The 55,207-nt window shown below is 70.5% G+C and carries 43 protein-coding genes and 1 pseudogene (1 of these 44 running past the window's edge); 20 read left to right on the forward strand and 24 right to left on the reverse strand.

Features of this window, described 5'->3' with window-relative positions; genetic code table 11:
• Positions 1–3,227: the 3' portion of a 3-keto-alpha-glucoside-1,2-lyase-like domain-containing protein gene (locus tag ABFX54_RS08200; RefSeq protein ID WP_346102819.1), read on the forward strand. It extends 127 nt beyond the left edge of the window; the window shows 3,227 of its 3,354 coding nt (coding positions 128–3,354); its start codon lies off the left edge, out of view; its stop codon occupies positions 3,225–3,227.
• Between the two features lie 135 nt (positions 3,228–3,362).
• Here the strand turns inward: ABFX54_RS08200 and ABFX54_RS08205 are convergent, their stop codons facing one another.
• The 3 genes from ABFX54_RS08205 to ABFX54_RS08215 form a co-directional block, all read right to left on the reverse strand.
• Complete coding sequence (locus ABFX54_RS08205) at positions 3,363–4,676, reverse strand: extracellular catalytic domain type 1 short-chain-length polyhydroxyalkanoate depolymerase (RefSeq protein WP_346102821.1); 1,314 nt, start codon at positions 4,674–4,676, stop codon at positions 3,363–3,365.
• A gap of 138 nt (positions 4,677–4,814) precedes the next feature.
• Positions 4,815–5,792 (reverse strand): phosphotransferase enzyme family protein, encoded by a 978-nt coding sequence (locus ABFX54_RS08210; RefSeq protein ID WP_346102823.1) that lies wholly within the window; start codon positions 5,790–5,792, stop codon positions 4,815–4,817.
• A gap of 87 nt (positions 5,793–5,879) precedes the next feature.
• The gene (locus tag ABFX54_RS08215) at positions 5,880–7,418 is read right to left on the reverse strand and encodes a long-chain-fatty-acid--CoA ligase (protein WP_346102824.1); all 1,539 of its coding nucleotides are present in this window, start codon (positions 7,416–7,418) and stop codon (positions 5,880–5,882) included.
• A 149-nt stretch (positions 7,419–7,567) separates the two neighbouring features.
• On the opposite strand from ABFX54_RS08215, the gene ABFX54_RS08220 reads away from it, so the two are divergent.
• The 4 genes from ABFX54_RS08220 (at position 7,568) to ABFX54_RS08235 (ending at position 13,011) form a co-directional block, all read left to right on the forward strand.
• Positions 7,568–9,115, forward strand: a complete 1,548-nt coding sequence (locus tag ABFX54_RS08220) for a GMC family oxidoreductase (protein WP_346102826.1) — start codon at positions 7,568–7,570, stop codon at positions 9,113–9,115.
• A 31-nt stretch (positions 9,116–9,146) separates the two neighbouring features.
• Positions 9,147–10,400: a cytochrome P450 gene (locus ABFX54_RS08225; RefSeq protein ID WP_346102828.1), complete on the forward strand. Its 1,254-nt coding sequence runs from the start codon at positions 9,147–9,149 to the stop codon at positions 10,398–10,400.
• 57 nt (positions 10,401–10,457) lie between these two features.
• Positions 10,458–11,297, forward strand: coding sequence for an alpha/beta fold hydrolase (locus tag ABFX54_RS08230; protein WP_346102830.1), 840 nt, complete (start codon positions 10,458–10,460; stop codon positions 11,295–11,297).
• Between the two features lie 472 nt (positions 11,298–11,769).
• A complete protein-coding gene (locus ABFX54_RS08235; RefSeq protein ID WP_346102832.1) occupies positions 11,770–13,011 on the forward strand; it encodes a cytochrome P450 in 1,242 nt (413 codons plus the stop codon).
• A 15-nt stretch (positions 13,012–13,026) separates the two neighbouring features.
• Here the strand turns inward: ABFX54_RS08235 and ABFX54_RS08240 are convergent, their stop codons facing one another.
• On the reverse strand, positions 13,027–14,478 hold the full coding sequence (locus tag ABFX54_RS08240; protein WP_346102833.1) for a hypothetical protein: 1,452 nt from the start codon (positions 14,476–14,478) through the stop codon (positions 13,027–13,029).
• On the opposite strand from ABFX54_RS08240, the gene ABFX54_RS08245 reads away from it, so the two are divergent.
• Positions 14,477–14,947 carry a hypothetical protein gene (locus ABFX54_RS08245; protein WP_346102835.1) on the forward strand — a complete coding sequence of 157 codons (471 nt, stop codon included), beginning with the start codon at positions 14,477–14,479 and terminating at the stop codon, positions 14,945–14,947. The two genes, ABFX54_RS08240 and ABFX54_RS08245, sit on opposite strands and share 2 nt — an antisense overlap.
• A 493-nt stretch (positions 14,948–15,440) precedes the next feature.
• Entirely contained in the window at positions 15,441–17,888 is a 2,448-nt protein-coding gene (gene leuS / locus ABFX54_RS08250) for a leucine--tRNA ligase (RefSeq protein WP_346102837.1), read from the forward strand.
• Positions 17,889–17,940: 52 nt separating this feature from the next.
• Here the strand turns inward: leuS and ABFX54_RS08255 are convergent, their stop codons facing one another.
• Positions 17,941–18,909 carry a TIGR03557 family F420-dependent LLM class oxidoreductase gene (locus ABFX54_RS08255; RefSeq protein WP_346102839.1) on the reverse strand — a complete coding sequence of 323 codons (969 nt, stop codon included), beginning with the start codon at positions 18,907–18,909 and terminating at the stop codon, positions 17,941–17,943.
• Between the two features lie 50 nt (positions 18,910–18,959).
• Positions 18,960–19,388, reverse strand: a complete 429-nt coding sequence (locus tag ABFX54_RS08260) for a hypothetical protein (protein WP_346102841.1) — start codon at positions 19,386–19,388, stop codon at positions 18,960–18,962.
• 147 nt (positions 19,389–19,535) lie between these two features.
• Here ABFX54_RS08260 and ABFX54_RS08265 point away from each other — a divergent pair, with 147 nt between their 5' ends.
• The gene (locus ABFX54_RS08265) at positions 19,536–22,724 is read left to right on the forward strand and encodes a S41 family peptidase (RefSeq protein ID WP_346102843.1); all 3,189 of its coding nucleotides are present in this window, start codon (positions 19,536–19,538) and stop codon (positions 22,722–22,724) included.
• 88 nt (positions 22,725–22,812) lie between these two features.
• On the opposite strand, the gene ABFX54_RS08270 is transcribed toward ABFX54_RS08265, so the two are convergent.
• Entirely contained in the window at positions 22,813–23,847 is a 1,035-nt protein-coding gene (locus tag ABFX54_RS08270) for a MalY/PatB family protein (RefSeq protein WP_346102844.1), read from the reverse strand.
• 140 nt (positions 23,848–23,987) lie between these two features.
• Here ABFX54_RS08270 and ABFX54_RS08275 point away from each other — a divergent pair, with 140 nt between their 5' ends.
• Positions 23,988–24,830 (forward strand): nucleotidyltransferase domain-containing protein, encoded by an 843-nt coding sequence (locus ABFX54_RS08275; RefSeq protein ID WP_346102846.1) that lies wholly within the window; start codon positions 23,988–23,990, stop codon positions 24,828–24,830.
• A gap of 772 nt (positions 24,831–25,602) precedes the next feature.
• On the opposite strand, the gene lexA is transcribed toward ABFX54_RS08275, so the two are convergent.
• Positions 25,603–26,310 (reverse strand): transcriptional repressor LexA, encoded by a 708-nt coding sequence (lexA, locus tag ABFX54_RS08280; RefSeq protein WP_346102848.1) that lies wholly within the window; start codon positions 26,308–26,310, stop codon positions 25,603–25,605.
• Between the two features lie 1,524 nt (positions 26,311–27,834).
• Between lexA and ABFX54_RS08285 the strand changes: the two genes are divergently transcribed.
• From ABFX54_RS08285 to ABFX54_RS08300, 4 genes are all read left to right on the forward strand, one after another.
• On the forward strand, positions 27,835–28,119 hold the full coding sequence (locus ABFX54_RS08285; protein ID WP_346102850.1) for a LysM peptidoglycan-binding domain-containing protein: 285 nt from the start codon (positions 27,835–27,837) through the stop codon (positions 28,117–28,119).
• Between the two features lie 1,076 nt (positions 28,120–29,195).
• Positions 29,196–29,651, forward strand: a complete 456-nt coding sequence (gene nrdR / locus ABFX54_RS08290; protein ID WP_090941385.1) for a transcriptional regulator NrdR — start codon at positions 29,196–29,198, stop codon at positions 29,649–29,651.
• Positions 29,648–32,470 carry a vitamin B12-dependent ribonucleotide reductase gene (locus ABFX54_RS08295; RefSeq protein ID WP_346102853.1) on the forward strand — a complete coding sequence of 941 codons (2,823 nt, stop codon included), beginning with the start codon at positions 29,648–29,650 and terminating at the stop codon, positions 32,468–32,470. Before nrdR ends, ABFX54_RS08295 begins: the two co-directional genes overlap by 4 nt.
• A gap of 112 nt (positions 32,471–32,582) precedes the next feature.
• Complete coding sequence (locus ABFX54_RS08300) at positions 32,583–32,789, forward strand: hypothetical protein (protein WP_346102854.1); 207 nt, start codon at positions 32,583–32,585, stop codon at positions 32,787–32,789.
• Between the two features lie 17 nt (positions 32,790–32,806).
• On the opposite strand, the gene ABFX54_RS08305 is transcribed toward ABFX54_RS08300, so the two are convergent.
• Both ABFX54_RS08305 and ABFX54_RS08310 read right to left on the reverse strand, forming a co-directional pair.
• A complete protein-coding gene (locus ABFX54_RS08305; protein WP_346102856.1) occupies positions 32,807–33,313 on the reverse strand; it encodes a methylated-DNA--[protein]-cysteine S-methyltransferase in 507 nt (168 codons plus the stop codon).
• 141 nt (positions 33,314–33,454) lie between these two features.
• Complete coding sequence (locus ABFX54_RS08310; RefSeq protein WP_346102858.1) at positions 33,455–34,462, reverse strand: leucine-rich repeat domain-containing protein; 1,008 nt, start codon at positions 34,460–34,462, stop codon at positions 33,455–33,457.
• Between the two features lie 306 nt (positions 34,463–34,768).
• Between ABFX54_RS08310 and ABFX54_RS08315 the strand changes: the two genes are divergently transcribed.
• On the forward strand, positions 34,769–35,353 hold the full coding sequence (locus ABFX54_RS08315; RefSeq protein WP_346102860.1) for a hypothetical protein: 585 nt from the start codon (positions 34,769–34,771) through the stop codon (positions 35,351–35,353).
• 14 nt (positions 35,354–35,367) lie between these two features.
• On the opposite strand, the gene ABFX54_RS08320 is transcribed toward ABFX54_RS08315, so the two are convergent.
• The 3 genes from ABFX54_RS08320 to ABFX54_RS08330 form a co-directional block, all read right to left on the reverse strand.
• Complete coding sequence (locus ABFX54_RS08320) at positions 35,368–36,213, reverse strand: glycerophosphodiester phosphodiesterase (RefSeq protein ID WP_346102861.1); 846 nt, start codon at positions 36,211–36,213, stop codon at positions 35,368–35,370.
• A 263-nt stretch (positions 36,214–36,476) separates the two neighbouring features.
• Positions 36,477–36,998: a TIGR03618 family F420-dependent PPOX class oxidoreductase gene (locus tag ABFX54_RS08325; protein ID WP_346102862.1), complete on the reverse strand. Its 522-nt coding sequence runs from the start codon at positions 36,996–36,998 to the stop codon at positions 36,477–36,479.
• 32 nt (positions 36,999–37,030) lie between these two features.
• Positions 37,031–37,429, reverse strand: coding sequence for an ester cyclase (locus tag ABFX54_RS08330; protein WP_346102863.1), 399 nt, complete (start codon positions 37,427–37,429; stop codon positions 37,031–37,033).
• 37 nt (positions 37,430–37,466) lie between these two features.
• On the opposite strand from ABFX54_RS08330, the gene ABFX54_RS08335 reads away from it, so the two are divergent.
• Positions 37,467–38,678 (forward strand): amidohydrolase, encoded by a 1,212-nt coding sequence (locus ABFX54_RS08335; RefSeq protein ID WP_346102865.1) that lies wholly within the window; start codon positions 37,467–37,469, stop codon positions 38,676–38,678.
• Between the two features lie 59 nt (positions 38,679–38,737).
• A complete protein-coding gene (locus ABFX54_RS08340; RefSeq protein ID WP_346102867.1) occupies positions 38,738–39,823 on the forward strand; it encodes a PrsW family intramembrane metalloprotease in 1,086 nt (361 codons plus the stop codon).
• Positions 39,824–39,863: 40 nt separating this feature from the next.
• Here ABFX54_RS08340 and ABFX54_RS08345 read toward each other — a convergent pair whose 3' ends face one another.
• Complete coding sequence (locus ABFX54_RS08345) at positions 39,864–41,207, reverse strand: MFS transporter (protein ID WP_346102869.1); 1,344 nt, start codon at positions 41,205–41,207, stop codon at positions 39,864–39,866.
• A gap of 45 nt (positions 41,208–41,252) precedes the next feature.
• Here ABFX54_RS08345 and ABFX54_RS08350 point away from each other — a divergent pair, with 45 nt between their 5' ends.
• Together ABFX54_RS08350 and ABFX54_RS08355 are read left to right on the forward strand one after the other, a co-directional pair.
• A complete protein-coding gene (locus ABFX54_RS08350) occupies positions 41,253–41,780 on the forward strand; it encodes a winged helix-turn-helix transcriptional regulator (protein ID WP_346102871.1) in 528 nt (175 codons plus the stop codon).
• A gap of 25 nt (positions 41,781–41,805) precedes the next feature.
• Positions 41,806–42,426 carry a pyridoxamine 5'-phosphate oxidase family protein gene (locus ABFX54_RS08355; RefSeq protein WP_346102873.1) on the forward strand — a complete coding sequence of 207 codons (621 nt, stop codon included), beginning with the start codon at positions 41,806–41,808 and terminating at the stop codon, positions 42,424–42,426.
• 73 nt (positions 42,427–42,499) lie between these two features.
• On the opposite strand, the gene ABFX54_RS08360 is transcribed toward ABFX54_RS08355, so the two are convergent.
• From ABFX54_RS08360 to ABFX54_RS08370, 3 genes are all read right to left on the reverse strand, one after another.
• Positions 42,500–42,661 carry a hypothetical protein gene (locus tag ABFX54_RS08360; RefSeq protein WP_346102874.1) on the reverse strand — a complete coding sequence of 54 codons (162 nt, stop codon included), beginning with the start codon at positions 42,659–42,661 and terminating at the stop codon, positions 42,500–42,502.
• Between the two features lie 311 nt (positions 42,662–42,972).
• Entirely contained in the window at positions 42,973–43,416 is a 444-nt protein-coding gene (locus ABFX54_RS08365) for a carboxymuconolactone decarboxylase family protein (protein ID WP_346102875.1), read from the reverse strand.
• 101 nt (positions 43,417–43,517) lie between these two features.
• Positions 43,518–43,967, reverse strand: coding sequence for a hypothetical protein (locus ABFX54_RS08370; RefSeq protein WP_346102877.1), 450 nt, complete (start codon positions 43,965–43,967; stop codon positions 43,518–43,520).
• A 78-nt stretch (positions 43,968–44,045) separates the two neighbouring features.
• Here ABFX54_RS08370 and ABFX54_RS08375 point away from each other — a divergent pair, with 78 nt between their 5' ends.
• Together ABFX54_RS08375 and ABFX54_RS08380 are read left to right on the forward strand one after the other, a co-directional pair.
• Positions 44,046–45,143: an MFS transporter gene (locus ABFX54_RS08375; protein WP_346102878.1), complete on the forward strand. Its 1,098-nt coding sequence runs from the start codon at positions 44,046–44,048 to the stop codon at positions 45,141–45,143.
• Between the two features lie 133 nt (positions 45,144–45,276).
• A complete protein-coding gene (locus tag ABFX54_RS08380; protein ID WP_346102880.1) occupies positions 45,277–45,528 on the forward strand; it encodes a hypothetical protein in 252 nt (83 codons plus the stop codon).
• 84 nt (positions 45,529–45,612) lie between these two features.
• Here the strand turns inward: ABFX54_RS08380 and ABFX54_RS08385 are convergent, their stop codons facing one another.
• From ABFX54_RS08385 to ABFX54_RS08415, 7 genes and pseudogenes are all read right to left on the reverse strand, one after another.
• The gene (locus tag ABFX54_RS08385) at positions 45,613–47,307 is read right to left on the reverse strand and encodes an ABC transporter family substrate-binding protein (RefSeq protein ID WP_346102882.1); all 1,695 of its coding nucleotides are present in this window, start codon (positions 47,305–47,307) and stop codon (positions 45,613–45,615) included.
• A gap of 31 nt (positions 47,308–47,338) precedes the next feature.
• On the reverse strand, positions 47,339–49,420 hold the full coding sequence (locus tag ABFX54_RS08390) for a dipeptide ABC transporter ATP-binding protein (RefSeq protein WP_346102884.1): 2,082 nt from the start codon (positions 49,418–49,420) through the stop codon (positions 47,339–47,341).
• Entirely contained in the window at positions 49,417–50,328 is a 912-nt protein-coding gene (locus ABFX54_RS08395) for an ABC transporter permease (protein ID WP_346102886.1), read from the reverse strand. The genes ABFX54_RS08390 and ABFX54_RS08395 overlap by 4 nt, the downstream gene beginning before the upstream one ends.
• Positions 50,328–51,311, reverse strand: a complete 984-nt coding sequence (locus tag ABFX54_RS08400; RefSeq protein WP_346102901.1) for an ABC transporter permease — start codon at positions 51,309–51,311, stop codon at positions 50,328–50,330. The genes ABFX54_RS08395 and ABFX54_RS08400 overlap by 1 nt, the downstream gene beginning before the upstream one ends.
• 114 nt (positions 51,312–51,425) lie before the next feature.
• Positions 51,426–53,777: an AAA family ATPase gene (locus ABFX54_RS08405; protein ID WP_346102888.1), complete on the reverse strand. Its 2,352-nt coding sequence runs from the start codon at positions 53,775–53,777 to the stop codon at positions 51,426–51,428.
• Between the two features lie 64 nt (positions 53,778–53,841).
• Positions 53,842–54,738: a haloalkane dehalogenase gene (locus tag ABFX54_RS08410; protein WP_346102890.1), complete on the reverse strand. Its 897-nt coding sequence runs from the start codon at positions 54,736–54,738 to the stop codon at positions 53,842–53,844.
• 43 nt (positions 54,739–54,781) lie between these two features.
• A pseudogene (locus ABFX54_RS08415) lies at positions 54,782–55,207 on the reverse strand (hypothetical protein); the annotation flags it as partial.

A 55,207-nucleotide genomic window follows, 5' to 3' on the forward strand; every position in this document is an offset into this window, starting at 1 on the left:
TGCGCACCTATGACGTCCAGGTCGAACTGTCCAAGATGTGCACGCTCAAGCCAGGACAGACGCCCAACGTGGACAAGCTGATGCCCACGATCGACTGGACGTCCGACGCCGACTTCGGCCTCACCGACCTGTTCGTCACCGAGGTCACCGGCAACCTGTCCGTCCCGGCCGCCGGCACCTACGAGTTCCGGCTCATCAGCGACGACGGCTCCCGGCTGCGGATCGGCGACACCGTCGTGATCGTCAACGACGGCCGGCACGGGCCGATCGCGGTGGACGGCACGATCACGCTGACAGCCGGCTACCACCCGCTGCGTGCCGACCACTTCGAGCACCTGTACGGCCAGCAGCTCAGGCTGGAGTGGAAGCCGCCGGGCGCCCAGGCGTTCACCCTCGTCCCGACCGAGGCGCTGAGCACGGACGCGGACGTCGTCCGGGTGACCTCCCCCGGCCGCAAGGAGTGCGAGAGCGGCGCCGACTCCCCGGGCGACGGCCTGCCGCTGCAGGCGGTGCACCCTGACTACACCCTCACCGACCTGCGACCGGCCGGGTTCGAGCCGCAGGTGACCGCGATGGCCTGGCTGCCCGGCGGCCGGCTGGCGGTCACCACCTGGGGCGGCTCGGAGAACCGGCTCGGCGAGGTGTACCTGCTGAGCGGTGTGACCGGCGCGACCTCCCCGGCGAAGGTCACCGCCAAGAAGATCGCCGAGGGGCTGCAGGAGCCCATGGGCATCGCGTACGTCGACGGCAAGCTGTACGTGTCGGAGAAGTCCCGCCTGGTGGAGCTGAACGACACGAACGGCGACGAGGTCGCCGACTCCCTCAGGACGGTCGCGACCTGGCCGTTCGGCGGGAACTTCCACGAGTTCGCCTTCGGCCTGCTCTACCGGGGCGGCCACTTCTACCTCAACCTGTCGGTGGCCATCGACTACGGCGGCGCCACCACCGTCCCGCAGCCGGCCCGCGACCGCGGCGTCACCGTCAAGGTCAGCAAGGCGACCGGGAAGGTCGAGTATCTCGCCGGCGGCCTGCGCACCCCGAACGGCATCGGCCGGGGCCCGGACGACGACCTGTTCGTGCTGGACAACCAGGGCGGCTGGCTGCCGGCCTCGAAGCTGGTGCACATCGAGAAGGGCCGCTTCTTCGGCCACCGCACGACGCCGGAGGGCCCGTTCGACGCCGGCGCGGTGAGCCCGCCGGTGCTGTGGCTGCCGCACAACGAGATCGCCAACTCGCCCAGCACGCCGCTGCTGATGAAGCAGGGCAGGTACGCGGGCCAGCTCTTCTTCGGCGACGTCACGTACGGCGGGATCCAGCGGGCCTACCTGGAGAAGGTGAACGGTGAGTACCAGGGCGCGGTGTTCCGGTTCACCCAGGGGCTTGAGGCGGGCGTCAACCGGATCAGCCTCGGACCCGACGGCGCCATCTACGCCGGCGGCCTGGGCGCGGGCGGCAACTGGGGCCAGCCGGGCAAACTCACCTACGGCTTGCAGAAGCTGACGCCCGGCAAGGAGAAGGCGTTCGACTTCCTGAAGATGCGGGCGATCGAGGGCGGCTTCGAGCTGGAGTACACCCAGCCGCTGTCGGCGGAGACGATCGCGTCGCTGGCCGGCCGCTACCAGCTCACCCAGTGGCGCTACGTCCCCGCCGTCACGTACGGCGGCCCGAAGGTGGACGAGGAGCCGCTGACGGTCACCTCGGCGAAGGCGTCGGGCCGGAAGGTCACGCTGAAGGTGGCCGGCCTGAAGCCGGGCCGGGTGGTGCACCTGCGCTCGCCGCGCCCGTTCAGCTCCGCCTCAGGCGAGCCGCTGTGGAGCACGGAGGCGTGGTACACGCTCAACTCGCTGCCCGGCGGCGCGAGCGCCGACACCACCTATGAGGCCGAGAGCGCGGCCCAGAGCGGCGGCGCGAAGCTGAACACCGACCACCCCAGCTACTCGGGATCCGGGTTCGTGGACGGCTACTGGAACGCGGGCGCCACGACGCGCTTCGCCGTCCAGGTGGAGCAGGCCGGCACCTACCACGTGGGCCTGCGTTACTCCAACGGCCCCGACCCGGCGCCCGGCACCAAGTCGCTCAGCGTGTACGTCAACGGCACGAAGGTCAGGCAGGCGCAACTGCCGTCCACGGGCACGTGGGACCTGTGGGCCACCCGGGTCGAGCCGCTGGCGCTGCGGGCGGGCGTCAACACGATCGCCTACCGTTACGACACCGGCGACACGGGCAACGTCAACCTGGACGCGATCACCGTGGCCGCCCGCCCGGTGCTGGAGGCGGAACGGGCCACGCTGCGCGGCGGCGCCGCGGTCAGCACCGCCCACCAGGGCTTCACCGGCTCGGGCTTCGTGGACGGCTACACCAAGCCGGGCGCGAGCACGTCGTTCTCCGTCCGGACCGACGCGGCCGGCACGTACAACGTCGGGCTGCGTTACGCGGCGGAGGCGGGCACGTCGGTGAGCGTGCACGTCAACGGCGAGAAGGTCAGGCAGGTACGGCTGGCGGCCACCGGCGGCCGGGACGCCTGGGAGGTGCAGACCGAGGCGCTGCCACTCAAGCGTGGGACGAACACCGTCGCCTACCGCTACGACTCCGGCGACGCGGGCGATGCCGGGCTCGACCACGTCACGGTGTCGAAGGGGGAGCGGATCACCCTGTTCGACGGCTCCAGCCTGGCGGCGTGGGAGAGACGGGCCGGCGGGGCGGCGACGTGGCCGGTCGCGAACGGCTCGATGGAGTCGTACGGCGGCGACATCCGCACCCGGCGCACGTTCGGCGACTTCACCCTGCACGTCGAGTGGTACGAACCCGACTACCCGCCGGAGGTGACCGGTCAGCAGCGCGGCAACAGCGGCGTCTACCTGCAAGAACGCTACGAGGTGCAGGTGCTGGAGTCGTACGGCGACACCACGCCTGAGGCCAACGAGGCGGGCTCGATCTACTCCAAGCGCCCGCCCGACCGCAACATGGCCACCGCGCCGGGCACCTGGCAGACGTACGACATCACCTTCCGCGCGGCCCGCTTCACCAGCGCGGGCGCCAAGGTCGACGACGCCAGGGTGACGGTCGTCTGGAACGGGACGGTCGTGCACGACGACGTCGCCGTCGACGGCGGCACCGGCGACAACATCCCGGAGAACGCGGCCTCGGCCGGCGTCCGCCTCCAGGACCACGGCGACGCGGGGGAGAACCCGCGCTTCCGCGACGTGTGGATCGAACCCGTCACCTGATCCGCGATGGGGGTCTGGCCCGGCCGGCGCCAGGCCCCTCGCGGCTCCAGATCGATACCGTCTTCTTCAGCGGCTCCACCCGCACCACCGTGGTCGGGGAGAAGCACGAGGACTGCGACGGGGTGGAGCGGGCCGTCAGGTCGTGGTGCAGGCGGTGCCGTTCAGGGTGAAGGCGGCCGGCTCGCCGGTGCCGCCGCCGTGGGTGGCCTGGAAGCCGAACGAGGCCGACGCTCCCGGCGCGACGGAGCCGTTGTAGGGCGCGTTGCGGGCCGTCACCTGGCCGCTGGACGGCGACACCGTGGCGTTCCACGCCGAGGTGATGCTCTGGCCGGCCGGCAGGGTGAAGGCCAGGTTCCACGAGGAGAGCGCCACCGTGCCGGTGTTGGTGAGCTTGACCTCGGCGGTGAAGCCGGTGTTCCAGGTGTTCATCGTGTACGTGACCGCGCACGTTCCCACCGGCGGAGTGGGGGACACGGTGGGGGACACAGTGGGCGACACGGTGGGCGACGTCGTGGGGTCGGTCCCGCCGTCCGACAGGCCGAAGAAGTCGATGGCCGCGGCCGCCATCCCGCCCTGTGGCAGGCTGTGGCCGACGCCCGCCAGGCTGATCGCCTCGACCGGGGCCATGGTTCCGGTGCCGCCGTAGCGGGCCCTGGCCCAGCCGGCCCGCGGCTGGTCGCTGAGGCTGGGGGTCTGGCTCACGCCATGGACGTTCGTCCACTGCTTGATCTGCTCCTGGAAGTTCGGGTAGCGCAGCGTGGCGTCCTCGGTGCCGTGCCAGATCTGCATGCGCGGGCGGGCTCCGCTGTAGCCGGGGTAGGCTCCGCGGACGAGGTCGCCCCACTGCTGCGGCGTCCTGACGATCTGGCCGTTGGCGCAGGCGCTGTTCCAGCTTGAGCCGTCGGTGGTGGCGAAGCAGGCGAAGGGCACGCCCATGAACGACGCCCCCGCCTTGAACACGTCGGGGTAGGCGCCCAGCAGCACGTTGGTCATCATGCCGCCGGAGGAGGCCCCCGTCACGAACGTACGGGCGGGGTCGGCGTTGTAGCGTGCCTGCACGTATCTGACCATGGAGACGATCCCCACCGGATCGCTGCCGCCGTCGTGCCGCAGCGCCTGCGGCGAGGAGACGTCGTAGCAGGAGCCGCTCCTGGTCGCGGACGGGTAGATGACGACGAACTTGTGCCGGTCGGCGAGCGAGGCGAACTCCGTGCCCGAGTAGAAGGCGGGGCCCGAGCCGGTGCAGTAGTGGACGGCCACCAGCAGCGCCGGGCGGGCGGGGACACCGTCGGGGACGTAGAGGTGCATGCGCAGGCCGGTGGGGTTCGCGCCGAAGCCGGTCACCTCCGTGAGCTGGGCCGACGCGGCCGGGGTCGCGGTGATCAGGCCGGCGGTCACGAGCGCCGCGGCGGCGATCACGGCGCTCGCGATACGTGCTCTCAGCTTCATCGAGGTCCTCTCGCTCAGCGGCCGAAACATTGCGAGTGTCCAGCGAAAATTTCGGCATCGCAATGCCGCCGAGGCGAGCGGACCGGCCGGCGCGCTCGTGAGCTGCGGGTGAGCGGTGGCGGCCGGTGAAAGTTTCGGCTACGGGAGCCGAGGCTCCCCTGCCACGTCGTCGTCCGCGAGCTGCTTGAGCGTGCCGGTGAGGGCGGCCCAGGACTGCTCGGCGTCCGGCGTGCGCGCGTGCGGCGAGCGGAACCACTCGACGAACTCCGCCACGTCGTCGAGCGCCCAGCGCAGCCGGTAGAGCGCGAGGGTGTCACCGTCGGGGCGGCGGCCGGTCGCGTCGGCGTAGCGGGCCAGGTCGTCGGCGTCCCTGGCCACCAGCCACAGGTCGCGCTCCGGCGGGGCCATCCCGACCGTGTCCCAGTCGACCAGCCGCAGCCGCTCGCCCGGCGCCCGCAGCAGGTTGCCCGGATGCGGCTCCCCGTGCGTCACCACCGGCTCGCCCGGCTCGGCCGCCCGCCGGTCGAACTCGGCCAGCCTGCGCCGCAGCACGGCCGCGTACTCGGCGATCAGCTCCTGCGCCGGCCGCGCGTACGGGCCGCCCAGCCAGGGCAGGGAGGGGTCGCCGAGGGCCAGCTCCAGGGCGGCCCGCCCGGACAGCTCCAGCGGGCGGGCCGGGGCCGGCAGGGGCGGCGGCGTGCGGTGCAGCTGCGCCAGCAGATCGATGACCAGGCCGCGCTCGGCGGGCAGCGGCTCGTCGCCGAAGTCGCCGGCCCGGCCCTCCTCGTACGGGAACACGCTCATGGCGTAGCGACGGGCGTCGAGCCGGCGCAGTGTCGTGCCGTCACCGGCGCGCAGCGGCGCCACCACGAACCCGAGCCCCGCCTCCTCGCGCAGCGTGGCGGCCGTCTCCATGGCCAGCCACAGCCCGTCGAAGGTCCGCCGGCGCACGTCCGCGACCGTGACGAACCAGCGCCGCCCGCCCCGGCCGCCCGCGACCCAGTGGAAGTCCCCGAAGCCGACCGGCGCGTAGTCGAGCGTGGCGGCCTCGATGCCCCACGCGGCCAGCGCGGGCCGCAGCAGCCCTTCGTCGAAGTCGTCCGGCCGATCTCGCATGGAGGCCAAGCTACCGAACCCCGGCCCGGACGAGCACGCGGATAACGGCTTCCGAGGCGCGGGGCCCGCGCCTCGGAGGAGAGACGGTTACCGCAGCTCGCGCTTGAGGATCTTGCCGGTGGCGGTCATCGGCAGCGAGTCGCGGAACTCGATGATCCGCGGGTACTTGTAGGCCGCCATGTTCTCCCGGCTCCAGGCGATCAGCTCGTCCTCGGTGATCGTCGACCCCGGCGTGCGGATGACGTACGCCTTGACCTCCTCGCCGTGCGACTCGTGCGCGACGCCGACGACGGCGGCGAGCGACACGTCGTCGTGGCTGATCAGGACCTCTTCGATCTCACGCGGGTAGACGTTGAACCCGCCCCTGATGATCATGTCCTTGGCCCGGTCGATGATGGAGTAGTAGCCGTCGGCGTCGCGCGTGGCGATGTCGCCCGTACGGAACCAGCCGTCCTTCATCACCTCGGCCGTCGCCTCGGCGCGGCCGTAGTAGCCCTTCATGATGTTGTGGCCCCTGATGGCGATCTCGCCGGGCCCCTCGCCCTCGACGGTCTTCCAGTCGCTGTCGACCAGCTTCATCTCCACGCCCCAGATGGGCGTGCCGATGGTGCCGGGCTTGGTGGGCCGGCCGGGCTGGTTGAAGCTGGCGACCGGCGCGGTCTCCGACAGCCCGTAGCCCTCCAGGATGCCGATGCCGAAGGTCTTCTCGAAGTCCTTGAGCACCTCGACCGGGGAGGACGCGCCGCCGGCCACCGCCACGCTCAGCGACGTGGGCACCTCCGCGCCGTCCGCGTGGATCTTGCTGAGCATGCCCCAGTACATCGTGGGCACCCCGGCGAAGAACGTCACCTTCTCCTTGACCATGAGCGCCAGCGCCTCGCCCGGGTCGAAGCGCGGCATCAGCACCACCGTGGCGCCGCGCAGGAAGCCGGTGTTCATCACGACGGTCTGGCCGAAGGAGTGGAACAGCGGCAGCACCGCGAGGTAGGTGTCGCCCTGCTCGGCGTCCGAGGGGAACATCTTGTCGCTGACCATGGCGTTGAGCAGCATGTTCTGGTGGCTCAGCTCGGCGCCCTTGGGCTGGCCCGTGGTGCCCGAGGTGTAGAGGATCACCGCGGTGTCGTCGGGGGCCGTCTGCACGGTCTCGAACTCCGCCGGCATCCCGCCGAGGGCGGCCCAGATCGACTCGCCGTGCTCGGACTCGGTGGCCAGCGGCCTGGCGGGCAGCACGAAGAAGTGCTCGCAGCCCTGCGCCGCCTCGAAGCCCGCCCGGCCGCGCTCGCCCAGCGGCAGCTCCGGCGTGCCCTCGAAGCAGAACAGCGCCTTGGCGTCGCTGTCGTCGAGGTGGTAGGCGATCTCGCGTGACTGCAGCAGCACGTTGAGCGGCACCACCGTGGCTCCGGCCTTGAGGATGCCGAAGTAGACGAACGGGAAGTAGGGCAGGTTGGGACAGGCCAGCGCGACCTTGTCGCCCTTGGTGATCCCGCGTGAGATCAGCAGGTTCGCGACCTGGTTGGCCACAGTGTCGATCATGGAGTACGGCAGCCGCATGTCACCGAAGACGATGGCGGTGCCGTCGGGGGTGTTTCTGGCGCTGTCCTCCAGAACGATCGACAGATTCAGCATGACGCCTTCCTCCCTCTAGAACCGGCTTCGGCGCCATCTTCGCAGGCCGCACATACCGACTGGTAGGTAACTCAGGTCACAACTGGATATGGACGCGCGTGAGCCCTTCCGCTAAGCAAGGAGGACGAAACTCACCCCAGGAGGGGGTCATGGAGTACGACTACGTGATCGTCGGGGCGGGCTCGGCCGGCTGCGTGCTGGCCGCCCGGCTGTCGGAGGATCCCGGTGTTTCGGTGGCCCTGGTCGAGGCGGGTGGCAAGGACGACAAGTTAGAGATCCGCATGCCGGCCGGTTTCGCCAAGCTGTTCAAGACCGAGTACGACTGGAACTTCACCACGGCCAAGCAGGGCGAGATGTCCGGCCGCGAGCTCTACTGGCCCAGAGGCCGGGTGCTCGGCGGCTCCTCCTCGCTCAACGCGCAGATGTACGTACGCGGCTGCCAGCTGGACTACGACCAGTGGGACGTCCCCGGCTGGGCCTACGACGACGTCCTGCCCTACTTCACCAGGGCCGAGCGCCGCGTCGGCAGCAACGAGGGCGGCGTCTACGGCACCGGCGGCCCCCTCTACGTCTCCGAGCTGCGCAGCCCCAACGTCACCACGGCCGCCTTCCTCCAGGCGTGCGAGGAGATGGGGATGACCCGCCTGGGCGAGCTGAACGGCCGTTCCAACGAGGGCTACTGCCCCACTCCCGTCACCCAGAACCGGGGCAGGAGATGGAGCTCGGCCGACGCCTACCTGCGCCCGGCCGTCTCGCGGCCCAACCTGACCGTCGTCACCGGCGCCGCGGTGGACCGGGTGACGTTCGACGGCAAGCGGGCGACGGGCATCGAGTACGGCGGCGGCACCCGGATCGGGGCCAGGCGGGAGGTCGTCCTGGCGGCGGGCGCGATCGGCTCGCCGTACCTGCTCATGCGCTCGGGCGTGGGCGCGGCCGACGAGCTGCGCGACGCCGGGGTGCCGATCGTGCACGAATTGCCCGAGGTCGGCAAGAACCTCCAGGACCACCTGTCCAGCGGCGTGTTCGTCGAGTGCACCAGGCCGGTGACCCTGACCGGGGCCGAGTCGATCGGCAACCTGCTGCGCTACCTCGTCACCCGCTCCGGCATGCTGACCACGAACGTCGGCGAGGCGGTGGCGTTCATCAGGACCTCGAACGGCGAGCCCGCTCCCGACATCGAGCTGATCTTCGCGCCTGGGCCGTTCATCGACCACGGGCTCACGCCGCCGACCGGTCACGGGCTCACCGTCGGCGTCGTGCTGCTGCAGCCGGAGAGCCGCGGCCGGGTCGGGCTGAACGGCGCGGACGTGCTGATCGACCCCGCCTACCTCAGCGCGGAGGCCGACGTCAGACGCCTGGTCGCGGGGCTGCGGACGGCTCAGCGGGTGTTCGCCACCGACGCGATGAAGCCGTTCGCGGGCGGGCCGATGGCGCCCTACTGGGCGCCGGAGACCGACGAGGAGCTGGCCCGGTGGGTGCGCGAGCGCGGCGAGACCCTCTACCACCCGGTCGGCACCTGCCGGATGGGCGCCGACGCCGACTCCGTCGTGGACCCGGAGCTGCGCGTGCGCGGCGTCGAAGGGCTCAGGGTCGCCGACGCCTCCGTCATGCCGACCCTGAATCGCGGCCACACCCACGCGCCCGCCGTCATGATCGGCGAGAAGGGAGCCGACCTGATCAAGGGCGCAGAAGCTTGACGTAAGTGGTCACTTGCGTAGGCTCGACGGTATGACGCTGCCGGTGGACCTCGACCTGTCGCAGATCCCCTTCTGGGGACGGCCGCAGGCCGAGCGCATGGAAGCCTTCCGCAAGCTGCGCGAGCTGGAGCGTCCGGCCTTCGTGCCGGAGCAGGCCGTGCCGTTCGTCGGCGGCGGGCCGGGCTACTACGCCCTGGTCCGCCACGCCGACGTGACCGAGGCCAGCAGGAACGCGGCCGTCTTCAGCAGTGAGCCGTGCTCCAACAGCATCCCCGACATGCCGCGCTGGCTGAGTGTCTACTTCGGCTCGATGATCAACATGGACGACCCGAGGCACGCGCGGCTGCGCCGGATCGTCTCCCGCGCGTTCACGCCGCGCGTGCTGTCGAAGATGGAGGAGGACCTGGCGCGGGCCGCCGCCGAGATCGTGGACCGGGCGGTCGCCGAGGGTCCCGACGACTTCGTGACGCAGGTGGCGGCGCGGCTGCCGGTGCGGGTCATCTGCGACATGATGGGCATTCCTGAGAAATTTCATGACATGGTGTTGCGGCGGACCAACGTCATCCTGGGCAACGCCGACCCCGAGTACACCGGCCTGTCGCCCGACCTCAGCCGCGTCAACGTCGCCCGTGGCCTGGTCAAGCTGCTGCACGCCGGCTTCTCGCTCAACCACCTGGCCGCCCGCCTGGGCGACGAACGCCGCCGCAGGCCCACGGGCGACCTGGTGAGCCTGCTGGTCAACGGCGACGAGCGGCTGTCGCCCCAGGAGCTCGGCTCGTTCTTCATCCTGCTGGTGGTGGCGGGCAGCGAGACGACCCGCAACGCGATCGCGTACGGGCTCAAGCTGCTCACCGACCACCCCGAGCAGCGCGAACTGCTGCTGGCCGATTTCGACGGCCGCATCGTCGGGGCCTGCGACGAGATCGTCCGCTGTGCCACGCCGGTGATCCAGTTCCGCCGTACGCTGACGCGCGACCACGAGCTGAACGGCGTCGCCTACAACAAGGGCGACAAGGTGCTGCTGTTCTACAACTCGGCCAACCGCGACGAGTCGGTCTTCGCCGACCCCGACCGCTTCGACATCACCCGCGACCCCAATCCGCACGTCGGCTTCGGCGGCCCCGGGCCCCACTACTGCCTGGGCGCCCACCTGGCGCGCAGGGAGATGACCGTGATGTTCCGCGAGCTGTTCACCCGCCTGCCCGGCATCAGGGCGGTGGGAGAGCCCGAGTTCCTGCTGTCCAACTTCATCAACGGGATCAAGCACCTGCGTTACACCTTCTGAGCGCCCGGTTCCTGAGCGCCCGATCAGAGCGCGGCCGCCGTGCTAGGTTTCGCAGTCATGGAGATCAGGACTATCCACGCCAATGGTGTGGAGTTCGCGTATCTGTCTTTGGGCGAGGGGCCGCTGGCGCTGTGCCTGCACGGCTTTCCCGACACCGCGCACACCTGGCGGCACCTGATGCCCGCCCTGGCCGAGCACGGCTACCGCGCGGTCGCGCCCTTCATGCGGGGCTACGCTCCCACGGAAGTCCCGGCCGACGGCGCCTACGAGGACGCGGCGCTGGTCGCCGACCTACGCGCGCTGCGCGAGGAGCTGGGTGGCGGCGACGACGCCGTCGTCATCGGACACGACTGGGGCGCCTTCCCCGTCTACGCCACCGCCGGCCGCTTCCGCCGCGCCGTGACGCTCTCGGTGCCGCCGCCGGGCTCGCTGGCGGGTGGCTTCCTCGAGTACGAGCAGCTCAAGCGCTCGTTCTACGTCTTCCTCTTCCAGACGGCGCTGGCCGAGTCGGCCGCCGCGGCTCCCGGCTTCATCGACAACCTGTGGCGCGACTGGTCGCCGGGGTACGACGCGAGCGAGGACCTGGAGTTCGTCCGCCGCAGCATCGGCGCCCCGGCCAACCTCGCCGCCGCCATCGGCTACTACCGGGCCATGCTCGGCACCACGCCGCCCTCGGGCCGGTACCCGGCCGTCGAGGGCGGGGTCACCGGGCCCGTCCTCTACCTGCACGGGGCCGAGGACGGCTGCGTCAGCGCCGACCTGACCAAGGACGCGCTCAGCCACCTGCCCGAGGGCTCGCGGACCGAGGTGGTGCCGGGCGCCGGGCACTTCCTGCAGCTCGAACGACCGGCCGAGGTCAACCGGCTCATCCTCGACTGGCTCGGCCCGTCGGCCTGAGCCTCGCGCTTTCTCGTACGCCCCTTCTCGTGCGCCGCTCGCGCGGCCGGGAGGCACCGGCTTCCCGGCCGCGTACGTACGGTGTACGTCGAAACCATTGACGTAAGTGCCCGCTTTTCCCATGATGGGCACTTGACGTCCTCCCTCTCCTGAAGGGAAGGGATTCCCACGGTCGCCCGTGAGGTTTCCTGCTTCGTCGCCGGTCGCCCGCCCGAGAAAAGAATCTCTCGTTGAGGTCTTACACCAGCTCCACAGGCGTTTCACCTCTCCGCCAGCCCGGCGGCGAGGGTATTTCCGATCGTTGCTCCGGCGGCTTGGGCATCGCCGCGATCGAACACGCTACCGAACTTTGCGGCATCGCACCGCGTTTCGACGGCGGTCCGTCTGGCGGCGCATCGCCTGCTCCTGCCCCGCTCCACAGGGGCCCGATTACTCCCCCGCTTGAAGGCGGGGGTTCCCCCGGAGGTTTCTGATGAGCGTCCTGGACTTCGACCTGTCGGACCGCGACTTCTGGGCCAAGCCCATGAGCGAGCGCGAGGACGCGTTCGAGCGGTTGCGCGCGCGTGACACCCCCGCCTTCTTCGAGGAGATGGAGATGTCCTACGCGCCCAAGGGGCCGGGCTACTACGCCCTGGTCAAGCACGCCGACATCCTCGAAGCCAGCCGTAACCCCGAGGTGTTCTGCTCGGGCGACGGCGGGGCGACGAACATCCCCGACATGCCCGCGGAGTTCGCCGAGTACTTCGGCTCGATGATCAACATGGACGACCCCCGCCACGCCAGGCTGCGCAGGATCGTCTCCAGGGCCTTCACCCCCAAGATGATCAAACAGTTCGAGGCGGACGTCGAGGCCGCGGCCGTCACCATCGTGGACGACCTGCTGGCCAAGGGGCCCGGCTGCGACTTCGTCACCGAGGTGGCCGCCCGCCTGCCCCTGAAGATCATCTGCGACATGATGGGCATCCCCGAGCGCGACTACGGCTACGTCTTCGACCGCTCCAACATCATCCTCGGCGGCTTCGACCCCGAATACACCGGCGGCGACCTCGACCAGATCGCCGAGCGCCTGCTCAACGCCGGCGTGGAGCTGCAGCAGCTCGTCCAGGACCTGGCCGCCCACCGCGCCGACCATCCCACGGCCGACCTGACGTCGTCCCTGGTCAACGCCAACATCGACGGCGAGCGGCTGACCATGCAGGAGCTGGGCTCGTTCTTCATCCTGCTCGTCGTGGCCGGCAACGAGACCACCAGGAACGCCATCTCCTACGGCCTGCGCCTGCTCACCGAGAACCCCGACCAGCGGGCCCTGTGGCTGGAGGACCTAGACGGTCGCGCGCCCGGCGCGGTCGAGGAGATCGTCCGGCTGGCCTCCCCGGTGAACTTCATGCGCCGCAAGCTCACCAGGGACTTCGAGATGAACGGTCACCTCTACCGCAAGGGCCAGAAGGCCGTGCTGTTCTACTGGGCGGCGAACAGGGACGCCGCCGTCTTCGACGACCCGCAGCGCTTCGACATCACCCGCCACCCCAACCCCCACGTCGGCTACGGCGGCCCCGGACCCCACTTCTGCCTGGGCGCCCACCTGGCCAGGCGGGAGATCACGGTGATGTTCCGCGAGCTGCTGCGCCGCGTCCCCGACGTCGAGGGCGGCAAGCCGGACCGGCTGCACTCCAGCTTCATCAACGGGATCAAGCACATGGAGTGCACCTTCTGACCACCCGTCAGCGGGTCACGACTGCGTGTTCAGCCTGATCTGGTTCATCACCGTGCGGATGTCGGGCAGCAACTGCTTGCTCGTGGACGGGATCGACATGTAGACGATCGCCGGGACGTCGGCGCCGGTGTTCACCGCCATCGTCACCAGCGTGGCCTTCTCAGTGCTGGACGTCAGCTGGTAGGCGATCAGTCGGCCCGTCTGGTCGCCCACCTTGATCGGCTGCTGGGCGATCTTGCGTACCTTGTTGTCGGCGGGGAAGAACCGCTTGCGCGCGTTCAGCACCACCTGCCTGATGGCCGGCTCCAGGTCGTCACGCTCGTAGTACGAGGCCAGCCGCGCCGACAGCGGGCCCGACATGACGGTGGCGTACCGCTCCGGGGCGACCTGGACGTACTGGCGGGTGTCGAAGCCGTAGGTGGCCTTGACCGTGGCGCGCTGGTCGAGCTGCCAGGTGCCGCCCAGGCGCGGCATCGAGATGCCGGCCGCCGCGTCCGGGACGCGCCCGATCACCGGGGACGCCTTGCCCGGGTATTTCGGCAGCGCGCCGATCGAGGACGAGGTCTTGGTGCTCTTCGGGCCGGTCGGGGTGGCCGTCGCCTTCTCGGCCACGCCGGCGCTGGAGGCGTCCTCGCCGGCCAGCGGGCCCCACAGGAACGCCCACAGCAGCGCCACCACCAGCGCGACCGCCACCGAGCCGCCGAGCGCGAAGACCCAGACCGGCCGGCCCGCGTCCTCGTCGTCCAGCGCGTCGTGCTCGCCCATGGCCTGGTAGTTGTCGCCGAAGACGGTGTTCCAGAGCTCCTGCTGGCGCTCGGGCGGCGGGGTGCGCGAGCCGCTGATCTGGCCGGCCGTGACGAAGCGGTTCTCCGGATCGGAGGGGTCGCGGCTGAGCTTGTGGCCGGGACGGGCGGACTCGTCGGGAGGCCCGTCGCCGCGGCCGCCGTGCTGAGGGCCCTGTTGGCCGTTGGGCGGACCGCCCTGCTGGCCGTTGGGCGGACCGCCCTGCTGGCCGTTGGGCTGGCCGCCGCCGTGCTGGCCGCCGCCCTGGTGATTGCCGCCGTGCTGATTTCCGCCGTGCTGATTGCCGCCGTGCTGGCCGCCGCCGGGCTGGCCTCCGCCGGGCTGCTGAGGGGCGGGGTGGACGACCCGGTCGCCGGGGGAGGCCGGGTGGACCACGCGGTCGCCGGGTGCGGACGGCACGGCGCGCTCGTTCAGCAGGTTCTCGGTGTGCTGGCCGTAGGTGACCGTGCGCTCGTCGGCCGGATGCACCTGCGGCGGGGGCGGCGCGTCGGCCGGGACGTTCGGGGAGCCGTACTGCGCCGCGCGCTCGCCGTCGGCCGCGGGGCGCTCGGCCGGCCACGGGGCCGGGCTGGACAGGTTCGACCAGGCGTCGGGAGAGGGGGTGGGCGGCTGCGCCCACGCGGGGACCGGGTCGGGGACGGCCGGACCGCCGGGCGAGGGCATGCCCTTCGACGAGACCTCCGGCCAGGCGGCCGGGCCCGCGATGCTCTGGGGCGGCGCGTCCGGCCATGAGCTCCGTACGTCCGGCGAGGAGTTGCCCGACCAGGAGCCGGGCGCGTCCCGCGGGGAAGCCTCGGGCCACGACATCGGCACGTCCTGCTGGGAGCCGTCGGGCCGGCCCGCGTCATACGGGAGTGGCGCGTGGCCGGCGTCCTGGCGGGGCGGCTCGGGCCAGGAGGGCGACGTACCGTGCGAGGAGTCCTGCCACGACGCCGGCGCGCCGGCCGGTTCCCGGCGCCCGCCGCCGGGCGGGTCGGGCCAGGACGGATCCTTGCGCGGCGGCTCGGGCCAGGACGGCTCGGGGTGGGACGATCGCGAACTGTCGGGCCAGGACGTCGGCACCTCGGCGGGCGAGTCAGGCCAGGAGGACGCCTCGCGGCGGGGTGCCTCAGGCCAGGAGGATGGCAGGTGAGGTCCGGAATTCTCCGTTGCCATTACTGCCGGCCCTCCCGAGGTTGTGTCCGGATGTCCCGTTATATCCGGATTTGACGTCTCACGCATGATCTCATGGGATTTTCCAGGAGATGTAGGTGGTTCCGCAGCGAAACGAGCGAAGCCATGAGGATCGGTCGGCGGATCCTGCATCGGCAGGTCGCCGTCCGGTCTATGGGGCTCAGCTGGGTACACCACTTCGACAAGGCTATTCTTCTGGGACGAATGAGGTCACAACGGATACATCACCATCAGGTCTCGCCGGGCCTGAAGGATCCATTGTGCCCCGGGACCTCGATCGAGTGTCTGCATTCAGCCGAAGAGGTGCGCTAGGCTTGACACGTGCGTTCCGCGACCCTGCTTCTTAGCGGGCCGCGACGGCCCTGAAGAGTCCGCCGTCGCGGCTCCGCCCCTCGTTGTGTGCACGGGGGGTTTTCTTATTGGGTCCGAGTCAAGCCAGAAGGACACAAGCCGTGAGTGAGTACGACCCGCAGGCGCTGCAGGCCAAGTGGCAGCAGCGATGGGAGGAGCAGGAACCCTATCGGGCGAGCGAGGACGCCGCGGACCCCCGCGAGCGCCGCTACATGCTCGACATGTTCCCCTACCCGTCCGGCGACCTGCACATGGGCCATGGCGAGGTGTTCGCCATCGGCGACGTCGTCGCGCGCTACTGGATGCAGAAGGGCTACAACGTCCTGCATCCCATCGGCTGGGACTCCTTCGGCCTCCCGGCGGAGAACGCCGCGATCAAGCGCAACGCGCACCCGGCCGAGTGGACCTACGCCAACATCGAGACGCAGGCCAACTCCTTCCGGCGCTACGGCATCGCCTTCGACTGGTCGCGCCGCCTGCACACCAGCGACCCCGACTACTACCGCTGGAACCAGTGGCTGTTCAACCGCTTCTTCGAGCGCGGGCTGGCCTACCGCAAGGGCGGCCTGGTCAACTGGTGCCCCAACGACCAGACGGTGCTGGCCAACGAGCAGGTCGTGGCGGGCAAGTGCGAGCGCTGCGGCGCCGACGTCGTCCGCCGCGAGCTGACGCAGTGGTACTTCAAGATCACTGACTACGCGCAGCGCCTGCTGGACGACATGAGCCAGCTGGACGCCTGGCCCGAGCGGCTGCTGACCATGCAGCGCAACTGGATCGGCCGCTCCGAGGGCGCCGACGTGCTGTTCGAGATCGAGGGCCGCGACGAGCCGGTCCACGTCTACACCACGCGCCCCGACACGCTGTACGGCGCCACGTTCTTCGTCGTCGCCGCCGACGCCGCGCTGGCCGACGAGATCGTCACCGACGAGCAGCGCCCGGCGTTCGAGGCCTACCGCGCCGAGGTCGCCAAGCTGAGCGACATCGAGCGGCTGGCCACCGACAAGGAGAAGACCGGCGTCTTCCTGGGCCGCCACGCGATCAACCCGGTCAACGGCGAGCGCATCCCTGTCTGGGCGGCCGACTACGTGCTGTCCGACTACGGCCACGGCGCCATCATGGCCGTGCCCGCCCACGACCAGCGCGACCTCGACTTCGCCCGCAAGTTCGACCTGCCGGTGCGGGTCGTCGTGCACACCGGTCTGGCCGACCCGGGCGAGACCGGCGAGGCCACGCCGGGCGAGGGCACCCTGGTCAACTCCGGGCCGCTGGACGACCTGACCAAGACCGAGGCCATCGCCAAGATCATCGAGATCCTGGAGGTCGACGGCAGGGGCACCGGCGCGGTGAACTTCCGGCTGCGCGACTGGCTGCTGTCCCGCCAGCGCTTCTGGGGCACGCCGATCCCGATCATCCACTGCCCCGACTGCGGCGAGGTGCCCGTACCCGACGAGCAGCTGCCCGTCACGCTGCCCGACATGCGCGGCGAGGCGCTGGCGCCGAAGGGTGTCTCCCCGCTGGCCAGCGCCACCGACTGGGTCAACGTCGCCTGCCCCAAGTGCTCGGGCCCGGCCCGGCGCGACACCGACACGATGGACACGTTCGTCGACTCGTCCTGGTACTTCCTGCGTTACTGCTCGCCCGGCTACACCGACGGCCCGTTCGACCCCGAGCAGGTGCGCAAGTGGGGCCCGATCGATCAGTACGTCGGCGGCATCGAGCATGCGGTGCTGCACCTGCTCTACTCCCGCTTCTTCACCAAGGTCCTGCACGACATGGGCATGGTGGACTTCACCGAGCCCTTCGTGCGCATGCTCAACCAGGGCCAGGTGATCAACGGCGGCAAGGCCATGTCGAAGTCCCTGGGCAACGGCGTGGACCTGGGCCAGCAGATCGACGAGTTCGGCGTGGACGCCGTCCGGCTGACCATGATCTTCGCCGGGCCGCCGGAAGACGACATCGACTGGGCCGACCTGTCGCCGGGTGCCTCGCAGAAGTTCCTGGCCCGCGCGCTGCGGGTGATGTCCGAGGTCGCGAGCGAGCCCGGGGTGGCGTTCGAGGGCGGTGACACCGAGCTGCGCAAGGTGACCCACCGCACCATCGACGAGGTCACCAAGCTGATCGACTCCTACCGCTTCAACGTGGCGGTGGCCCGGATGATGGAGCTGACCTCCGCCGCGCGCAAGGCCATCGACTCCGGTCCCGGCCCGGCCGATCCGGCGGTGCGCGAGGCCGCCGAGACGCTGGCGATCATGCTGTCGCTGGTGGCCCCCTACACCTCCGAGGAGGGCTGGGAGCGGCTGGGCCGCACCGGGCCCGTCGCGTTCGGCGGCTGGCCGGTGGCCGATCCCGCGCTGCTGGTGCAGGAGTCGGTCACCTGCGTGGTGCAGGTGGCGGGCAAGGTGCGCGACCGCCTGGAGGTGCCGCCCGGCATCGGCGAGGACGAGCTGCGCGCGCTGGCGCTGGCCTCCGACAAGGTCTCGCCCTACCTGACCGGCATGCCGCGCAAGGTGATCGTCCGCGCGCCTAAGCTGGTCAACATCGTCCCCTAGTCACCCTTCGTCCCCCCTGCGGCCGGCCCCAGCATCGGTCACAGGGGGCCGGTCACAGCTCGCGCAGGGCCGGCAGCAGCTTCCTCTCCGCCCAGTCGAAGAACGGCCGCTGCTGGTCGTGCCCGATCTGCACGAGCGCCACGTGCGTGTAACCCGCGTCGGCGAACCTCCTGACGCCCTCCACCACGGCCGCCACGTCGTCGCCGCACGGCACGCTCTGCGCCACGTCCTCGGGGCGGACGGTGCCGGAGGCCGCGGCGAAGTTCACCGGTCCCGGCAGCTCCGCCATGACCTTCCAGCCGCCGACACTCGACCAGCGCCACAGCTCGTGGGCCCGCCGCACGGCGGCCTCCCGGTCGGTGTCGTACGCGATCGGCAGCTGCCCGTAGATCGGCCTGCCCTCACCCCCGGCCGCCTTGAACTGGCGCACCACCGACGGCATCGGCTCGTTGACGACCAGCACGTCGCCGAACTCGGCGGCCAGCTCGGCCGACTGCCCGCCGGAGGCGGCGATGCCGATGGGGACGGGCCGCTCCGGCAGGTCGTACAGCTTGGCCGAGTCCACGTCGTAGAACTCGCCCTGGCGGGTGATGTACGCTCCGCTGAACAGCTCCCTGATGATCTGCACCGCCTCGGCGAACATCCGGTGCCGCGTGTCCACGGGCGGCCAGCCCTCGCCGATGACGTGCTCGTTGAGGTTCTCGCCCGCGCCCAGCCCCAGGGTGAACCTGCCCTTGCTGAGCACCCCCATCGTGGCCGCCTTCTGCGCCACCACGGCCGGGTGGTACCGCATGATGGGGCAGGTCACGTACGTCATGAGCGGTAGCCGTTCGGTCACCTGCGCCGCGGCACCGAGTACCGACCAGCAGTAGGGCGAGTGCCCCATCTCCTCCAGCCAGGGAAAATAGTGGTCGGAGATGACCGCGTAGTCGAAGCCGGTGCGCTCGGCCGCGGCGGCGTAGTCGACCAGCTCACGGGCCGGGGTCTGCTCGGACATCAAGGTGTAGCCGATCTGTACCATGTGTCCCGGCTACCCCGACTTTGTCTGGTCTAGCGTCGAGGAAGCGGAGATCAATGATGGTCGCGTTCGCACAGCTCCTCGATCACCAGGCCGAGGCCGATGCCCAGCAGCCAGACGTCCTTGGCGACGGCCAGCCCCTGCGCGGACGGGCGCAGGCTGCCCTCCTCCCGCATCCCCGGCGTGCGCAGATACAGGCCGAGCAGTCCCGCCGCGAAGCCGGTCACGGCGGCTCCGGCCAGCAGCGACGGCACGAACGGCGCCGCCAGGGCCACGCCGAGGGCGATCTCGGACCTGGACAGCAGCCTGACGAACGCCACCGGGTCCATGCGGCCGAGGAAGGGGTAGGCGGCCGCGGCCATGCCGTGCGTGGCCGCGGCGTTCTGCTCGTCCACGTGGGTCTTGCCGAGGCCGGAGTGCAGGATGATGGCCGCGGCGGCCAGACGCGGCGGCAACTGGTGGGCGCGAGCGAAGATCTTCATGTGTCCTCATCTCTCCGAAAACCCGACATTCAATCCCTTACCCCTACATACCTCCGCCTCTCTGATGTGCGGTTTCCGGGGACGGGGCACGTCCGCTCGCGGAAGAATCCATAGGCCGGGCTTGACCGCGCGGACTAGTGTGCAGCTGTGACAAATGGCGCATACCTGAGATACCCGCACCTGCACGGTGACCTGGTCACTTTCGTCGCCGACGACGACGTCTGGCTCGCCCCGCTGACCGGAGGAAGAGCCTGGCGCTTCACCGCCGACCGCGTCTCCGTGTCGTACCCGAGGTTCTCGCCCGACGGCGCGCGCATCGCGTGGACCGGTACCAGGGAGGGCGCCGCTGAGGTGTTCGCGGCCGAGATCGACGGCGGGGAGGGCGAGCGGCTGACGCACTGGGGCGGCGGCTCGACCTCGGTCCGCGGCTGGACGGCGGACGGGCGGGTGCTCGCGGTCAGCGCGACCGGGCAGAGCTCCGACACCCGGCGGTGGGCGTACGCGGTGCCCCTCGACGGCGGGCCGGCCACGCGGCTGCCGTACGGCTGGGTGAGCGACGTGAGCGTCAACGGGCCCATCGGCGAGGCCGGGACCGCGGCCGGGGCCGGTGATGGCGCGCGGGTCGTCACCGTGTCGTCGATCTGGCGTGAGCCGTCGCAGTGGAAGCGGTACCGGGGCGGCACGGCCGCCAAGATCTGGGTGGACGCCGAGGGGAACGGCGAGTTCGCCCGCCTGTTCGCCGACAGCGCGGCGCAGTACTGGTCGGTGAGCTGGTCGGGCGACCGGATCGTCTACCTGTCCGACGTGGACGGCGTCGGCAACGTCTACTCCTGCCTGCCCGACGGGTCCGACGTGCGCCGGCACAGCTCCCACGAGGAGTTCTACGCCAGGCACGCCACCAGTGACGGCGAGCGGGTCGTCTACAGCCACGCGGGTGACCTGTGGCTGATGGAGAGCCTGGACGCGGAGCCGTACCGGCTGGAGGTGACGATCGGCGGGCCGCGGCCGGGGCGCGCCAGGCGGCCGGCGCCGCTGCGGGTCGGGGCGTACGCGCCGGACGCGACCGGGCGCGCCAGCGCCGTCGAGATCCGTGGCACCGCCCACTGGGTGACCCACCGCGACGGGCCCGCGGGCGCGCTGCGTGCCGAGCCGGGCGTCCGCGTACGGCTGCCGCAGGTCCTCGACGCCGACGGCAAGGCCGTGTGGGTGTCCGACTCCACCGGCGAGGACGGCCTGGAGATCGGCACCCCGGGCGGCGAGGTCAGGGCGCTGGCCGCGGGGCAGCTCGGGCGGGTGCTGGAGCTGGCCGCCGCCCCCGACGGCAAACACGTGGCCGTGGCCACGCACGACGGCCGGCTGCTCGTCGTCGACCTCGACAGTGAGAACGTCAGGGAGCTGGACAGGACCGAGCAGGGCGACGTGAGCGGCCTGGCGTTCTCCCCCGACTCCGGCTGGCTGGCCTGGGAACATCCGCACGACGTACGGCTGACGCAGATCAAGATGGGACGGGTGGACGGCACCTCGGTGATCGAGGTGACCCCGCCGCGCTTCGTCGACTACGACCCCGTCTTCACCAAGGACGGCAAGCACCTGGCCTTCCTGTCGGTGCGCACGTTCGACCCCGTCTACGACGCGCACGCCTTCGACCTGGCCTTCGCCTACGGGACCAAGCCGTACATCGTGCCGCTCCAGGCCGCCACGCCGTCGCCGTTCGACCCCTCACTCCAGGGGCGCGGGTTCAACGGCGAGGACGACAAGCCGGCGAAGGGGGAGAAGAAGGACGACGAGCCGCCGCGCACCGAGGTCGATCCCGACGGGATCTTCGGCCGCGTGGTCCCCGTACCGGTGCAGGCCGGACGTTACGGCAACCTGCGCGCGGCCAAGGACGCGCTGCTCTGGCTGCGTCACCCGATCGCCGGGCGCCTCGGCGACGGCAGCGACCAGAGCCCCGACGTCGTCCTCGAACGCTACGACCTCAAGAAGCGCTCCAAGTCCGAGCTGGCCAAGGAGGTGCGCTCGTTCGAGGTCAGCGGCGACGGCTCCAGGCTCGTCACCCACGGCAAGAACGGCCTGCAGACCCGGGCCGCGAGCGAGGGCGACGACGTCGTCACCATCGACCTCGACCGCATCGCCGTCCAGATCGAGCCGGTGGCCGAGTGGCGGCAGGCCTACCGCGAGGCGGGCCGGCTCATGCGCGACCACTACTGGCGCGCCGACATGAACGGCGTCGACTGGCAGGCCGTGCTCGACCGCTACGAGCCGATGGTCGAGCGCATCGGCTCCCGCGCCGAGCTCATCGACCTGCTCTGGGAGGCGCAGGGCGAGCTGGGCACCTCCCACGCCTACGCGTACGCGACCGGCGGGGGCTCCGACCCGAGACGCCGCCAGGGACTACTCGGCGCCGACCTGGCCATGGACGACGACGGCGTGTGGCGCGTCACCCGGATCCTGCCGGGCGAGTCGTCCGACCACGCCGCCCGCTCGCCGCTGCTCGCGCCCGGCGTCGCGGTCCGCCCCGGCGACGCGATCCTCGCGGTCGGCGGACGCCCGGTCGATCCGGTACGCGGGCCGCTGGCGCTGCTGGCCGGCACCGCGGACCATCCCATCGAGTTGACCGTGCGGCCGGCGTCCGGCGGTGACGTGCGCCGCGTCGTGGTCACCCCGATCGCCGACGAGTCGCAGCTGCGCTACCACGAATGGGTGGAGAGCCGGCGGGCCCACGTCAGGCAGGCGTCGGGCGGCCGGCTCGGGTACCTGCACGTTCCTGACATGGTGGCCAGCGGATGGGCGCAGTTCCACCGCGACCTGCGTACCGAGATGGCCTGTGAAGGACTCGTCGTGGACGTGCGCGAGAACGGCGGCGGGCACCTGTCCGAGCTGGTGCTGGAGAAGCTGTCCCGCAGGGTCACCGGCTGGGCGCTGCCGCGCGGCTACAAGCCGATGCGCTACCCCGAGGACTCGCCGCGCGGGCCGGTGGTGACGATCGCCGACGAGTTCGCCGGCTCCGACGGTGACATCGTCAGTGCGGGCATCAAGAACCGGGGGATCGGGCCGCTGGTCGGCGTACGGACGTGGGGCGGCGTGATCGGCATCGACAGCCGTTACTCGCTGGTGGACGGGACCGTGGTCACCCAGCCCCGGTACTCGTTCTGGCTCGAAGGGCCCGGCTGGGGCGTGGAGAACCACGGCGTCGACCCTGACGTCGAGGTGGTGATGACGCCGCAGGACCGGGTGGCGGAGCGGGATCCGCAGCTCGACAAAGCGATCGAGCTCGCGCTCGCGGCCCTCGACGAACACCCGGCGGCCACCCCGCCGGACCTTCCCCCGCTGAGCTGACCGCGGCCTTGGCGCAGGCCTGCTCGGGTCGGGTATGAACCGGCCCGGGCGGGCCTCGGACCCGGCGGTGTGGATCAGACGACGCGGGTCAGACGACGCGGGCCAACCGGTCGATGATCTCGTCCAGGATGGCCTCGGTGGTGGCGAAGTTGAGCCGCACACAGTGCTCACCACCGGGGCCGAACGCCGCGCCGTCGTTCAGCCGCACCCTGGCCTCCCGCTCGATCACCTCCGCCATGCCCGGCCGCCCCACCTCCAGCCAGGCCAGGTACGTCGCCTCCGGGACGCGGTAGGTGAACCCGGCGGGCAGGCGCCGGGCGAGGGTGTGCCGGTGCCGGTCGAGCAGGGTCACGGTCTCGGCCAGCCAGTCGTCCCCGTGCCGCCAGGCCGCCACCGTCGCCTCGACGCCGAAGACGCTCGGGGAGCCGTACACGAACGGGGGCTGCGCGTCCATGGCCGCGCGCAGGCCGGGATGCCCGAGGTGGGCCACCGAGCAGCGGATGCCGCCCAGGTTGAACGCCTTGGTGGCGGAGGTGATCGTGACCGTGCGCTCGGGCAGGATCGTGGCGAACGGGATGTGCCGGTGCGGTTCGTAGACCAGGTCGGCGTGGATCTCGTCCGCGATGACGAGCAGGTCGTGGCGTTCGGCGCTCTCGGCCAGCGCGGTCAGCTCCGCGTGGGTGAACACGCGGCCTGTGGGGTTGTGCGGGTTGACCAGCAGCAGCACCCGGCAGTCCGACAGGTCGGGCACCTCGAAGCGCCACGTGGCGCCGTCCGGCTCCATCCGGATCGGGTGGAGCGGGCGTTCCATGATCTGCAGCGTGTCCAGGAACGGGTGGTAGAGCGGGGCGTGCACGGCCACCCCGTCGCCCGGCTTGGTCCAGACCTGGAGGAGCGCCTGGACGGCCTGGTTGAGGTCGCTGAACGGGCGCACGTGGGCGGGGTCGGGGCGCCAGTCGTAGCGGGCGGCCATGCGCTCGGCGAACGCCTCGGCCAGCGGGCCGGCGTTCTGCTCCAGCAGCCAGGTCGGATAGCCGAGGTCGCCGGCGGCCCGGCGCAGCAGGGCCTCGGTGACGGCGGGGGCGGTGGGCAGGTCCATGTCGGCGACCCAGGCAGGGATCACCCCGGGATCGACTGCCGACCACTTAAGCCCATCATGCGTGGATTTAAGGTCTATCGGGGGATATACGTCCTTCACTCGCTCATTCTAGGATTCGTGATTGTGATGAGGCGGTGCGGCGGATTGTGGCAGGCTGGGCGGCCATGACGCCCCACCCGAAGATCGCCGCGATAGTTGAGACGTATCTCATCTTGGCCGACGCGGAGGCTCCCGGTCTGGTGGAGGGCCTCTATCTGGAGGGCTCGGCGGCACTGGGGGACTACCGGCCCGGCACCAGCGACGTCGACTTCGTGGCGGTGACGGCCGACCCGCCGCCGGCGGAGGTGCTGGAACGCATCCACACCAAGCTCGGCGCCCATCCTCTCGAAGGCGTCTACCTCACCTGGGACGACCTCGGCCACGACCCCGCCGGCCTGGGCGAGCGCCCCCAGGCCCGCGCGGGACGGCTCGACCGCCGGGGCACCCTCAACCCCGTCACCTGGCACACCCTCGCCCGCCACGGCCTGACCTGCCGGGGGCCCGAGCCGGAGGAGCTGAAGATCTGGAACGATCCCAGCGCCCTGGCCGCCTGGACCGACCGCGATCTCGACCTCTACTGGCGCCGCCTGCTCACCCGCGCCGCCCGCCCCCTCTCCCCGTGGGGCCTCACCTGCCTGGGCGGGTACGGCGCCGTCTGGCTGGTGACGGGCGTGGCCCGGTTGCACTACACGCTGGCGACCGGCGAGATCACCTCCAAGACGGAGGCCGGGCGCCACGCCCTGGAGGTCTTCCCTGAGCGCTGGCACCGGGTGGTGAACGAGGCGCTGCGCCTACGCGAGGAGGACACGGCCACGCCGACCGTGGCGGGCGTCCTCTCCGGCCTCGGCGACCACTTCGGCACACCCCGGCGCTCGCTGTACGGCTCCCCGTTCGAACGCAGAAGAGACGTCCTGGACTTCGCCGACCACACGATCACCGCAGCCCACAAGCTCTACCACAACCGCTGACGCCTTGCGGGCGAGCCGCCGCACGCGTGGCCGACCTGCCCTGCGGACAGACAGGTGCGGTGAGCGGTCAGCCGCATCCGCCCTGTGGAGAGGCGGTCTCCGTCCCCCGAGGGTGCGTCATCTGGGGCGAACACCCTGAGCAACGAGGCGGGTGCCCCATCACGGGTGCAGGAGATGGGGATCACGAGCCACGAGCCAGGCCGGCTTCGTTGCGTGCCGTCGCCGGGCATCCCGAGGCGACCCTGTCGCTCGCCGGGAGGAGGAGGCCGGGAGCGGGTTGCGGTCGTATGTCGGAGATGCCCGAGACGTATGGCCTGCCGCCCCCACGCCGTGGCTGTCGGCGTAGGAGCGGCGACGGACCCGTCAACCGGTGACCAGGCAGCAGCACCGAACGCCCCCTGGAGGCGCAGATGCGGCGTACCTCATCGATCAATCATGCGGTGCGACCGTCGGCGCGATGGCGGCGAGGGTACACACGTCTTGCGGCCTGCGACTCTGCGCCGCAGGCGGTGCGACACGGAAAGAACAGGACCCAGGCCCTGCGGCTCCGCACTCCAGGAGCTCTGACCTGGAACGAACGGGTCAGCTTGCGGCTCCGACTTCCAGGACCTCTGACCCAGGACGATCGGGACACATGCCCTTCAGACTGCGCCGCTGAATCCCAGGATCTATGACCCGAGACGATCAGGACACACGCCTTCCGGCCTGCGACTCCGAATCCCAGACGGTGTGACCAGGAACGGAACGAACAGGACTGCCCGGCCCCGCCCCGCTAGAGCCGGCGCAGGACCGCTACGACCTTGCCCAGGACGCTGGCCTCGTCGCCCGGGATCGGCTCGTAGTTGGGGTTGTGGGGGACGAGCCAGACATGCCCGTCCTTGCGCTTGAAGGTCTTGACCGTGGCCTCGCCCTCGATCATGGCCGCCACGATGTCGCCGCTCTCGGCCACCGGCTGCTGGCGGACGACCACCCAGTCGCCGTCGGCGATGGCGGCCTCGATCATCGAGTCACCCGTGACCTGCAGGAGGAACAGCGTGCCCTCGCCGACGAGCTGCTTGGGCAGCGCGAAGACGTCTTCGACGCTCTCCTCGGCCAGGATCGGCCCACCGGCGGCGATACGGCCCACGAGCGGGACGTAGGCGGCGGTGGGGCGGTTGACCGTCGGCTCCTCGTCGCCGGCGTCGGGGTCGACCCACAGCACGGGCTCGCCCGGCAGCCGGACCTCAAGCGCGCGCGGCCGGTGCGGGTCGCGCCGCAGGTAGCCCTTGCGCTGCAACGCCGTCAGCTGATGCGACACGCTGGAGGTGCTCGTCAGCTGCACCGCCTCGCCGATCTCGCGCATGGACGGCGGATATCCGCGCTGTTGCACCGAGTCTCGGATCACTTCGAGGATCTTGCGCTGCCTGGGGGTCAGCCCCAGGGAGTCTCGCCGGCGCACCGCGAGGTCGCTGACCCCGTTTGCGCCATCCCGCTCGGTCATGCTCTTCCTCCTCCTCGCCTGGTGGCCCGCCTTACCGGCGAACCTCCCGGTCCGTGGTCCTGATGTCGCACACAGCGACCGTATCGCTGTTGAAGATCATCTTCAAACAATTGTTCGAGTCTTCCTCGAAAAAGTCGCCAGTGTGGTGTAGAACATCGTACGGGAGTTCGATCGACACCGTGTTCGATTTGCTGATCTTTATTTGGCCTTTTCCTCAGGCCACACGGCAGGAGGTCATCCATGCGAACGCCCACAAATACGGACACGACCAGCGAAGACGTCAACCAGCTCACACTGATAGCCGATGCCACGCAGAGTAAGGATCGACGGGGAGACAATACGCGGGTGAAGGCCGGTGTCCGAGCGAATTCCGGTAAGAGGTTGGGGCCCCGCGCAACTGGTGGGGGAAGATCCCATTTGCGCCTCGTCCCGCCACCGCGTACGGGGAGTGACGACTCCGACGACACGATGCCGCCCGCGAACACCAGATCGCGACGGGGCCGGAGAAGCGACACGCCGGACGGCGCGGATGACACCGCGTCGGCCCGCAAGCCAGGGCCGGCCCGGGACTCCGGGGCGGTCCGAGAGCCTGTGCCCGCCCGAGAGCTTGGGCCGGTCCGTGCGTCTGGGTCGGCCCGAGAGCTTGGGGCAGCCCGTAAGTCCGGGGCGGCCCGCGAGTCAGGGGCGGGGTGGCGCAAGCTCGGGACGCGTCGCAAGTTCGGGGCCGCCCGCAAGCGAAGGGCGACCGGCAAGCAAGGGGGGCCCGGCGAGTCCGGGATGGAGCGCGAGCCAGGGGTGGAGCTCCGCCCGGTCGCCACCGAGGGGAGCAGATCCACGATCAGCGACGAGCGGTCATCCGCCAGGAGACGATCATCGTCCGCCGGCGGACGATGGCGGATCGGCTCGCTCATCCAGGGGGCGGGCCCGCCCGCTCAAGAGGGCGGATCTCCGTCTCGACGGAACGAAGCATCACTTGGGCGAGCCGGTTCACGAATCGGATCATCATCTGGGCGGGCCGGTTCGCGGATCGGATCACCACCTCGGCGAGCCGGATCGACCTCGCGGCAGAGCGCCGCCCCCGCTGCATGGGGCGTCCCTGCACGGGGTGAGACTGCACAGGGCGCAGCATGGGGTGCCGCCGCACGTGGAGCCGCACGTGGAGCCGCACGGGGTGCCGCTGCACGGGGCGGCCTGCTCTCCCGGGCAGGTGGTCGTCTCCTGCGACGGAAAAGCTCGTCCTCCCGGGCGGGCGACGCATCCCGTCCCAACGGCCCTTCCGGCCGGCCCAACGGTGTTGAGGTGCGGCGCATCACTGGAAGAAAGCCCGGCTCCGAGGGGAGGCGGCGCGACGGCGTAGGGCGGCGCGACGGTGGACGGCAGCGTAGCGTCGCAGGGCGGCGTGGTGCCCAGGGGCGTCCCGGTACCGGTACCGGGACCATTCGGCTGAGCCAGACCGGTGCTGCCCCGGTGCGGCTGGCCCGGAACGGCGCTACCCCTGTCCGGCTGACGAGGCGAGGCCGGGTCGTGCTGGTGATCGTGGTGGCGCTGCTGTCGCTCGGGGGGTTCTGGCTCGGTACGCGTGCGGCGGGGCACGCGGACGTTCAGGTCGTGGTGACCGGCCAGGCCGGGCTGCCGTGGGTCGAGGTTCACGAGGGGGACACTTTGTGGAAGATCGCCGAGGCACTTTCCGAGGGGGACGTACCCACGGCCCTGGTGGAGGAGATCAAGCGGCTGAACGGCCTGCCCGACTCCCTCGTCCGACCCGGCAGCCGACTGTACGTCCCGAACGACACCGCCGCCTTACGGTGACAGCGGGGATCACGGCATTCGCCAGCATTACGATGATCGCGGGGCTTGCGGCCACCGACGGTTCTGTGCGGGCAACGGGCACGGTGGGCAGCAGGTCCCATGGCGGACGAGGACATCGCGGGCGAGCAACGGCCTGACGGCGAGCAACGACTCCACGGCATGTGGCGACCTCACGGCGGCCGACGGCATTACGGCGGCTGCCACATCCGGTCGGCCCGGCGCTCGCCGCGGGTTCTCGCAGACGCTGAGAGTCGGGCGTAGCCGGGTTTTGGGCCTACCTGGTCAGATGGAGCTCCCTGCCAGTCGGCGCCAGGTGGCGGCCCCGTCCCAGGCGTTCCCCGTCTGGTGGCCTGTTCCCGGCTGTCCGATCGTGGAAGGCCGCACCGGTCTCCGATAGCACCGTGTGCAGGGACTGGAGGCCCTCGTCGTCCGGACAGCGGCTAAGAGGTGCACGGAGCTCAGTCGTGGCCGCACGAGAGCGGCCCGAGGAGGCCGGCGGCGCGGTCGTATGACGCCGACCGCGAACAAGCCTGAGATCGGCCGGAAAAGCGCGAGGAATCCGGGGCGGACAGACCGTCTGCAGCGGGATGAGAGCGCAGGTGAGAGGGGTTGTACATAAGGGATCCCGGTGCGGGGGGATCAGGGGGCGTGATGGACGTACGTACGGAAAGTGCTGGAAACCGGTGTGTGACGGAGGCTCATGAGGCGGGACGGAAGCGGCGCTGGTGTCGTTCGGTACCGTTGTGAGGTTTGTTCACGAACGAGGCCTGGAGCAACCGATGTGACGCCTCACCTGCAAGAAGATCACTCACGATCGGCCGACACGCCCGGGGCGGATGGGGACAGTGGGCTGATCAGCGACTTCGGCGGGACTTCGGCGGGAAGGGCCGGCTCAACTTGCGTTCATGGTCGCTCGCTTCTACGGTTGGACCACAACATCTAGTAGTTACACCGATGTAGTTCACCACACCTTGTGTTTCTATGACCGCTCCATGGGCACCCGTGGAGTGTGCGCGAGCGTCCCGTCATGGCGGTGAGGGCGCGTGTGGTGGCCGCAGGTCTTGGAGGCGAAAAGCGTGCACTGTCCGTTCTGTCGCCACCCTGACACCAGGGTCATCGACAGCCGCTCCACGGACGACGGCGCGGCCATCCGGCGCCGGCGCACCTGTCCCGAATGCGGGCGCAGGTTCACCACGCAGGAGACCGTACTGCTCATGGTGAGCAAGCGCAGCGGAGTGACGGAACCGTTCTCGCGGGACAAGGTCGTCGCGGGCGTGCGGCGGGCGTGCCAGGGCAGGCCGGTCAGCGAGGATTCGCTGGCGCAGCTCGGGCAGCGGGTAGAGGAGGCCATCAGGGCCAAGGGCGCGGCCGAGATCCCCTCCAACGAGGTGGGCCTGGCCATCCTGGGCCCGCTGCGGGAGCTCGACGAGGTGGCCTACCTGCGGTTCGCATCGGTATATCGCGGTTTCGAGAGCCTGGCGGACTTCGAGGCCGAGATCTCACAGTTGAAGGCGGAGAAGGGGGAGTCATGACGGAGACGGCCAGCGGTTCAGTCGCGCGCGGGGGTAAGCGTCCGCGCAAGGGACTGAAGATGAAGAGGATCTTCACCAAGCCCGGTGTGCACCCGTATGACGAAATCCAGTGGGAGCGCCGCGACGTCGTCATGACGAACTGGCGCGACGGCTCGATCAATTTTGAGCAGCGAGGCGTCGAGTTCCCCGAGTTCTGGTCGGTCAACGCGGCCAACATCGTGACGACGAAATACTTCCGCGGCGCCGTGGGCACGCCGCAGCGCGAGTGGAGCCTGAAGCAGCTGATCGACCGGGTCGTCGGCGTCTACACCAGGACCGGCGTCGAGCACGGCTACTTCGCCTCTGAAGAGGATGCCGAGATCTTCGACCACGAGTTGAAGCACGCCCTGGCGCACCAGGTGTTCGCGTTCAACTCGCCGGTCTGGTTCAACGTGGGCACGCAGTCGCCGCAGCAGGTCAGCGCGTGTTTCATCCTCTCCGTGGACGACCAGATGGAGTCGATCCTGGAGTGGTACAAGGAAGAGGGCGTGATCTTCAAGGGCGGCTCCGGGTCGGGGGTCAACCTGTCGCGGATCCGTTCGTCGAAGGAGTTGCTCAGCAGCGGCGGCACGGCCAGCGGGCCGGTGTCGTTCATGCGCGGCGCCGACGCCTCGGCCGGGACGATCAAGTCGGGCGGCGCCACGCGCCGGGCGGCCAAGATGGTCGTGCTCGACGTCGACCACCCCGACATCGAGGAGTTCATCGAGACCAAGGCGCGCGAAGAGGACAAGGTCCGCGCGCTGCGGGACGCCGGGTTCGACATGGACCTCGGCGGCAAGGACATCGTCAGCGTCCAGTACCAGAACGCCAACAACTCCGTGCGCGTGTCCGACGAGTTCATGCGCGCGGTGGAGCAGGGTGGCGACTTCGGCCTGCGGGCCCGCCTGACCGGCGAGGTCATCGAGAAGATCGACGCCAAGGACCTGTTCCGCAAGATGGCCAAGGCCGCCTGGGAGTGCGCCGACCCGGGTGTGCAGTACGACGACACGATCAACGACTGGCACACCACCCCCGAGACGGGGCGGATCACGGCCAGCAACCCGTGCAGCGAATACGTCCACCTGGACAACTCCTCCTGCAACCTGGCCAGCATCAACCTGCTGAAGTTCCTGAAGGACGACAACACCTTCAACATCGCCGACTTCGTCAAGCTGACCGAGCTGATCATCACCGCGATGGACATCTCGATCACGTTCGCCGACTTCCCCACGGAGAAGATCGGCGAGACGTCGCGGGCGTACCGGCAGCTCGGCATCGGTTACGCGAACCTGGGCGCGCTGCTCATGGCGACCGGGCACGCGTACGACTCCGACGGCGGCCGGGCCGTGGCGGCGGCGATCACGTCCCTGATGACCGGTGTGTCCTACCGGCGCAGCGCCGAGCTGGCCGCGGTCGTGGGCCCGTACGACGGATATGCCCGCAACGCCGAGCCGCACAAGCGCGTCATGCGCAAGCACGCCGCGGCCAACGACGACCTGCGCACGGTCGGCGGCATGGACGCGAAGATCCACAACGAGGCGTCCCGGCAGTGGTCGGAGTGCCTCAAGCTGGGCGAGAAGAACGGCTACCGCAACGCCCAGGCCAGCCTGCTCGCGCCCACCGGCACGATCGGCCTCATGATGGACTGCGACACCACCGGCATCGAGCCGGACCTGGCGCTGGTCAAGTTCAAGAAGCTCGTCGGCGGCGGGTCCATGCAGATCGTCAACCAGACGATCCCGCGCGCGCTCAAGCAGCTCGGCTACCAGCAGGAGCAGATCGAGGCCATCGTCGAGTACATCGGCGAGCACAGCCACGTCGTCGACGCGCCCGGCCTGCGCCGCGAGCACTACGAGGTGTTCGACTGCGCCATGGGCGAACGCGCCATCGCGCCCATGGGCCACGTGCGCATGATGGCGGCCACGCAGCCGTTCCTGTCCGGAGCCATCTCCAAGACGGTCAACCTGCCCGAATCGGCCACCATCGACGACATCGAGCAGGTTTACCTGGAGGGCTGGAAGCTCGGCCTCAAGGCGCTGGCCGTCTACCGCGACAACTGCAAGGTGGGCCAGCCGCTGTCGGCCGGCGACGGCTCCAAGAAGCAGGAGGTCAAGGAGGCGCAGCCGCAGGAGCCCGAGGTCAAGGTCATCGAGGTCAACCGGCCGACCCGGCGCCGCATGCCCAACCAGCGGCCGAGCATGACCACCCGCTTCACGGTCGGCGGCGCCAAGGGTTACATGACCGCCTCGTCCTACCCCGACGACGGGCTCGGCGAGGTCTTCCTCAAGATGTCCAAGCAGGGCTCGACGCTCGCGGGCGTCATGGACGCCTTCTCGGTGGCGATCTCGATCGGGCTCCAGTACGGGGTGCCGCTGGAGACGTACATGAGCAAGTTCGTCAACATGCGCTTCGAGCCGGCCGGGATGACCGACGACCCGGACATCCGGATGGCCACTTCGGTGATGGACTACATCTTCCGCCGCCTGGCGCTCGACCACCTGCCCTACGACGAGCGGGCGGCGCTGGGCATCTTCTCGGCGGCCGAACGCGCCGCGCAGCAGCGCGGCGAGGACCCGGCGGCGCTGCAGGAGACGATGGACCGGGAAACCCTGGCCCAGTCGGCACCGATCGAGGCCGCCCAGCCGAAGACGGAGGAGCGGCCGGTCCAGGAGCTGACCCTGGAGAGCCACCAGCGCTTCACGGCCGACGCGCCGCTGTGCATGACGTGCGGCACGAAGATGCGACCGGCGGGCAGCTGCTACGTCTGCGAGGGCTGCGGCTCGACCAGCGGCTGCAGCTGACCTTGGTGGCGTAGGCGAGAACGCCTGGTCGGGGGCAGGGAGCTCGGATTTCCGCGGCTCCCTGCCCCTCGCGCTTCGGCCGACGGTCGATGCACGGCACACGAGCAGCGATATGCCGATGGGCGCCGATGGTTCGACCCTTGATCAGGCCATCGCGGAGATGGTCGAAGGGCTACGCGAGTACGCGGAGGACTGGCAGGATCGCTTGCTCGACGTGCCCCGGCACCGTGAGAACTGGGGAGTCGTGTGGTTGATCAGTCTGAGTGATGACGATCAGTTGCGCGCATGGCGGATGGGGGCGGTCCTCGATCACTCGTGATCGGTGAAGAGGGCGGGTCAGAAGAGGGTGGAGTCGAGGGTGCCGGCTTCGAAGGCGAGGAGGTGGCGTTTGGTGGGCAGGCCGCCGCCGTAGCCGGTGAGGTCGCCGGTGGAGCCCACGACGCGGTGGCAGGGGACGATGATGCCGATCGGATTCCTGCCGTTGGCCAGGCCCACGGCCCGGGCGGCGGTCGGGCGGCCGATGCGGTCGGCGAGCTGGGCGTAGCTGATCGTCTCGCCGTACGGGATCTCTCGCAGGGCCGTCCAGACCTGTTGCTGGAACGGGGTGCCGTTGAAGACCATGGGCAGGTCGAAGCTGGTCAGGCGGCCCTCGAAGTAGGCCCGGAGCTGGGTGACGACCTCGGTGAACGGTTCCGGGTCCGGCACGCCGAAGGTCTCCTCGGGAGGGCGGTGACGCTGGCGGCGCATGTAGAGGCCCGTGAGGGTTCCGTCGATCGCGACGAGGGTGAGCGGGCCGACGGGGCTGTCCACCACCGTGTGGGTCCTGTGTCCGGTCAGGGGCATCGTGCCTCCCTTCGTTCCGCGACGGCGAGGGGTTGTCAGTGACATCGCTTCCGTTCCCACGCTTCCAGCATCGCCGGGGCAGGGTGTCTCGGCTGGCGGAAATCGGACGTGATCATCATGGCTGGGCGGGCGACTTCCCGCTCAGTGCTGATGCGCCTCCATGCCCGAGGCCACGAGGTCGGCGGCCGTGGTGGCGGGCAGCTTCGGACAGTCCTGGATCAACACCTTGGACAGCGCCGGCAGTCCGGACAGGTCGCCGAGATTCGTCAAGGACTCGCAGCCGTACAGGCTCAAGGAGCGCAGCGCCGGAAGCTCGATCGTGCCCAGGCTGCGCAACCCCCGGCCCTGGTGGATGACGAGCCGCTCCAGGTGCGCCAGCCCGCTGAAGGCGGATAAATCGGTCAGGTGATGCAGCCGGTGGAGGCTCAGCTCGCGAAGGACGGGCATGGTGGCCAGGGCGGAACAGTCCTTGAGGCGTTCGGTCTCGACCAGATGGATCGCGCTGATCGACGGATGCCCTTCGAGCCCGTTCAGCGAGGTGAGCCGGTTACGCTTGAAGATGGTGATCTCGGTCAGCGCCGGCAGGTGGGACAACGCGCCCAGATCGGTGAGCGGGCAGGTCGGTGCGCCGAGCGAGGTCACATGCGGATGGTGGCCCAAGCCGTCGAGACCGTTCAGGTTCGGGCTGCCGCTGAGCCACAACGCGGTCAGATGCCGCAGACCCGACAAGGGCGCGATGTCCCGGAGAGCGCGGCAGGACTGCAGGTTGAGGTCCTGCAGCCGGGGCATGCCCTCCGCGATGCCGTCGAGGCTCGCCACCGAGGTTCCCATGAGGTCCAGGGTGCGCAGCTCGTGCAGCCCCATCAGCGGGGAGATGTCCGACACCAGGGAGCAGCCTTGCAGGTCGAGGCTGCTCAATGCGGTCAGACCGGCCAGCGGCCGCACGTCGGCGACCGACACGCAGCCGCTCAGGTCGAGTTCCGTCAGGTCAGTCAGCCCGGCGAGCTCGGAGAGGTCGGACAGGTTCCGGCAGCGTTCGAAGCGTAAGGAGCGCAGAGCGGTCAAGTGGCGCAGGCCAGGCACGGAAGCGACCTTGGTCAACGTCAACTCAGTACGCCCTTCGCGCACGAACGCGGGCGCCAGCACCAACTCCGCGAATACCTCGGGATCGGTCGACTCCGGCCACAGCTTCAGCAGCTTGTCGGTGTGCGGCGAGGTCAGCTCGGCCGCGAACTGGCCGGCCAGCGTAAGCGCCGTACGCGCCTGACCGGCGGGCGCCGGATGCCGGGCCAGCTCTCGTACGGCCTGCCATGCCCGCGCTTTCGACGTTGTCGCCAACTTGGGCCGCAAGGCCGTGATGTACGGCGGCTCATGTGGTTGTGTGATCATCACGCGACACCCTACGCGCGCTGCAGCGACTGGATCGGGTGGGGTGTGTCGGTCATGCTCCGACTTATGAGGCGGATCGCGGTTCTCGCCGTGGGGTTCGGGGTGCTGTTGTACGGGGTGCATCGGCTGGCGATGGTGGCGGTGGCCTGGTCGATCGGCAACGAGGACATGATCGTCGGGCTGGACTGTTGCGTCGACTACCACAGGGATGCGCCGGATCCGTGGGGCAATGTTCTGGTTGCTGTCTCCGGTGTGGTGGCTACGCAGGTGGTGGCGTGGACGGCTATCGGGCTGCTGGCGGCCCGGAGCATCAATGGCCGGGGCCGCCGGGGCCGGGCTGGAAGTGATCAGGGGTGGCGTGGTCAGACTGGGGCTGATCGGGTTTGGCGGGTGCTGGTGACGGTGGCGGTGACCGCGTTCGTGGTCAGCCCGTTGTCGCAGCTCTTCGTGTACGTGATCTGGCACTGGGCCGAACGCGACTACGTGGCCGTGATCGATTACGCCATGGACGCGACCGGGCTGCCGGAGCAGGCGTTGATGGTGGTGCTGCTGGGGATGTTCGGCGGGTATGCGGTGGTGTTCTGGGTTGCGTTGCGGTGGGCGTGGGATCGGGCCCGCACGTCGGCCCAGGTCGCCGGTCGCACGCCGTGATGCGTGGGTGATCGTCAGGCGGCGATCAGGTCGTGGAGGACGTCCGGTCTGTTGGTGATGATGCCGTCCACCCCGTGGGAGAGCATGAGGCGCATGGTCGCGGGGCTGTCGACGGTCCAGGTGAGGACGTCCATGCCGAGGGAGTGGACGCGGCGCACGTACGCGGCCGTGACTGTGGTGTACGGCGGGTTGATGTGGTCGGCGAACCTGGCCAGAGCGGGCAGTTGCCCGGTGGACGGTGTGCCGAGCAGGCCGATCGGCGTGCCGGGCAGCAGCCGGTCGAAGGTGCGCATCGAATCCCAGTCGAACGACTGCACCACCAGCCGTCCCGGCTCCAGCCACCAGGGGGAACGCCGCAGTTCGTCGGCGATGCGGGCCTCGATGCCGGGGTAGAGGCCGGGTGACTTGACTTCGAGCAGCAGCCCGAGCCCGGAGCCGCTCATCGCGCGCAGGGCCTCGGCGAGGGTGGGGACGCGCTCGCCGTCGTACTCGCCGGACAGCCACGAGCCGGCGTCCAGGCGGCGGATCTGGGCGAGGGTGAGGTCGCCGACGTTCCAGGGTGACAGGCCGGGGAAGACCTGTTCGGCGTCGGTCGTCCTGGTCAGGGTCGTGTCGTGCATCAGGACCAGTTGGTGGTCCTTGGTCTCCTGGACGTCGAGCTCGAACATGTCGGCGTCCATCGTGGCGGCCAGTTCCAAGGCGGCGATGGTGTTCTCGGGGGCGTAGGCGGAGGCGCCGCGGTGGGCCACGATGGTGGGAGTGTCCGCGAAAGTGGTGCTCTCCGCGTGAGCGGGCGGGGCCGTGGCGGTGGTCAGGAGGGTGAGGGAGGTCGAGACGGTGACGGCGAGTCGCCTGAACATGGGTCTCCTCAACTGGGGAGAGACAAGGACTCGACGATGACAAAGTCTCGTGACTTGAAGTTGAGAGAAGAGTAGCCCTGGGATGCCCTGCGGGTGAGCATTCGACACGCGAGCATCCGACAGGTGGGCTTTGACGCGCGGGCATCCGACGCTCGGGCATTCAACAGGCGGGTGTTCGACGCGCCGGGCATTCGGTACGTGCGGTGCTGCCAGGATGGGGCGGGAGGTCGGCGATCAGGTGGGCGGCTACGCTCGCCGTGGCCTCACCCGCCGGACAAGCCGGACAGACCAGGAAGGCCGGGCTGGCCAGGCAGGCCCGACAGCGCGGTGCCGTACAGGTTCGAGACTCTGAGTCTGATCACCAGGCGCCGGTCCGCCACCATCTGCCGCAGGAACGTCTGCGCGTCGGCGGGTGCGGCGAACGCCGGCCGCATGGCCAGCAGTTCGAGGCCCACCTCGTCACCCGGCTCCGCGGTCACCGGCGACAACTCCGCCTGGCCCTCCGCCACGGCGTACGACCAGAAGTCGTCGCTTGCCACGTAGAGCGCGCAGCGCGGGTCCTTGTGCAGCTGGCGGACTTTGGGCCGGTCGGCCTTGGTGGAGATCCGTACCACGCGCTGCTCGGGGTCCCAGGTGTAGAGCACGGTGGACATCTGCGGGTCCCCGCTGCCCTGGTTGGTGGACAGCGCGCCGAACTGCTGCTTGGCCAGCAGGCCCGTCAGCTCCTCGTCCCCCAGCGGCCGTGGGGCCGGGCCGGCGCCGGGGCCGTGGATCTCGGAGGACATGCACCACCCTCGCGCTCAGAAATCAGGAATTATCAACCTATACCGAGCTGTCGCATGAAGGTCTGGGCATCGGAGATCACCCAGTACTCGGCGAACCTGCCGCCCTCAGCCCGCAGGATGTCGTGCCCGCTGAAGGCGATCCTGGTCCCCTCCGCCGCCGTCGCGCCGGGCAGCCCGCCCCGGTACGTCCCGCCGAAGGTCCACCTCGCCGACACCAGGTCGCCGTCCGTGATCGGTCCCACGTCCAGGCTGATCTCGACGTCGGCGAACGGTGCGTGCGCTTGCTCCAGCGCCTCGACCAGCCCTTCCGGCCCCGACACCTCCATGCCGGGCCAGTGGCCGGTGAATCCGGGGGTGACCAGTTCGCGGGCCAGGCCGAAGTCGCCGTTCCAGAGTTCCAGCAGCCATCGTCGGTACAGCTGTGAGGTCATGATGGCCCGCTACCCGCTCCCCGATAGGTTACGAGTCATGAATCTTGCTATCACCAGCGGATATGTCGTACCCGTCGACGGCGACCCCATCGACGGCGGAACCGTCCTCATCCGGGACGGGAAGATCACCGCGGTCGGCCGGGACGTGCGGGTGCCCGAGGGGACCGCGGTCGTCGACGCCGCGGGCGGCTGGGTGCTGCCCGGCTTCGTGGAGGCCCACGGACACCTCGGCGTCTACGAGGAGGCCGAGGGCTGGGCCGGTCAGGACACCAACGAGATGACCGACCCCAACGGCGCCCGCCTGCGCGCGCTCGACGCGATCAACCCGGCCGACCTGGCCTTCGGCGACGCGCTGTCGGGCGGTGTGACGACCGCCGTGATCAAGCCGGGTTCCGGCAACCCGATCGGCGGCCAGACGGTCGCGATCAAGTGCTGGGGCAGGTCCGTGGACGAGATGCTGCTGCGGGAGCCGGTGAGCGTCAAGAGCGCGCTCGGCGAGAACCCCAAGCGCGTGTACGGCGACCAGAAGAAGCTGCCGTCCACCCGCCAGGGCGTGGCCGCCGTGATCCGCGACGCGTTCATGAAGGCGCAGGACTACAAGGCCAAGAGGTCGGCCGCCGAGGCGGAGGGCAAGCCGTTCGACCGGGACGGCACGCTGGAGGTCCTGGTCCGCGTGCTGGACGGCGAGCTGCCGTGGTGCCAGCACACCCACCGCGCCGACGACATCGCCACCGCGCTCAGGCTGGCCGGCGAGTTCGGCTACCGCCTGGTGATCAACCACGGTACGGAGGGGCACCTGCTGGCCGACACGCTGGCCGAGCGGAACGTGCCGGTGATCATCGGCCCGCTGTTCACCAGCCGGTCGAAGGTGGAGCTGCGGCAGCGCAGCCTGCGCAACCCGGGCATCCTGGCCCGCGCCGGGGTCGAGGTGGCGATCACCACCGACCATCCCGTCGTGCCCATCCACTTCCTCGTCCACCAGGCCACGCTGGCGGTCAAGGAAGGGCTCGACCGCGACGAGGCGCTGCGCTCGATCACCGTGAACCCGGCCCGGATCATGGGCCTGGACGACCGGGTCGGCGCGCTGCGGCCGGGGCTCGACGGGGACGTGGTCATCTGGTCGGGCGATCCGCTGGACGTCATGAGCCGAGCGCTGAGAGTATTCGTCTCCGGCCGGGAGGTGTATGCGTACACCGAGGGTGAGCCCGTGGTCGCGGACCCGTACTACCGCGAATCAAGCGATCGTTAAGCGGCTGTAGATACGCGGCACGCATAGTGGGCGGAGCCGAAGGGAAAAGAGGCACCACCATGACTGCTCCGTCGCTCGTTCAGCGTCCCAGTAAGGCCCTGCTGATCGGACTGGTCGTCTCCGGCGTCCTCGCCCTGATCGTGCTGGCCGTCATGCTGCTCTCCGGCGGTCCCGTCGGGTTCGGCCTGTCCGCGCTGCTGGCCGTGGCGCCGCTGCCGGTGCTGCTCGCGGCCGTGCTCTCGCTCGACCGGCTCGAACCCGAGCCGAAGCTCAACCTCGCCTTCGCCTTCGCGTGGGGAGCGGGGGTGGCCATCGTCGCGGGGATCGCGCTGACGCTGGCCGGCCAGCAGCTGTTCCTGCGGGCCGGCTACACGTCGTCCGCGGTCGAGAACATCGGCACCGTCGTGCTGGCGCCGGTGATCGAGGAGGCGCTGAAGGGCTCGGCGCTGCTGCTCCTGCTGCGCCGCAGGGTCGAGATCGACGGCCTGACCGACGGCATCGTCTACGCCTCCATGGCCGGCCTCGGCTTCGCGGCCGTGGAGAACGTGGGCTACTACCTGCTCGCGTTCGGGGAGGACGGCGCGGGCGGCGCGGTGCAGCTCTTCGTGCTGCGTGGGCTGATCGACCCGCTCGGCCATCCGATCTACACCTCGATGATCGGGCTCGGCGTCGCGTACGCGCTGACCCGGCGCACGGCGTTCAGGTACGCCGCGATCCCGCTCGGCTACTGCGCCGCGGTCTTCCTGCACGGACTCTGGAACGGCGCCGCCACCACCAACTCGCTGTCCTGGCTGGGCGCGGCCTACCTGGTGATCATGGCGGCGCTGGTGCTGCTCATCGTCGTGACCGTGGTCGAACGCCGCCACCTCGTCGCCAGGATGGCCTACTACCTGCCCGCCTACCAGCAGACCGGGCTGGTCACCGACGCCGACGTCCGGATGCTGACCACGCTGCCCGCGCGCAAGGCGGCCCGCAAGTGGGCCAGGGGAGCGGGGCTCGGCCGGGCGATGGGCGACTACCAGCAGGCGGCGACCGAGCTGACCCTGCTGCACCTGCGGGCCGAGCGCCAGGGGATGGACCCGCGCAGGTTCGCGCTGGAACGCGACGCCCTCCTCGGCGCGATGGCCCAGGCCCGCCGCTGGTGACGCTCCCGGGAGCGAACGGGGACGGCGGCGGGTGACGCTCTTACGAGCGGACCCGCAGGGCGGCGAGGGCGGCGACGCCCGTGAGCGCCACGCAGGCCCCCACCGCGACGGCCGTTCCCTGCGCGAGCCCGAAGCCCCCGACGGACGCCGCCATCCCGGCCGACCCCAGCGAGGAGCCGAAGGACCTGGCGGTGTTGCTGGCCCCCGACCCCATGGAGACCCGGTGCGCGGGCACGCTCTCGATGGCCAGGTGGGTGATCGAGGAGTTGATCAGCCCCGAGCCCACGCCGCTGACGGCCAGCCCGGCGACGACCAGCGGCAGTGACAGCGACGCGCCCGTGGCCAGCAGCCCCGTGAACCCGGCCGCGCTGAGCCCGAAGCCGAGGGCCAGCCGGGCGGCCGTGCCCAGCCGTACGTGCCTGGCCAGCAGCGACGACACGAACGACAGCCCCGCCCAGACGCTCAGCAGCAACCCCGCGTCCAGCGGCGTCAGCCCGTGGGCCGCCTCCAGCACGGTCGGCAGATAGCCGATCAGCCCGACGATGGCCACCCCCACCACCAGCGCGCCCGCGGTCGCCACCAGGAACTCCGCCCGTCCGAACAGCCGCAGGTCCAGCAGCGGCTCCCGCCGCCGCCGCTCCACCGCCACGAACGCCGCGATCAGCGCCGCGGCCAGGGCGAACGCCACCGGCACGACCGGCCGCGACCACCCCACACGGCCCTCGGTCACCCCCGCGACCAGCGCCGCGATGCCCAGGCTGAGCAGCACCACCCCGGGCAGGTCGAACCTGCGCGGCACCATCCCGCCCGACTCCCGCAGCACCCGGGCCGAGACGAGCGTCAGCAGCAGCGCGGCCAACCCCATCAGCCAGTACGTCGCCCGCCAGCTCATCACCGAATACCCCAGCCCCGACACGAGCGGCCCCGCCAGGGTGCCCAGCCCGATCATGGCCCCGTAGCGGCCGGTGGCCCGCACCCGCTCGGACCCCGCCGGATAGGCGTGCCCCACGATGCCGAGGCTGGCGGCCAGCATCGCCGCGCTCGCCCCGCCCTGCACCAGCCTGGCCAGCACGAACTCGGCGATGCTCGTGCTCAGCGCCGCCGCCACGCTGGAGGCGGCCAGCACGCCCGTGCCCGTCACCAGCACCCGCCGCCGCCCGTAGTCGTCGGCCAGACCGCCGGCGACCAGCAGCAGCGAGGCGAGCCCGAGCGCGATGGAGCCCAGGATCCACACGGGCCCCGTCGGACCGGCGCCGAGCGATCGGGAGATCTGCGGCAGCGTCACCATCGGCAGCGTGAAAGAGGCCATCACCAGCAGCGGCGCCGACGAGGCCACGGCCAGCGTGTACGGAGGCGCGATTGTCGGTTCGGTCACTGAACTCATAGCGCGCACGCTACCACGGTTCGGTGAATGAACTAACATGGGCTCATGGCGCTCGGCAAGAACTACGACGGCCAGGACTGCTCACTGGCCAGTGCCCTGGAAGTGATCGGCGAGCGGTGGACGCTGCTCGTGGTCCGCGACGCCATGTACGGCGTGCGCCGCTTCGGCGACTTCCAGGCCCACCTCGACATCCCCAAGGCCGTGCTGTCCCAGCGGCTGTCGGCGCTCGTCGCGGCCGGCGTCCTCGAACGACGCCGCTACCAGGACGCGCCTCCGCGCGACGAATACGTCCTGACCCCGGTCGGGCGCGGGCTCTGGATCCCCGTGCTGTCACTGGGCGCGTGGGGCGAGCGCCACCTCGCCGCCAACGGCCCCCGCCGGCTGTACCACCACGTGTCCTGCGGCACCAGGCTCGACGACGTGTCGTTCTGCGCCGCCTGCGGCAGGAGTGTGCCGATCGAGGAGATCGAGGTCCGCCCCGGGCCCGGGCTGCGCGACGACACGCGGCAGGACCAGGTGAGTCTCGCCCTGCGAAAACCCCATCGGCTGCTGACCCCACTCCTGACAAAATAGGCTCAACACCCCGAATGGAGATCGCATGAGCTGGGCGGAGATCGAGTCGGAGGCCGAGTTGCGCGAGCTGCTCGGCGAGGTCATGCCGAGGGCCGCGACCAAGGAACGGATGCTCCTGCACGAGCGCGACCGGGAGTGGCTGGCGGCCTCGCCGTTCTGCCTCATCGCCACGTCCGGCGCCGACGGCACCTGCGACGTCTCGCCCAAGGGTGATCCGGCGGGGTTCGCGCACGTCATCGACGACACCACGATCGCGATCCCGGACCGCCCCGGCAACCGCAGGGCGGACGGATTCCTCAACGTCCTGAGGAATCCGCACGTCGGGCTGATCTTCCTGATCCCCGGCCGCAACGAGACGCTGCGGATCAACGGCCGGGCCCGGCTCGTGCGCGAGGCGCCGTTCTTCGACGAGCTGATCGTCAAGGGGCACCGGCCGGACCTGGCGCTCGTGGTCGAGATCGAGCAGATCTTCTTCCACTGCGCCAAGGCGTTCATGCGCTCGTCGCTGTGGAAGCCGGAGAGCTGGACCACCGACACGCTGCCGTCCCAGGCCAGGCTGGTCAAGGAGACGCAGAAGGTGGAAGAGAGCCTCGAAGAGCTCGAAAGCTACTACGGCGAGACGTACGCCAAGCGCCTGTACGGCTGACGGCGCGTCTTTACGTCTTCAGCGTCCGCGTCCTCAGCGTCCGCGTCCTCAGCGTCGGCGCGTCACCGCGTTCTCAGGCGGCCGGCGTGGGGCCGCCGGGGAAGCGGATGACGTTTCTGCCCGCGTAGGCACGCAGATCGATCACCGGGTCGGCCGGCGCGGATTCTGCGGGTCGCTTGCGGCGATCCACCGAGCGGATGTCGCGGATCTTGTGCCTGGCGATGTGTGGCGGCACTGCCACAAGCCTGTTCATCGTGAGCCCCCCGTGATGTTCTTGTTACCTATGTTATCTACAGATACCCCCGTAAGTTCGGTGTAAGGAGCACCTCAGTAGGGAAGATTGCGGCCGGACGGCGTACGCAGATCCAGCTCGGCCGTCAGCCGGCGGCGTCGCCTCGCGGCCTGCTTCCTGACTCTGACGCGTTTCATGGAGCTCCCCCTTCCGTCCGGGCGACGGCATGGCGGGCGGGGTCCGCACCCGCCATGCGCGTCAACCTAACCGGGCCCGGGCGTCCGCTCAATGCATTTCTGCGGACTCGGCTGGGTTCACACGGGCGGCGCGACCCGCGCGGTCACGTTGATCCGGTTCCACGTGTTGATCATGGCGATGGCCACGACCAGCACCGCGAGCTGCTCCTCGCTGTAGAACTCGGCCGCGCGCCGCCACACGTCGTCGGCGACGACGGCGCGGTCGGCGATCCTGGTCGCCTCCTCCGTCAGCGCCAGCGCCGCCCGCTCGGCCGGGGTGAACACCGTGGCCTCGCGCCACGCCGCCACCATCCAGAGCCGCTCGTCGCTCTCGCCGGACTTCTTCATGTCTCTGCTGTGCATGTCCACGCAGTAGGCGCAGCCGTTGATCTGGCTGGCCCGCAGCTTGACCAGTTCCAGCGTAGCCGCGGGCAGCTCGCTGTCGTGCAGCAGCTTCTCCACCGCGAAGAAGTGGCGGTAGATCTCGGGAACGTGCTTGGAGACGTCAAGCCTCTGGCTCATGGGAACCTCCGTATTCTCGTCGGTGCCAGCTGGGACAGGACAGCGCGTCCCGTTGTGACGGCTCCGGCGAAAAAGGTTCGTTCCCCGACCCCTACCCCTGATCAGCCGCGGCAGTTGCCCCAGTGCGCGCGCCCGCCCGACGCCTCGATCCTGCCGCGCGGATCGCGGGTCCAGCCGGCGTAGCGCACGCACTTCCAGGCGCCCTGGATGTGCCCGGTCTCGGCGTAGTAGCGGTACTTCTGCTGATCCTCGCTCCGGCCGCCGCCCCTGACCTCGATGGAGGCGCCGGTGAGCGTGCGGGTGCCGGTGTACCTCGTCTTGATCGCGGCGACGCAGTTCTTGCCGCTGCGCTTGCTATACATCAGGTACACGTGCCCGAACACGGCTCCTCTGGAGGTCCTCATCGCCCGGTGGCCGTCCTCGACCCGCTTGAAGCCCTTGCCGCAGACCCGTTCCGGGCTGTACGCGGCCGAGGCGGCGTACGCGGCGGAGGGGGTGGCGGCGATCCCGGCGGCGACCAGGCTGGCGGCGATGACCGTACGGAGAAGCACGAGCGTCCCTTCAAAGGGTAATAAAGGCAAGGACGATCTTTACTGCGACTTGACCGAAATATCAAGGGGTGCCGGTAAATGCCGCTGATCGCGGTCTGTGCGGTGTGGGGCGTGTTCTGGGGGTCGTGGTCGGCCCTGCTGCCCGCCGTCAAGCTGGAGCTGGGGATCTCGGCGGGTGAGCTGGGGCTGGCGCTCAGCGCCGTACCGGTCGGGGCCCTGCCCGCGATGGCGCTGACCGGGCGGCTGGCCAGGGGCAGGGAGCGGGCCGCCCTGATGACGACCACGGGCCTGTTCGCGCTCTCCGTCGCCGTCATCGGCCTGGCCGGCACCGCCTGGCAGCTCGCGCTGGCGCTGCTGCTGGTCGGCGCGTTCAGCGGCGCCCTCGACATCGCGCTGAACCTGGCCACCGGCCGCGCCGAGCGGGAGAGCGGGCGCCGGCTCTTCCAGCCGGTGCACGCCGCCTTTCCGGTCGCGGTCATCGCGGCGGCCCCGCTCACCGGCCTGGCCCGCTCGTACGGCCTCGGCGCCGGCACGGTGCTGGTCGTCGTCGCCCTGCTCGTGGCCGCCACGGCGCTGACCCCGTTCGCGCTGCGCCTGGGCCACGGTCTGCCGGAACCATCCGCCACCGGGACGGACCGGCGCAAGCTGTGGGGCACGGTGATCGTGCTGGGGGCGCTGGCCGCCTGTGTCCTGATCATCGAGAACTCGGTCGAGCAGTGGTCGGTCCTGCTCCTGGAGGAGCACAGGGACGCCACGCCGCTGGTCGCCAGCGCCGCCCCCTCGGTCTACATGGCGGCGCTGACGGCGGGCCGGCTGATCGTGCAGGCGCTGCCCAGGACGTCGCTCAGGGCGCTCTACCTGGTGGCCGGGCTCGGGGGCGGCGCCGGCATCGCCCTGGCGGCGCTCGGCGGCGGCGTGGCGGTCTCGCTGGCCGGGTTCGCGGTGACCGGGCTGGCCCTCGGGCCGATGGTGCCCGCCCTGCTCAGCCGGGCGGCGGCCGACGACTCCAGCGGCACGATGGTGTGGGGGGTGTCCACGCTCTCGTACACGGGTTTCGTGCTCAGCCCGCTGCTCGTGGCCGGGCTGAGCGGCGGGCTCGGCCTGCCCGCCGCGCTGGCCGCGCTGGGACTGCTGGGCCTGCCGCTGGTGGCCCGCTCCGCCGTCGAACGCCGCTGACGCCGGCAGGCGGCGAATCCGCTGTCGAGCGCCGCCGGCCTGGACGAGCAGCGGAATATGGCCGTTTCTTGGGGCAAAACAACCCCGGAATCGGGTAGTCCTCCGGGCGGATCGACTGTATGAGGGGATCATCATGGCTGTCTGCGAGACCTGCGGCAACGACTATGACATGGCGTTCGAGGTGCACGCGCAGGGAGCGGTGCACACCTTCGACTGCTTCCAGTGCGCGATCGAGGGCATGGCGCCCATCTGCGAGCACTGCGGCACGAAGGTCATCGGGCACGGCGTGCAGGCCGGCGAGCACTGGTACTGCTGCGCGCACTGCGCCCGCCAGGAAGGCGACAGCGGCATCGTCGACCGCGTCATGGCCGGCACCTCGTCCTGACCGGACACCGCGTCCTGAAGGCCGCGTCATGAACACCGCGCGCGGTGCGGTGAAAGTCACCCCGCCCGCGCGCGGCCCGCAGGTTCAGCGGGTGAAGCCGATGTCCTCGTACCGGAGGTCGAAGAAGCCGCGCGCCCCCACGTTGGCCAGCGTCTCCCGCACGGCCACGTTCTGCGGTCGCTGGTACAGCGGCAGCACGTTCACCTCCTTCCAGAGCAGCGCGTCGGCCGCGTTCGTCGCCGCGCGGGCCCTGACGGGGTCGAGGCTCTGCGCGGCGCGGCTCATGGCCTGGTCGATCTCGGCCGAGCCGGTACGCCCGAAGTTCGCGTTCCAGGACTTGCCGTCCTCCGCCTTCGCGTAGATCGCGTAGCTGCTGGAGACGGGGAAGGGCGTGCCGATGTAGGCGAAGGGCGTGATGTCGAAGTTGCCGGGGATGACGTACTTGCTGAAGAAGTCGTCGCTGGGCACGGCCTTGATGGTGAGCTTGACCCCGATCTGGGCCAGCATGCTCTGCGCCAGCTCACCCTCGGCCTTGCTGATCTGCACCCCCGACGGCACCACGAACCGCAGGTCGAGCGGCTCGCCGTTCTTCTGCCTGACCGATCCGTGCAGCTTCCAGCCGGCCGCGTCCAGCAACTGCTTGGCCCGCTCGGGGTTGTAGGCGCCGAGGGCTCCTGCGTTGTCCTGGTAGCCCTCCTGGGTGTTCATGAAGAAGTGGTTGTTCAGCAGCGTGATCGGCCAGTCGAGGCCCTGGAGGTCGGACTGGGCGATGGCCTGGCGGTTGATGCCGAGCTGCACGGCCTGGCGGACCTCGCGGTCCTTCAGCAGTTCGCTCGCGCCGTTGAAGGTGAAGTGGCGGAAGTCGGGCCCGGCGGCCTGCCGCACCTGGGCACCCACGGTGGACTTGGCGCGGGCGTAGCCGGGCGCGGACGGGCCCACGTCGATGATGTCGAGCTCACCGTTGCCGAACGCGCCGATCAGCGAGTCCTGCTCCGACGCACGATAGATGATCTTGTCCAGTTTGGCGCGGTTGCCCCACCAGGCGTCGTCCCGTACCAGCGTGATCGTCTTGGCCGTCTGGTCGAAGCCGCCGAACTTGAACGGCCCCGCCGTCACCGGGATCTTGTTCACCCAGGCGTCGTTGAACGCCTGCGCGCTGCGGTTGGTCGAGGCCGGCAGCAGCGGCCCGAACAGCGCCTGCCAGTCACCGAACGGCTTGCCGAACGTCACCACCACCTCGAAGTCGTCCTTGCCCCGCGCCACCTTCTCGATGTCCTGGTAGCCGGTGGAGGAGGCGATGCGGTAGGCCGGATCGCGCCCGCTGAGCGCCCGCCACTGCGCCTCGTAGTCGGCCCACGTGATCGGCTTGCCGTCGGACCACTTCGCCTTCGGGTTGAGCGTGTACGTCACCACCTGCTTGGGCCGCTGGTCGCTCACCTCGGCGCTGAGCACGTAGTCGCGGTCGATCGAGATCTCGGCCTTCTCGTCCGACACGAACGGCGAGGGCAGCAGCGCGTTGCTGACCACGGCCGCCATCGCCAGGTTGCCGTCGACCTGGTTCCTGTTCCACTGCGTGGGGAACTCGTTGATGCCCCAGCGCAGCGTCCCGCCGTCCTTGACGTTCTCGCGCGGCTGCGGGTTGATGTCGAAGGCCCTGATCGTACGCTCGTCCCCAGGGCTGTCCTGGAGCCCGGAACCGCCTCCCCGGACGTTTCCGCAGCCCGCCAGCAGCAGCGAGCCCGTCACCGCGGCGGACACGACTAGACGTGATGCTTTCATCGAGCGGATTTCCTCCTGGATCGAGCGAGGTCTACACGACTTCGCGCCTGTCTGCGTAGTGGCAGGCCGCCCCCTGGTCCGCCCCCAGCAGCCGCACCTCGGGCTCGACGCCGACGCACAGCTCGCGCTCGGCGTCGGTGAGCTCGGCACGGAACTTGGGGCACCTGGTGCGGAATCGGCAGCCCGTCGGAGGGTGGGCCGGGCTGGGCAGGTCGCCTTCGAGCAGGATGCGCGCGCGGGAGCGCTCGCGTACCGGATCGGGCAGCGGGATCGCCGACAGCAGCGCCTGCGTGTACGGATGCGCGGGAGCGTCGTAGACGGCGTCGACCTGGCCGATCTCGGCGATCCTGCCCAGGTACATCACCGCCACCCGGTCCGCGATGTGCCGCACCACGGCCAGGTCGTGCGCCACGAACAGGTAGGACAGCCCGAGCCTGGCCCGCAGCGAGTCGAGCAGGTTGATCACCCCGGCCTGGATCGACACGTCGAGCGCCGAGACCGGCTCGTCCAGCACCAGCAGCCGCGGCTCCAGCGCGAGCGCCCTGGCGATGCCGATGCGCTGCCGCTGCCCGCCGGAGAAGTCCTGCGGATAGCGGGCGGCGTGGGAGGGGTCGAGCCCGACCAGGGCCAGCAGCTCACGCACCCGCCGCCCCGCGTCGGGCCGGCCGTGGGTGCGCAGCGGCTCGGCCAGGATGTCGTGCACGGTCATGCGCGGGTCGAGCGCCGCGAGCGGATCCTGGAAGACGACCTGCATGTCGCGCCTGATCTCCGTGCGCTCGGAGCGGCGCAGGCGCGCGGTGTCGTGGCCGAGCACGACGACGCTGCCCTCCTGCGGCGGGGCCAGCTCCAGGATCTGAGTCAGCGTGGTCGTCTTGCCGCTGCCCGACTCGCCGACCAGGCCCAGCGTCTCGCCCTGCCGCAGGTCGAAGCTGACGCCCGCCACCGCGTGCACCGTGCCGACCCTGCGCTTGAACACCGCCCCCCTGAGCAGCGGATATTCCTTGACGAGGTTGCTGACCTCCAGCACGGTCCGCTCCCCGCGCACCCGCAGCAGCGGGAGCCCGCCGGGGGCCTCGGGCGCGGCCGGCTCGCGCGGTCCCACCTCCTCCCAGCGGATGCACGCGGCCCGATGCCCGCCGGCGACCTCGGCCAGCGGCGGCTCGCTCTCGTCGCACGCGTCGATCCGCATCGGGCAGCGCGGCGCGAACGGGCAGCCGGGCGGCAGCGCCGCCGGCGACGGCGGGTTGCCCTCGATGGGCACGAGCGGCTGCCGCGCGCCCCGGTCGACCCGCGGGATCGAGCCGAGCAGGCCCACCGTGTACGGCATCCGCGTCCGGTAGTAGATGTCGTCCACGTCGCCCACCTCGACCGGCCGGCCGGCGTACATCACCAGCACCCGGTCCGCGAACCCGGCCACCACCCCGAGGTCGTGCGTGATCATGACGATCGCCGCCCCGGTCTTGGCCTGCGCCCGCTTCAGCACCTCCAGCACCTGCGCCTGGATGGTGACGTCGAGCGCCGTGGTCGGCTCGTCGCAGATGATCACGTCGGGGTCGTTGGCGATGGCCATCGCGATCACCACGCGCTGGCGCATGCCGCCGGAGAACTCGTGCGGGAAGGCCAGCGCCCGCTCGGAGGGGTGGGGGATGCCGACGAGGTCGAGCAGCTCGACGGCCTTGACCAGGGCGCTCTCCCTGCTGACCCGCTGGTGCACGCGTACGGCCTCGGCGATCTGGTCGCCCACCCGGTAGACCGGGGTGAGCGCGGAGAGCGGGTCCTGGAACACCATCGACATGGACCTGCCGCGGACGGCGTTCAGCCGGCGCTCCGGGGCGCCGATCAGCTCCTGACCGTGCAGGCGTACCGAGCCGGTGACGCGCGCCCCCGGCGGCAGCAGCCCCATCACGGCCGCCGAGGTGACCGACTTGCCCGAGCCCGACTCGCCGACGATGCCGAGGACCTCGCCGGGACGTACGGAGTAGCTCACCCCGCGCACGGCGTGGACGTCGCCGAACGACACGGTCAGGTCGCTGACCTCAAGCACCGGCCGCGTCGCGGCGCCCTCACCGCGGACCGGGCTCGGCGCGGCCCCCTCACCGCGGACCGCGCTCATCGCGCCCCCTTCGCCGAGGACGGGTCGAAGGCGTCGCGCAGCGCGTCGCCGACGAGGTTGACCGCGAGCACGGTGACCACCAGCAGCCCGGCCACGAACCAGAACGTCCACGGCGCGTACACGGCCGTCAGGGAGCCCTCGGCGATCAGCGTCCCGAACGACACGTCGGGCGGCTGGATGCCGAAGCCGAAGTACGACAGCGAGGTCTCGGTCAGGATCGCGCTGCTGACGTTGAGCGTGGCGTCCACGATCAGCAGCGACGACAGGTTGGGGATCACGTGCCGGAAGACGATCCGCACCGGCGGAACGCCCATGTAGCGGGCGGCCTGGACGAACTCCCGCTGCCGCAGCGAGATCGCCATCCCGCGCACGATCTTGGAGGTGACCATCCACAGGAACAGCGCCAGCATGATCACGAACAGCGGCCACTGCCCCGAGCCGAACAGCGGCGACATGATCGCCAGGACCAGGAACGCCGGCAGGACCAGCAGCAGGTCCGTCACCCAGCTCAGCACCCGGTCGGTCCAGCCCAGGAAGTAGCCGGCGAACGCCCCCACGACCGCCGCCAGCGCCGTGGACACCAGTGCCGCCAGCAGTCCCACGGCCAGCGACTTCTGCATGCCGCGCAGCGTCACCGCGAAGACGTCGGAGCCCGTCTGGAGCGTTCCGAACCAGTGGCGCGCCGACGGCGGCTGCATGAACGCGGTGAAGTCCTTGTCCGTGTAGGTCCACGGGCTGACCAGCGGCCCCGCGAACGCCAGCAGGAACATCAGCGCCAGCACCGCGAACCCGATCACCCCCTGCGGGGAACGGAAGAAGCGCCCGGCCACCGTCCGGGCCCGCGACGGCGCCCTGACCGGCGCGCCGATGGTCAGGTCCTCGGCCAGCTCCTCCTCGGACAGCGCCATCAGGCCCGGACCCTGGGGTCGAGCGCGGCGTGCAGCAGGTCGGCGGCCAGGGCGGCGAGCAGCACGGCGACCGCGGCCAGCAGGGAGATGGCGGCGACGGTGTTGACGTCGTTGCCGAAGATCGAGTCGATCAGCTGCTCGCCCAGGCCGTGCCAGCCGAAGATCTTCTCGGTGAACGTCGCCCCCGTCAGCAGCGCCCCGAACGTGAACGCGAAGTAGGTGACGACCGGGATCATCGCGGTGCGCAGCGCGTGCCGGGTCAGCGCCCGGCGCCTGCTGAGCCCCTTGGCCCTGGCTGTACGGACGAAGTCGGCCCCGAGCACGTCGAGCATCATGTTGCGCTGGTAGCGGCTGAAGACCGCGATCAGCCCCACCGACAGCGAGATCGTCGGCAGCACGAGGTGCTGCAGCCGGTCCACCACCTGGCCCCACCATCCGGTGGCCAGCCCGTCGCTGTACTCGCCGCTGACCAGCAGCAACTGGCGGCCGAACACGTTCTGGTTGGCCCACGCCGCCAGCAGGATCAGCATGTTGGCCAGCACGACCACCGGCACGGCCAGCACCAGGAACGACAGCCCGGCCGAGAGCCGGTCGAACCACCCGTACTGCCGCACCGCCGCCAGCGCCCCCACGGCCACCCCCAGCAGGCTGCCGCAGAGCAGGCCCAGGATGACCAGGCGGAACGTCACGCCCATCCGCCGCTTGAGCTCCTCGCCGACCGGCGCGCCCGCGACCGTCTTGCCGAAGTCGCCGCGCAGCACGCCGCCGGCCCACGTGGCGTAGCGCTGCAGCAGCGGGGCCTTGTCGTTGAGGTTGAGCGCGTCGAGCTGGGCGTCGACCGCGGCGGGCGGCGGCTTGGGCGTGCGGTCGGCGTAGTTGGAGCGCGGGTCGAGAGCCGTGGCCGCCACGAGGTAGGCGAGGCTGGCCGCCAGCGCGACGAGCACGGCGTAGTTGAGCAGTCTGCGGGCCAGGAACCCCGCCATCGCCCCACCTCCTGCGCGCACCCCGCACGTACGACGCGCCACCGACTCGTGGCTCATCGTAGTCATATAGCTACACCAGGCGAGCGCCTCCGCGCACGGAAGCGGCAAAGAAGCTCAGCGGCCGGACAGCTCGTCCACGGCGGTGCGGACGTCTTCACTGGTGATCGTGGTCAGATCGGCCGCGCTGGCCGACCCGCCGCGCGAGGTGTGGGCGGCCAGGCGCACGTCGCGCCGCATGGCCGCCCGCTCGAACAGCGACCTGGCGAAGCGGCCGTTGCCCAGGCCGTCGATCAGCCGGTCTTCGCACACCCAGGTGAAGACCTCGTCCAGGCGGCGCAGCGCCTCGTCGTCGAAGCTGTCGCCGGCCTTCTCCGCCAGCAGCACCGCGATCTGCGACAGCTCGCCGGGCGAGTAGCTGGGAAAGCCCACTCGCTGGTTGAAGCGGCTGGCCAGGCCGGGGTTGCTGGACAGGAAGGCGTCCATCTCGCGCTCGTAGCCGGCCAGCACGATGACGAGCCGGTCGCGGTCGTCCTCGGCCCGCTTGAGCAGGGTCTGCACGGCCTCGGCGCCGAACGCGTCGCCGCCCTGGTAGCCGGGGTTGACCAGGCTGTAGGCCTCGTCGATGAACAGCACGCCGCCGAGCGCCCGGTCCACCAGCTCGTTGGTCTTGATCGCGGTCGCGCCGAGATGCTGGCCGACCAGGTCGGCCCGGTGCGCCTCGACCACGTCGGGCCTGGCCAGCAGGCCGAGCGCGGCGAAGATGCGGCCCAGCACCCGGGCCACCGTGGTCTTGCCGGTGCCGGGCGGGCCGAGGAAGACGAAGTGGCGCATCTGCTGCGGCGTGGGCAGCCCTCGCTCCTGCCGCATCCTGGCCACCTGGAGCTGGGCGGCGATGGCGTGCACCTGCCGCTTGACCGGCGCCAGGCCGGCCATCCTGTCGAGGTCGGCCAGCGCCTCCTCCAGCGTGGGCGTGGCCACGTAGCCGCGGAAGCGCGCGGTCAGCTCGTCGAACGCCTTGGTCACGTCGGGTGTGGTGGTCGTCACCAGGTCGTGGGTGCTCGGCGTGCCGCCCGCGCCCACCACGCGCACGTCGCGGGCCTGCGCGGCGGCCTCGACCAGGCTGCGGGCGAAGCGGGCGTTGCCCAGCTCGTCGATCAGGCCGCGGCGGTGCACGTCGTCGAAGAGGCCGAGCAGCACCCGCCGGGTCTCGTCGTCCATCGTGTCGCCCCTGCGCCGCTGCAGCAGCTCGGTGACCTCGACCAGCTCGGCGGGGGAGTAGCCGGGAAAGCGCACCCGGGTGGCGAACCTGCTGGCCAGGCCGGGGTTGCTGGACAGGAACGCGCCCATCTCCTGCTCGTAGCCGGCCAGGATGATGATGAGCCGGTCGCGGTCGTCCTCGGCCCGCTTGAGCAACGTCTGCACGGCCTCGGCGCCGAACCGGTCGGGCTGCCCGTCGGCGGAGTTGATCAGCCCGTACGCCTCGTCGATGAACAGCACACCGCCCAGCGCCCGGTCCACCAGCTCGTTGGTCTTGATCGCGGTCGCGCCCAGGAACTCGCCCACCAGGTCGGCCCGCTGGGCCTCGACCACGTAGGGGGTCTCCAGCAGGCCGAACGCGTAGAAGATCTTGGCCAGCGCGCGGGCCACGCTGGTCTTGCCGGTGCCGGGCGGGCCGACGAAGACGAAGTGCCTGGTGGGCCTGCCGGTGGAGTAGCCGGCCTCGGCACGCAGGCGGCCGGCCTCGATGGAGGCGGCGATGGAGCGTACCTGCTCCTTGACCGGCACCAGCCCGATCATGGCCTCAAGCTCGCCGAGCGCCTCCTCGACCGAGATCTGCGGCGGCGCGCCCTGCTTGTCGCCGGGCGCGTCGGGCCGGCCCTCGCGCACCCTGACCCGCACCTGCTGCGCCTCGGCCGCGGCGTTGGCGGCCTTGGCCCTGCGGGCGAGCAGGAAACGGTGGACGAGGACGGCCGCGGCGGCGGCGCAGGCCACCCAGACGGCGATCCGGTCGGAGACGGGAGAGAGGGCGGCGGCCAGCAGCCCGGCGGGGGCGAGCGCCATCAGCGTGGTCACCCACGGCGTCACCCAGCGGATGAGGTGGGCCGCCCCGGCGACGGGCAGGGCGAGGAAGACCATCAGGTGCACGGTCGGCGCGCCGGGGCCGAACAGCGTGCTGAAGGCCACCAGCGCCAGCACCGCCCAGCCCGCCACGACCAGCGCGGTGGCGGCGGCCCTGGGATATCGCATGGTCAGCGCGACGAACGCGAGCAGCAGCAGCACGAGCGGGAAGGTCTTGAGCAGATCCCACCCGAGCGCGGCGCCCAGGCCCATGGCGGCCACGAGCGCGGCCACGTAGAGCACCCGGCGCACGGCCGGGGGAATCTGGAAATAACGCTGCCGAACCTTCTCGAACAGATCCCGCACCGCGGCCCGCCCCGCGGCCTGGGCCCTGTCGGACTCACGCATCACGCCTCCCCGGTCCGCCCCCGGTTATACCGCACCAGACCGACGATTGGGCGCTCCTGACACGCTAGGCGGAGGTCACGAAAGCGGCTATCCGACGGCCGAGTTCCGCGCCCGCGTCCTCCTGGAGGAAGTGGCCCGCGCCCTTGATCACGGGATGTCGCAGGCCAGCCGCCCCGCGCATGTTCTTCCGCAAAACGGGCGCCATGCCTCCCGTGATCGGATCTCCGTCGGAGAAGGCCACCAGGAACGGCCGGTCGAGTGTGGTGAGGATCGTCCAGGCAGCGCGGTTGGCGGGCGCCGCCGGGTCGTCGGGCGTGATCGGCACGAGGCCCGGCATGGCGCGCGGTCCCGCCTTGTACGACTCGTCGGGGAACGGCGCGTCGTAGGCCGCCAGCACCTCAGGCGGCAGCTTCGTCCGGCAGCCGGCCTGGACCAGGCGGGCGACGTCCAGCACCGGAGCCTTGCGCACGGCGTCCCTGAACCGGTGCCAGACGTCGGGCATGGGAATGTCACCCGTCGGCAAGCCCGTGTTGGCGGCCACGATCCTGGCGATGTGCGCGGGGTGCTCGGCGGCGATGCGCAGCCCGACGAGGCCGCCCCAGTCCTGGCCGACGATGGTGACGTCCTTCAGCCTCAACGTGTCGAACAGCAGGGAGCGGGTCCACTCGACGTGCGCGGCGTAGGTGTGCGCGTCCGGGTCGGCCGGTTTGTCCGAGCGGCCGAAGCCGATCAGGTCGGGGGCGATCGCGCGCAGCCCGGCTTCGGCTAGCTCGCGCATGACGTGCCGGTAGAGGAACGACCAGCTCGGCTCGCCGTGCAGCAGCACGACGGGCGGGCCGTCCTCCGGCCCCGCCTCCACGTACGCCATGCGCGGGCCGCCGGTGACCTCGGCGTGGCGGGGCTCGTAGGGGAAGCCGGGCAGGTCCGCGAAGCGCTCTTCCGGAGTGCGCAGGATGTCCATAGAACAATGTTCTACCGTGGGTGCGGCCGCGTCCAGTAACGGGTCAGCGGCGCTGGTGGCGGCCGGGGAACTCGCCCACCAGCACCTGCTTCGGCGTGACGCGCATGACGTCGGAGTCGGCCAGGGCGATCCCGCGCACCTCGACCCAGAACCGCCGCTGGAGCGGGTCGGAGGCGAACACCGCCACCCGGGGGTCGTCCTCGATGGCCTGCCACGCCTCGGTCTCGGCGATGAGGCGCAGCTCGCCCGACGAGGTCACCGAGGCCACCGCCCCGGCGACCCGGGGGCCGTACGCGTCGCCGTAGGCCAGCACGATGCTGCGGGCGTAGGAGAAGGTCTGGCGCACCTCGGAGTCCAGCGCGACCGACGGCTCGGCGCCCATGGGCAGGTCGCACATGAGCAGCGACGACCGCCTCGGGCCCGGGCTCCCGCGCCACCACGCGTGCAGGGCCCGCGCCACGAACACGAC

The organism is Nonomuraea maheshkhaliensis (assembly GCF_039529435.1).
GTDB lineage: Bacteria > Actinomycetota > Actinomycetes > Streptosporangiales > Streptosporangiaceae > Nonomuraea > Nonomuraea maheshkhaliensis.

Excerpts from the sequence above, each read along its gene's own strand:
- ABFX54_RS08205 (WP_346102821.1), bottom strand. The coding sequence starts at position 4,676 with ATGAAGCTGAGAGCACGTATCGCGAGCGCCGTGATCGCCGCCGCGGCG.
- ABFX54_RS08210 (WP_346102823.1), bottom strand. The coding sequence starts at position 5,792 with ATGCGAGATCGGCCGGACGACTTCGACGAAGGGCTGCTGCGGCCCGCG.
- ABFX54_RS08215 (WP_346102824.1), bottom strand. The coding sequence starts at position 7,418 with ATGCTGAATCTGTCGATCGTTCTGGAGGACAGCGCCAGAAACACCCCC.
- ABFX54_RS08220 (WP_346102826.1), top strand. The coding sequence starts at position 7,568 with ATGGAGTACGACTACGTGATCGTCGGGGCGGGCTCGGCCGGCTGCGTG.
- ABFX54_RS08225 (WP_346102828.1), top strand. The coding sequence starts at position 9,147 with ATGACGCTGCCGGTGGACCTCGACCTGTCGCAGATCCCCTTCTGGGGA.
- ABFX54_RS08230 (WP_346102830.1), top strand. The coding sequence starts at position 10,458 with ATGGAGATCAGGACTATCCACGCCAATGGTGTGGAGTTCGCGTATCTG.
- ABFX54_RS08235 (WP_346102832.1), top strand. The coding sequence starts at position 11,770 with ATGAGCGTCCTGGACTTCGACCTGTCGGACCGCGACTTCTGGGCCAAG.
- ABFX54_RS08245 (WP_346102835.1), top strand. The coding sequence starts at position 14,477 with ATGCCCTTCGACGAGACCTCCGGCCAGGCGGCCGGGCCCGCGATGCTC.
- ABFX54_RS08240 (WP_346102833.1), bottom strand. The coding sequence starts at position 14,478 with ATGCCCTCGCCCGGCGGTCCGGCCGTCCCCGACCCGGTCCCCGCGTGG.
- ABFX54_RS08255 (WP_346102839.1), bottom strand. The coding sequence starts at position 18,909 with ATGGTACAGATCGGCTACACCTTGATGTCCGAGCAGACCCCGGCCCGT.
- ABFX54_RS08260 (WP_346102841.1), bottom strand. The coding sequence starts at position 19,388 with ATGAAGATCTTCGCTCGCGCCCACCAGTTGCCGCCGCGTCTGGCCGCC.
- ABFX54_RS08275 (WP_346102846.1), top strand. The coding sequence starts at position 23,988 with ATGACGCCCCACCCGAAGATCGCCGCGATAGTTGAGACGTATCTCATC.
- lexA (WP_346102848.1), bottom strand. The coding sequence starts at position 26,310 with ATGACCGAGCGGGATGGCGCAAACGGGGTCAGCGACCTCGCGGTGCGC.
- ABFX54_RS08295 (WP_346102853.1), top strand. The coding sequence starts at position 29,648 with ATGACGGAGACGGCCAGCGGTTCAGTCGCGCGCGGGGGTAAGCGTCCG.
- ABFX54_RS08300 (WP_346102854.1), top strand. The coding sequence starts at position 32,583 with ATGCCGATGGGCGCCGATGGTTCGACCCTTGATCAGGCCATCGCGGAG.
- ABFX54_RS08305 (WP_346102856.1), bottom strand. The coding sequence starts at position 33,313 with ATGCCCCTGACCGGACACAGGACCCACACGGTGGTGGACAGCCCCGTC.
- ABFX54_RS08315 (WP_346102860.1), top strand. The coding sequence starts at position 34,769 with ATGAGGCGGATCGCGGTTCTCGCCGTGGGGTTCGGGGTGCTGTTGTAC.
- ABFX54_RS08320 (WP_346102861.1), bottom strand. The coding sequence starts at position 36,213 with ATGTTCAGGCGACTCGCCGTCACCGTCTCGACCTCCCTCACCCTCCTG.
- ABFX54_RS08325 (WP_346102862.1), bottom strand. The coding sequence starts at position 36,998 with ATGTCCTCCGAGATCCACGGCCCCGGCGCCGGCCCGGCCCCACGGCCG.
- ABFX54_RS08330 (WP_346102863.1), bottom strand. The coding sequence starts at position 37,429 with ATGACCTCACAGCTGTACCGACGATGGCTGCTGGAACTCTGGAACGGC.
- ABFX54_RS08335 (WP_346102865.1), top strand. The coding sequence starts at position 37,467 with ATGAATCTTGCTATCACCAGCGGATATGTCGTACCCGTCGACGGCGAC.
- ABFX54_RS08340 (WP_346102867.1), top strand. The coding sequence starts at position 38,738 with ATGACTGCTCCGTCGCTCGTTCAGCGTCCCAGTAAGGCCCTGCTGATC.
- ABFX54_RS08345 (WP_346102869.1), bottom strand. The coding sequence starts at position 41,207 with ATGAGTTCAGTGACCGAACCGACAATCGCGCCTCCGTACACGCTGGCC.
- ABFX54_RS08350 (WP_346102871.1), top strand. The coding sequence starts at position 41,253 with ATGGCGCTCGGCAAGAACTACGACGGCCAGGACTGCTCACTGGCCAGT.
- ABFX54_RS08355 (WP_346102873.1), top strand. The coding sequence starts at position 41,806 with ATGAGCTGGGCGGAGATCGAGTCGGAGGCCGAGTTGCGCGAGCTGCTC.
- ABFX54_RS08365 (WP_346102875.1), bottom strand. The coding sequence starts at position 43,416 with ATGAGCCAGAGGCTTGACGTCTCCAAGCACGTTCCCGAGATCTACCGC.
- ABFX54_RS08375 (WP_346102878.1), top strand. The coding sequence starts at position 44,046 with ATGCCGCTGATCGCGGTCTGTGCGGTGTGGGGCGTGTTCTGGGGGTCG.
- ABFX54_RS08380 (WP_346102880.1), top strand. The coding sequence starts at position 45,277 with ATGGCTGTCTGCGAGACCTGCGGCAACGACTATGACATGGCGTTCGAG.
- ABFX54_RS08385 (WP_346102882.1), bottom strand. The coding sequence starts at position 47,307 with ATGAAAGCATCACGTCTAGTCGTGTCCGCCGCGGTGACGGGCTCGCTG.
- ABFX54_RS08390 (WP_346102884.1), bottom strand. The coding sequence starts at position 49,420 with ATGAGCGCGGTCCGCGGTGAGGGGGCCGCGCCGAGCCCGGTCCGCGGT.
- ABFX54_RS08395 (WP_346102886.1), bottom strand. The coding sequence starts at position 50,328 with ATGGCGCTGTCCGAGGAGGAGCTGGCCGAGGACCTGACCATCGGCGCG.
- ABFX54_RS08400 (WP_346102901.1), bottom strand. The coding sequence starts at position 51,311 with ATGGCGGGGTTCCTGGCCCGCAGACTGCTCAACTACGCCGTGCTCGTC.
- ABFX54_RS08405 (WP_346102888.1), bottom strand. The coding sequence starts at position 53,777 with ATGCGTGAGTCCGACAGGGCCCAGGCCGCGGGGCGGGCCGCGGTGCGG.
- ABFX54_RS08410 (WP_346102890.1), bottom strand. The coding sequence starts at position 54,738 with ATGGACATCCTGCGCACTCCGGAAGAGCGCTTCGCGGACCTGCCCGGC.